A 55298-nucleotide genomic window follows, 5' to 3' on the forward strand; every position below is an offset into this window, starting at 1 on the left:
GCGCGACCGCCAAATTCCTTGACGCCCCTCCAAGCGGTATAGGCATTCTTCACGCACCCCGTCGACATTCCGCACCATCCCCTCAGAGCCATTCCTCGCTCGCCCGCCCCAACCGCGCACCCCTCCCGCCCCAGGCGCATGGCGCACCCCACCCCACGAACACCGGTGCATCACACCTGCCCCTCTCCCATCGCACCGGCGAGGGCCGACGGCGTAGTGTTGCTCGCCGTGCCGCTCCCCCGCCGCGGCACCGGTCCCGCCCGACGGACCCGGCCCGCCCCTCGCGCCGCGAGGAGAGCGTGAGCGCCCAGTCCCGGAGCGTGGACGGCACCGACCACGACCCCCTGCCCTGCAGCGCGCGTCGGAGCCCGGGCGGGACGCACTCTCGCAGAACGGATCACCCCGTGACCTCCCCTGATTTTGCGCGCCTCGGCGTGCCCGCACGCCTGGTCGAGGCGCTCGCCCCGCTGGGCATCACCCACCCCACTCCAATCCAGGCGGCGACACTGCCGGATTCCCTCGCCGGCCGGGATGTGCTGGGCCGTGGCCGCACCGGTTCCGGCAAGACCTACGCGTTCCTGCTGCCGCTCATGGCGCGCCTGCTGGAGCAGCCGCGTCGGCGCCAGGCCCGTCGGCCCCGCTCCCTGGTGCTCGCCCCGACCCGGGAGCTCGCCGCGCAGATCGATGACTCGCTGCGCCCCCTCACCCGCGCCACGGGGCTGAAGAGCACCGTGGTGTTCGGCGGTGTGGGGCAGAACCCGCAGGTGAACGCCCTTGCGGGCGGAGTGGATGTGCTCATCGCCTGCCCGGGGCGTCTGCTGGACCTCATGGGACAGGGACATGCGGACCTCTCAGCCATCGAGATCACCGTGATCGACGAGGCTGACCACATGGCCGATATGGGCTTTCTGCCGATGGTGCGGCGGATTCTCGATAAGACCCCGGAGCGAGGCCAGCGGATGCTGTTCTCCGCGACGCTCGACGCGGGGGTGGACACGCTCGTCAAGCGCTACCTGCATCGTCCCGTGACGCACAGCGCGGACCCGGCGACGAGCCCCGTCGGCACCATGGAGCATCACGTGCTGGAGGTCGCCAAGGAGAACCGCTTCGATGTGCTGCGCGACCTCGCGGCCGCGCCCGGGCGGACCATCATGTTCACCCGCACCAAGTACGGGGCGAAGAACCTGGCCCGTCGACTCGCGGCGCGGGGTGTGGATGCGGTGGATCTGCATGGGAATCTCTCGCAGAACGCCCGCACCCGCAACCTCGAGGCCTTCGGCTCCGGCAGTGCGACGACGCTGGTGTGCACCGACATCGCGGCGCGCGGCATCCATGTGGATGAGGTGGCGCTCGTGGTGCACGCCGATCCGCCGATGGAACACAAGGCCTATCTGCACCGCAGCGGCCGGACCGCACGGGCCGGTGAGTCCGGCACCGTGATCACGGTGCAGACCCCCGAGCAGAAGCGGGACGTGGATGACCTCATGCGCAAGGCCCGCATCACCCCGACGAGGCATGCGGGCGTGACCGCGAACAGCGCCGTGCTGGGCGAGCTGGCGCCGGGCGAGCGGATCGCCACCCATGAGCCGGCCGCCCCGGAGGCGCCGCTGGATGAGAGGCGGCTGCAGGGCACCCAGCGCGGTGGTCGCGGGGGCGGACGCGGCGGGCAGGATCGCGGTGGACGCGGCCGACAGGGCGGTGGCGGGCGCGGTGGCCGCGGCCGACAGAACGGCGGCGGTCGTTCCAGCCAGGGCCGGGGTCAGAACCGCGAGGGCAGCAGCCGCACGTCCGGGCGCGAGGGCCAGGATCGGGGCCAGCGCCGCGGCGAGGCGTCACGCACGCGCAGCGCGCGCAGCTCGCGAAGCTCGACGTCGACCGCGCGGTCCGGCGCGGGTCTCGCGGCGTTCTCCGCTCGACGGGGGCGCTGAGCCCCGGGGCTCGTATCCCGCGCGTGACCGATAGCCGCGCGTGGCCCGCAGCGAGCCCCACCCCGCCGTTTCGTCCCTTGCGAAACTGTCGAACATCGACCAGACTTTCCCGCCGTGACCACTCCCCCGTCGCCGACACCCGAGCATCTCGCGCCCGCCGCATACCCGGTGGCCTCCGACGAGCCCACTGAACCCGCTGAGCCCACCGAGCTGCAGCTCGCCGCGGCCGCGAACACCTTCGCGCTGCTGGCAAGCCCCCATCGGCTGCATCTCGTGCAGCTCATGAGCACCGGGCGGTATGACGTCGGCACCCTCGCCGCGCGCGTCGGACTGAGCCTGCCCACCACCAGCCAGCACCTGTCCAAGCTGCGTCTGGCGGGGGTCGCCGCCGCCACCCGGGAGGGCCGGCACACCTATTACACCGTCGAGGATCCTCATCTGCTGGCGCTGGTGGAGCAGATCTTCGCGCACATCGCCCCCGATGGGACGCTCGCCCCGGATGAGCCTCCAAGCCCGAGCACTTCCGCGAAGGAGCCGCGCGCATGACCTCTCCGCGAGCCACCGGCCTGGGTGTGGACCTGCGCCCCTTCGCCTGGCTGTCGATCATCGCCGCAGTCATCACGATCGCGCTGAAGGCGGCGGCGTGGGCGATGACCGGATCCGTCGGCCTGCTGTCCGATGCCGCCGAGTCCACCGTGAACCTCGTCGCCGCGGTGGTGGCGCTGATCGCCCTGACGGTCGCGGCACGGCCCGCCACCGAACGCTTCCTCTACGGCCGGGCGAAGGCCGAGTATTTCTCCGCCGCGGTCGAAGGCATGATGATCTTCGTCGCCGCGGCGTTCATCCTGGTCACCTCCGTGGAGCGGTTCCTGAATCCGAAGCCGCTGGTGAACCTGGGGATGGGCCTGGTGATCCTGGTTGTCGCCTCGGTGGTCAACGGCGCGGTCGCGCTGGTGCTCCTGCGCGCCGGGAAACGCCACGGTTCGGTCACGCTGCGGGCCGACGGCAAGCACCTCATGACCGACGTGATCACGAGCGCAGGCGTGCTGGCCGGCGTCGGGCTCGTCGCACTCACCGGCTGGGAGCGGCTAGATCCGCTGATCGCCTTCGCCGTGGGCGTGAACATCATCATCACCGGCACCTCCCTGCTGGCCGAGTCGATCTCCGGACTGCTGGACAAGGCTCTGCCGGAGGAGGACCACGCGGTGATCACCGAGGTGCTGCGGCGCCGCACCGACGGCACCGTCACCTTCCACGGCCTGCTCACCCGCGAGGCCGGCCAGCAGAAGTTCATGACCGTGCACGTGCTGGTGCCCGATGAGTGGACCGTCAAGCAGGGCCACGACTACATCGAGGATCTCGAGGAGGAGCTGCACGAGGCGCTGCCGGGCCTGACCGTGCTCACGCACCTGGAGCCGATCAGCGACCCCGCCTCCTACGAGGACATCCCCGCCCAGCAGGTCCGGATCCACGGGGATGACCATGACCCGACCCGCCCGCCGCAGGAGCAGGCGGGCTGAAGCGGTCGACCGGGAATGAGATCAGCCGATGATCGACCGGCGACGCCTGCGCACCACCCTCATCGTCGTAGCCCTGCTGGACCTCGCGTATTTCACGGTGGAGGCCGCGGTGGCGCTGGCCACCAGCCTGCTGGAGGAGCACGGGATCCGCCCGCCCCTGCACGTGGCCGCGCTGCGCCTGGCCGGGGCGGCGCCGACGGCCGCGCAACGGCCCCAGCGCGCCGAGGACATGCGGCTCACCGAGGAGCAGTGCGAGGCGGTGCGCAGCTGGAGCGCCCAGGACCTCGACCCGGCCACCACCCCGTCGGTCCGCGCCGAGGCACCTGCCCTGGAGCTGCGGGAGGTGGCCTGCCGGGTGCCCGTCGGCCCCGAGGAGCACCGGGAGATCCTCCACCCCACCTCGGTGCGGATCATGCCAGGCGAGATGGTGGGGGTGCTCGGTTCCAACGGCGCCGGGAAATCCACGCTCGCCCGCGTGGTGGCCGGGTTCGAGCGGGCGCACAGCGGTCAGGTGCTGCTGGGCGGACAGGATGCGACCACCTGGCCGCTCGCGCAGCGCGGGGAACAGGTCGCCTTCGTGCTCCAGGAGCCTGGGCAGATGATCTCCCGGCCCCTCGTGGCCGAGGAGGTGGCACTGGGCCTTGCCGCCCGGGGCGTGCCCGCGCCGGAGGCGGAGGAACGCTGCCGGGAGGCGCTCGGGGTGTGCGGGTTGCTGCCGCAGCGCTCCTGGCCCGTCTCCGCCCTCTCCCACGGGCAGAAAAACGCCTGACCATCGCCTCCGCGCTGGTGCTCAAGCCGCGGATCCTCATCCTCGACGAGCCGACCGCCGGGCAGGACTTCGCGCACTACACCGAGTTCATGGACCTGCTGCGAACCCTCAACGGCGGCGGCACCACCGTCGTGCTCATCACCCATGACATGCACCTGGCCCTGGAGTACACCGAGCGGGCGCTGGTCATGCACGACGGCAGGATCATCGCCGATGACCACCCGGCCGCGGTGCTCACCGATCCCACGCTGGTCACCCGCGCCGATCTGGTGCTCACGGGCCTGCACACCCTGGCCGAGCGCTGCGGAGCGGCCGATGCGGACCAGCTGGTGCGCCGCTTCATCGCCGCGGATCGCCGGGCACGGGCAGAACGCCGAGCTCGGGAGGATCGCCGCGCGCGGGGGGAGGCGCGTCCATGAGCACACCGCTGCTGGGGTACGTGGACCGTCCCGGGGTGCTGCACGGCCTCTCGGGCACCACCAAGCTGATCGTGGTCCTCGCCGTGATTCTCTCCGCCGTGATCTCCTCCGACCTGCGCCTGCTGACCGGCCTCGCGCTGCTGAGCGCGATCGCGTGGGCGCTGTCGCGGGTGCGGCTCGCTGACCTGAAGGTGGTGCTGAGCTTCATCACCGTGTTCATGGTCCTGAACTCGGTGGCGATCTTCCTGTTCGCCCCCGGGTACGGCGAGGAGCTGTTCGCCAGCCGGCACCTGCTGTGGGACGGGCCCTGGCACTGGGATCTCACCGCCGAGCAGCTTGTCTATCAGGCCGGGGTGGCGATGAAGTACCTCGCCGTGCTGCCCGGCGTGCTGCTGTTCATCACCACCACCCGTCCGCCCGAGTTCGCCTCCTCGCTCGCGCGAATCGGGGTGCCGTACCGCTTCGCCTACGCCGTCTCCCTCGCCCTGCGGTACATCCCCGACATCCAGCGCGAGTACCGCATCATCTCCTCCGCCCAGCAGGCCAGGGGCCTGGACCTCTCCCGGCGCGCCGGCCTGGGGCGGCGCCTGCGGAACCTCGCCGGGGTGCTGCTACCCCTGCTGCTGGGGGCCGTGGAGCGCATCGACCGGGTCTCCGCCGCTATGGAGCTGCGCGGCTTCGGGCGCGGGAGGGGCCGCACCTGGCTCATCACCCGGCCGCTGCGGGGGCGGGACATAGCGGTGATCCTGGGGGCGATCGCCCTGGTGGCGGGGACGGTGGCGATGGTGGCGGTCACCGGGGAGCGGTTCTGGGATCCGTGGGGGTGAGAGGGGCGGGCCTCGCTAGGATCGGGCCATGAGCGCTGCACATGTCCCCCTGTCCCTGCTGGACCTCGTCCCGATCTCCGCGGGGATGAGCACGAAGGACGCGGTGGCCGCCTCGATGCAGGGGGCGCAGGCCGCGGATCGGCTGGGCTACGCGCGCTACTGGTTCGCCGAGCATCACAACACCACCTCCCTCGCCTCGAGCGCGACGAGCCTGCTGATCGACCGTGCCGCCTCACTGACCGAACGGATCCGGGTGGGATCCGGCGGGATCATGCTGCCCAACCATTCGCCGCTCGCGGTGATCGAGCAGTTCGGCACCCTGGTGCAGTTCCACGGGGACCGCATCGACCTGGGGCTGGGGCGGGCGCCCGGCACCGATCAGCTGACGGCGCAGCTGCTGGCCCGCACATCGGCCGAACCCCATGCGTTCATCGCCGCGGTGGAGCAGATGCGGGACTGGTCACGCGAGGTTCCGCAGGGGCAGCTGCCCATCAGCGCGGAGGTGGCGCGGGGCACCGAGGTGCCAATGTGGGTCCTGGGCTCCACCAGCAACGGGGCGCGCCTGGCCGCACAGCTCGGCATGCCCTTCGCGGTCGCCTCCCACTTCGCGCCCTTCCAGTACCTGCAGGCCCTGGAGACCTACCGCAGCCACTTCGATGCCGACGCCCCGGCCGCACAGATCCAGGCGCCGCACACGATGGTGGGGGTGAACCTCGTGATCGCCGAGACCGATGAGCAGGCACAGCGCGAGCTCACCACGTTGCAGCAGATGTTCCTGGGCGTGGTGCAGGGGAAGCGGGAGAAGCTGCAGCCGCCGCGGGAGCTCGACGACGTCCCGCCGCATCTGCTGCAGCAGGTGGATCAGACCCTGTCGATCCGCGCCGTCGGCTCCCCCGCCACGGTGGTCTCCCAACTGGAGGAGATCGTCGCAGCAACCAGGGCCGATGAGCTGATCCTCACCGCATACCACTATGACCCGGCGGTGCGGCTGCGCGGGCTGGAGCTGCTCGCGGAGGCGTGGGGGCTGTGAGCACCGCCGGGTCCCGGCGTGGGCACCGCTCCCTGTTGGGACTCGGCGCGGTCGCGGTGCTCGCGCTCAGCGGCTGCATGCTGCCCGGCACCGACCGCACGCGCGAGCCGGAGCCCGAGTGGGTGGAGGATGCGCAGACCGGGCGTTTCTATCGGCCCGATGATCTGCAGCAGTCCTTCGAGCTGCCGGAGGAGCATCTGCCGCAGCTGAAGGGCTACGCGATCGCGGGAGTGATCGATGGGCGGTTCACGGATCCGACGGAGCGCGCCCCGCTCCCGGCGCCCGATGACCACTGGTGGCAGGCCGTGATGGTGCTGCGGCCGGAGCAGACCGCGCAGCTCGTGGAGCAGACGGGGCCGAAAGCCTCCGATGGCGGCGGGTACACCGGGTCGGAGACGGCCACCGGCGAGGATGAGATGCGCGAGCTGCTGGTGCAGCCGCTCGAGGATCTGCTCGAAGGCTGCGGTGGGCAGTGGGTCAGCGTCGCCGGGGTGCTCAGCGCCGAGGAGGGCTACACCCGTACCGCAGCCGGGGACAACCTCGAGATGGCGCTGCTGTGCGACAGCAGCGGCATGCTCGTCACCTCCGCCCACGACATGTGATCACACCGCGAAGGCGCTTCACGCACCAGCGCCGGGACGCACGCTCGCGGTGAGGGTCGCGTGGTCGCTCGCGGGGCGGCCGCCGTCCTCGGGCAGGCGCGCCGTGTAGGACTCGACGTCCAGGCCGCGGGTGAGGATCCAGTCGATCCGCTCGCCGCCCTCGTGCGCCGGCCCGTAATCCGGGAAGGTGCCGAGGTCTGCGCCCGTCTTCTCTGCAGCGCTGTCGCGGGCATCGGCGAATCCGGCCTCGATCAGCACCTGCCAGGCGCGATCGATCCCGGCGGCGGCGTTGAAATCGCCCATGAGCAGGATCGGTGCCCCATCGGCCGCGGCGGTGAGACGTTCGGCCAGCAGCTGGGCGCCCTGCTCCCGGGCGACCTGCCCGGCATGATCGAGGTGGGTGACGGCGAGGAGCAGCTCCGCGCCGCTCGCACGGTCACGCACCCGGGCGTAGACGCAGATGCGCTCGCAGTGCGCATCCCAGCCGCGCGAGCCAATCAGCCGCGGCTGCTCGGAGAGCCAGAACTGGTCCCACGCGAGGATCTCCAGGCGGTCGCGGCGCAGGTACAGCAGGTTGTGCTCGCCGTGGCTGCCGCCCTCACGGCCCATGCCGAGCCGCTCATGCGTTCCGGCCAGCACCTCGTCGAGCACCGGGATCTGCGCGGCGAGGACCTCCTGGGTCCCCACCACGTCGGCGTCCTCGCGCCGCAGGATCGCCTGCAGCACGGGGGCGCGCTCGGGCCAGTGATCCGCCTGGCCGGGCCGGGTCTCCGGGCGGGCCAGGCGGATGTTCTGGGTGAGGACGCGCAGGGGCGGGGCAAGAGGATCATCGCTCATGGGACCATCCTCGCGCATGCGGCCCCCGCCCCGGGCGTCACATCTGGCCGAGCAGCTGCGGCAGGAACAGCGAGATCTGCGGCACCAACACCACCAGCAGCAGACCCAGCAGCAGCACGGCGAAGAACGGCAGCATCTTCATGATCACCGGCTCGGGCCGCACCCCGCCCACCTTCGAGGCGACGAACAGGATGTTGCCCACCGGCGGGGTGATCGTGCCCAGCGACAGGTTGAAGGTGATCATCATGCCGAAGTGGATCGGGTCCACCCCGAGCTCCATCGCGATCGGCAGGAAGATCGGCGTGAAGATGAGGATCGCGGGCGTGGGGTCCATGAAGGAGCCCACCACCAGCAGGATCACCATCATCATGAGCAGCACGACGAGCGGTGATGAGGCCAGGCCCAGCATCGCGTCGGAGATCGTCTGCGGGATGGTCGCGTAACTCAGCACCCAGGACAGGGCCGAGGACACCGCCACCAGCAGCATCACCACCGCCGTGGTGCGCGCGGCATCCAGCACCACGCCCGGCAGGTTCCGCCAGGTGAGGTTGCGGTAGATCAGGCCGAGGACGAGCGCGTACGCGACCGCGATCACCGCGGACTCGGTGGCGGTGAAGATGCCCGCCAGCAGACCGCCGACCACCACGACGATCATGAGGATCGCCGGCACCGCGCGCAGCAGCGTCAGAAGCGCCACCTTGAGCGGGACCCGTTCGGTCGCACCGCGCATCGTCGGGTTGCGCCGGGCCAGGATCGCGACCAGCACCACGCAGGCCAGCACCCACACCAGGCCCGGCCCGTAGCCGGCCACGAACAGGGTGGCCACCGACGTGGAGGACACGAGCGAGTACACGATCAGGGTGTTCGAGGGCGGGATCAGCATCCCGGAGGGGGCGGAGGCCGCGTTCACGGCCGCCGACAGCGCCGGGTCATAGCCCTCGCGTCGCTCGCGCGGCCCGAGGATCGACCCCATCGCCGCGGCCGAGGCCACGCCCGCGCCCGAGACCGAGCCGAACAGGGCGTTCGCCACGACGTTCGTCTGCGCCAGAGAGCCGGGCATGCGGCCCACGAGCACCTGCGCGGCGTCGATGAGCCGGGCGGCGATGCCGCCGGTGTTCATCAGACTGCCCGCGAGCACGAAGAACGGGATGGCCAGCAGGGTGAAGGAGCTGGCGCCGGTGAACATCCGCTGGGAGGCGACGAACACGGCCTGCTCGGGGCCGACGACGGCGGCGAGCGCCACGATGGACGGCAGGCCGATCGCGATGCCGATCGGGGCGCCGATGCCAATGAGCAGCAGCACCCCCACCACGAGGATGGTGCCGGACAGCAGTGCGGGATCCATGTCAGTGCTCCTGTCCGTCGGCCGTGCGGGTGCCCGCGGGGGACGCGACGGTCACCGCCGCCGGGGCATCGTCATCGGCCCGGTCGAGATCGTCTCCGCGCAGCAGCTGGATGAGGTCCCCGATCGCGAAGACCACGATCAGAACGCCCGCCACGGGCAGCGCGGTGTACATCTGCCCGACGGTCACCGGCAGGCCCGTGATCGCCTGATCCCAGGAGATGCCCATGCCGCGGATCCCGCCCCACACCAGGCCGAGCGTCGCGAAGGCGAGCACGGCGAGGGTGACCAGGATCTGGGCGATACGGCGCAGCGGGGCCGGGAGCAGCCCGGCGAAGAAGTCGACCGCCACATGGCCGCGCTCGCCGAACACCATGGCCACTGAGAACAGAACCAGCCAGATGAAGAGGTACTGCGCCACGGTGGTGGTCCAGCCGCTCGGCGAGTTGAGCAGCTGACGGGTGATCACCTGCCACATCACCACCAGCACGAGCGTGGTGAACAGCGCAATGCTGATGACTCGCAGGGCCTGCAGGGCCCGAGTCCGGAACATGTTCATCCCTCTCCTCCGTCCGATGCTGCAGCGCTGTTCGTCTCGACCGCCCGGATCGCCTCGTACAGGGCTTCGTCCTCCGCGGAGTCCAGGAAGGACCGACCCGCTTCGAGCACGAGCGGCGCGAAGGCATCGTCGTCCGGATCTGTGATGGTGACGCCCGCGTCCTCCATCTGCGCGATGCTCGAGGCGGTCTCCTCCTCCCACAGGCGCACGAACTCCTCCTGCGCCGCGGTGAAGCTCGTCGCGAAGGCCTCCTGGTCCGCGGGATCCATGCCGTGGATGCGGTCCACGTTCGCCATCACGTAGTCCAGACCCACCAGGTGATTGGTGAGCGTGAAGTACGGGGCGATCTCGTAGTGCCGCTGGGTCACGTAGCTGACCTCGTTGTTCTCCGCGCCGTTGAGCACTCCGGCCTGCAGGGCGGTGTACACCTCGCCGTAGGCCATCGGGGTGGGTGAGCCACCGAGGGCGCGGGTGAGCTCCATGAAGACATCGGATTCCTGCACACGGATGCGCAGGCCGGCGAGATCATCGGGCCCCTCGATCGGGCCGCGGTCGGTGTACACGTGGCGTGCCCCCTGGGTGAAGCCGCCCAGCACCCGCAGGCGGTGGCTCGGTTCGAGGGAGGAGAACAGCTCGCCCACCAGGGAGTCTTCGTTCAGCACGGCCATCTGGTGGTCGATGTCCCGGAACGCTCCGGGCAGGTTGAGGGGCCGGAATGCCCGGGAGAGGTTCTCCACCTGGGGCGCGGAGATGACCGCGATGTCCACGGACCCGTCGGAGACCAGCTGGACCACTTCCTGCTGCGCGCCGAGCGCCTCATTGGCGTAGATGCGCGCGCCCCAGCGTCCCTCGGTAGACTCCACCAGCTTCTCGCCGAAGAAGGTGAGGGCCAGGTAGCTGGGGTGGGTCTCCGTCTGGTTCAGGGAGATGGACAGGATGTTCTCCGCCGCGGTGGCGGCCTCGCTGCCGGTGCAGCCGGCCAGGGCGACAGAGCCCAGCCCCAGGGCCGGGATGCCGGCCAGCAGTGCGCGCCGGGTCAGACGGGTGCCGTCACGGGGGCGGAGGATGCGCGGGGGTGCGCTGGACATCGATCATGACCTCCTTGTCATGCAGGTGATCGCGCGAGCCTAAGGGGGTTGCGGTGCGCTGTAGTCCATCGCACCTCGCGCACCCTGGCGAGGATTTGCAGCAGGTTGCCCGCTTCCCGCTCCTGTCCCGGGCGTCTCAACTCACCCCTTACCCCGGAGTACCGCGGGTCCGACACCGCATAGCGCGCTGACACCCGCACTACGCCGAGGCAGGTGGTGGTGCGGGGGCCGCAGCCTGCGCTCCCTCAAGCACGTCGAAGCCCCGGCACCCTCCTGGGGTGCCGGGGCTCCGGGTGATCGGCTGAGGCCGATGGGATCAGCGGGGCTGATCAGGGCACGGGATCGTCCCGCGCGGCCTGATCACATCATGCCGCCCATGCCTCCCATGCCGCCCATCTCGTCGGCCCCGCCACCGGCCTTGACCGGCTCCGGCTTGTCGGCCACGACCGCCTCGGTGGTCAGGAACAGGCCCGCGATGGACGCCGCGTTCTGCAGCGCGGAGCGGGTGACCTTCACCGGGTCGATGATGCCGGCGGCCAGCAGGTCCTCGTACTCGCCGGTCGCGGCGTTCAGGCCCTGGCCCACGGGCAGGGACTTGACCTTCTCCGCGATGACGCCGCCCTCGAGGCCGGCGTTGACGGCGATCTGCTTGAGCGGAGCCTCAATGGCGACCTTGACGATGTTGCCGCCGGTGGCCTCGTCACCCTCCAGGGTGAGCGCACCGAAGGTGTCCTTGCCGGCCTGCAGCAGCGCGACGCCGCCACCGGCGACGACGCCCTCCTCCACGGCGGCCTTGGCGTTGCGCACGGCGTCCTCGATGCGGTGCTTGCGCTCCTTGAGCTCCACCTCGGTGGCGGCGCCGGCCTTGATGACGGCCACGCCGCCGGCCAGCTTCGCGAGGCGCTCCTGGAGCTTCTCGCGGTCGTAGTCCGAGTCGGAGTTCTCGATCTCGGCGCGGATCTGGGCCACGCGGCCGTTGATGCGATCCGCATCCCCGGCGCCCTCGACGATGGTGGTCTCGTCCTTGGTGACGACGACCTTGCGGGCCTGGCCCAGCTGCTCGAGGCCGGCGGTCTCCAGCTTGAGACCCACCTCCTCGGCGATGACCTGGCCGCCGGTGAGGATGGCCATGTCCTCCAGCATCGCCTTGCGGCGGTCGCCGAAGCCGGGGGCCTTGACGGCCACGGACTTGAAGGAGCCCTTGAGCTTGTTCAGCACCAGCACCGCGAGAGCCTCGCCCTCGACGTCCTCGGCGATGATGAACAGCGGCTTGCCGGACTGGATGACCTTCTCCAGCAGCGGCAGCAGGTCCTTGACGGTGGAGATCTTCGAGCTCAGCAGCAGGACGTAGGGGTCCTCGAGCACGGCCTCCTGACGCTCGGCGTCGGTGACGAAGTACGGCGAGATGTAGCCCTTGTCGAAGCGCATGCCCTCGGTGAGCTCGAGCTCGAGGCCCATGGTGTTGGACTCCTCGACCGTGATCACGCCCTCCTTGCCGACCTTGTCGAGGGCCTCAGCGATGAGCTCGCCGATGGCCGGGTCCGCGGCGGAGATGGCGGCGGTGGAGGCGATCTGCTCCTTGGTCTCGATCTCCTTGGCCTGCTTGAGCAGGGTCTCGGAGACGGCGGCCACGGCCTTGTCGATGCCGCGCTTGAGCGCGATCGGGTTGGCGCCGGCGGCGACGTTGCGCAGGCCCTCCTTGACCAGGGCCTGGGCCAGGACGGTGGCGGTGGTGGTGCCGTCGCCCGCGATGTCGTCGGTCTTCTTGGCGACCTCCTTCACCAGCTCGGCGCCGATCTTTTCGTAGGGATCGTCGAGTTCGATCTCCTTGGCGATCGACACGCCGTCGTTGGTGATGGTGGGGGCGCCCCAGGACTTCTCGAGCACGACGTTGCGGCCCTTGGGGCCGAGGGTGACCTTGACGGCGTCGGCGAGCTGGTTCATACCCCGCTCGAGGCCGCGCCGGGCCTCCTCGTCGTAAGAGATGAGCTTGGCCATTGTGGAATCTCTCCCGTGTGGTGTGTGTCCACCCGACCCAGTGCCCGCGACGGACGAGGACCCGCGCCGTGTTCATGTCCCACGGCGCGCGCCCCCTCACGGGGCCGGAATGTTCGTGGTCGGCGGGCGGGGGCGACGACGCCGACGGGCGCTGTCACTCTCGATCGCCGAGTGCCAGATCATCATAAGCACTCCCCCGCCGAGAGTGCTAATGGCGGGGGTCAGCCCTCGCCGCCGCCGACCTCCTCGGGCGTCTGCACGGCGATGAAGGTGATGGGGCTGTCGTACTCGTCGCTCTGGCGGGCCTCCCCGGCGCCCACCTCATCGGCGAGCGCCTGCGCGGTGGCCTGATCCTCGCTGCTGCGGTAGAAGACGACGGACTGCTCCTGGCGGTTGTCGGCGGTGGCCACCCCGACGTTCTCCCAGCCGCTGCCCTGCAGGGTCTCCTGCCACGAGCCGGCCAGCCCGTTGATGCCCGCGGCGTTGACCACGCGCACCGCGACGCTGCGGTCCGGTTCGGGAGCCGGCTCCTCGGACTCCTCCTCGCCATCCTCGCCCTCCGGCTCGGACTCCTCGGCGGTGGTCTCCGCCTGCGTGGTGGGGTCCTGGGCGCGGTCATCGCCGTCGCCGCCCATATTGCCGATGAGGAACAGCAACACCACGAGCATCACGACGGCCGCGCCGATAATGGCGATGTACAGCAGGTTTTCCCGCCAGAACGGCAGCTCGGCCCGATGCGCCCCATGGAAGGAGACGGCATCGGCCTCGTCGTCGAAACGGTCCGGCGGGTAGGGATACTGGGAATCAGCCACGGCCCCATTAAACCCGCTTCACCCGGCGCGGTCGCGGAGCACACGCCCCGATGCGCCGTGCCTCAGGCCACGCGGCCGTCCCGCTGCGGGGCGGTCGCGCCCTCGGCGGTGGTGCGGCGGGCGCGCAGCCGGTTGATGAGCGCCGGGGCCGCCTGCAGGGCGGCGGGATCATCCAGCAGGGTGTTCAGCCGCACGTAGTAGGCGATCTTGGAGATGCCGATCTGTTCGCGGATGGCCCGTTCCTTCGCGCCGACGTACCGGAAGGTGCGTCCTTCGAGCTCGAGGATCTGCCGGTCACGGGCGCTCAGTCCCGGGACGGGCGCGGGGTGGGCGGCGGCGGAATCGGGCATGGATCCACGGTAGCGAGCACATCGGCGCTGATCGCTCCGGCGCGCCGGGCGGGCGCCGGTGGTGCGAGACTGGCCGCATGCCGCGACCGCTGACCGAGATCATCGCCCCCGATTGGGCTGAGGCCCTCGCCCCCGTGGAGGGGAGGCTGCGCGAGCTCGGGGATTTCCTGCGCGCGGAGACCGCCGCCGGCCGCGGGTACCTGCCGGCGGGTGATCAGGTGCTGCGGGCCTTCACCCGGCCGATGTCCGAGGTGCGGGTGCTGATCGTGGGGCAGGATCCCTATCCGACGCCGGGGCATCCGATCGGCCTGTCCTTCGCGGTGGATCGCGCGGTGCGGCCGCTGCCGCGCTCCCTGCAGAACATCTATCGGGAGCTCGAGGCGGATCTGGGCATCCCGCCGGCACCGCATGGAGATCTGAGCGCCTGGCAGGACCAGGGGGTGCTGCTGCTGAACCGGGTGCTCACGGTGCGGCCGGGTACCCCGGCCTCGCATCGGCGGCGTGGCTGGGAGGAGGTCACCGAGCAGGCGCTGCGGGCGCTCGTGCAGCGGGGCGGTCCGCTCGTGGCGCTGCTGTGGGGGGCCGATGCTCGCTCTCTGGTGCCGCTGCTGGGCGAGGTGCCGCATGTGGCGAGCCCGCATCCCAGCCCGCTGTCGGCCTCGCGCGGGTTCTTCGGTTCGCGGCCGTTCTCGCGGGTCAACGAGCTGCTGGCCGCGCAGGGGGCGCCCGCCGTGGACTGGCGCGTGCAGCGCTGAGATCAGCGGCGGGCGGCGGCCGATGGTCGGTGGGTCCGCGCGCCGCTCAGATCTTCCAGCTCCAGCTCTCCAGGATGCCGAGCAGGTCGGGGTCTTGATCGACGTTCTCGCCGAACGCCTCGATGGCCACCTGCACCACTTTGCCGTCCACATCCGTGCAGTACATCGTCGACATCGCGGGCTCGCCCTGGTACGTGCCGATGACCATGATCGTGGACCCCTCCCGACCGCCGAGGGTCCCGGTATCCACCTCGGACTTCTGATCCACGCTGTCCCACAGGGGACCGGCCCAGATGAGCGCGACCTCGCATTCGGTCTTCGCGTCGGCCCCATTGCTGAAGTGGTAGATCTTGACCTCTCGACGGGGCAGCGACCCTACCGTCTGTGTATCGGTCAGCCGCACCTCGCCACCGAGGCTCGTGAAGTCCTCGTCGTCGCTGGTGTCGGTGAATCCGGCGGGATAGGTGAGCGAGAACAGGTCATGGTCGATCGTGCCGCCGTCGCCGACGGGTTCCTCCTCGGGGCTCTGCCCGGGATCCTCCTCCGGGCTCTCACCGGGATCCTCTTCGGGGCTCTGGCCCGGGTCCTCCTCGGGCGACTCGCCCGGGTCCTCCTCCGGGCTCTCACCGGGATCCTCCTCGGGGCTCTCGCCCGGATCTTCCTCCGGCTCCTCCTGGCCGACGGCGCCACTGCCGCCCTGGTCGTCGCGCAGCAGGAAGTAGGCGGCGCCGCCGCCGAGACCCAGCACGCCGAGGATCAGGGCCAGGGCCAGACAGCCGAGCGCCAGCCACAGCCCGGTGCGGGAACTGCCCTGCGCCAGACGGTTCGGTGGTGGCATCGGGGAGCTCTGCTGCATCGGCGGAAAGCTGTAGTTCTGGCTCATCATGTCCCCTTGCCCCAGTGGTGTCGTCGGTGGCACGTCTGCGTGGTGCGCACCGATGTGGCAGCACTCCCGCCGCTGCAGACAGATTCTACCCGCCCCTGTGCCTCACCTCACAGGGTCAGTTTTTGTGGGGCTGAGCGACGGTGGTCCCGCTCAGCCGTCTATCCACTCTCAGCCGTCTATCCACTGCCAGCTGTCGAGGATCGCCTGCAGTTCGGGGCTCAGCTGCGCGGAGCCATGGGTCGTGGCGACCACCTGCAGCATGTTCGGCCCGATATTGCGGCAGTACATGATGCTGTGGATCGGCTGTCCCTCGAGGGTTCCATCGACCATGTAGGCGGCAATCTCCTGACCACCCAGCTGAGCGCCGTCCACTTTTTCGGGCATCTCGTGCTCATCCCACCACATCGGGGTGAATTTGATCTGCTCTGCGCAGGACGCATCGGCGGCCGTGGTGGAGGTGTACTTATAGATCTTCAGCGCATTCGGGGACACATCCTCCAGCTCGTCCCCCGGGCGCTCATCGGCGAGCGCGAGAATTCCACCGATCTTGGTGAACATGGAATCCGTGCTGAGATCCACCCAGCTCTTGGGATAGTCGATCCGGAAGTCGTCACCCTCGAACGTGGTCAGCTCCACCTCGGGTACGGGCTCCACGGACTCTCCGGTGCCGCCGCTGCCGCTGTTCCCATCACGGGTGGCGAGATAGACCACTCCCCCCAGCACCGCGACCGTGCCGATGACCACCGCCAGCAGGGCGCACCCCAGTGCGATCGACCAGCCCGCGCGCGAACGCTGCGGCGGTGCCTGCCCCAGCTCGGGCGCGCGCCCCCAGTGCTCCTGCGACTCTCCCATCAGCGTGTCCCTCCGTTACACCAGACATCGGCTCGCTGCCGATGGCGCGGAACCCGGCCTCGTGTGAGGCAGGCTCAGACCTTCCAGACCCAGCTGTCCAGGATCGCCGTGAGCTCCGGGCCGAGCTCCGCGCCGCCATGGTGCTCGGCCACGATCTGGACCACGTTGGACCCCAGGTCCATGCAGTACATCTCACTGACCGCGTCCTGCCCCTGATGGGTGCCGGTGACCCGTTGGACGAACATCTCCTCGCCCCCGATGGTCGTCGGATCCTGCTCCTGCGGATCACCAGCGTCGTCCCAGTTGAATCCGCTCCAGACCGCCTGCGCCCGGCACTCGGTCTGCGCTCCGTACGTGGTCGAGTACATGTACACGCGCAGGTCGTTCGGCGGGACGTCCCCGAGCTCCTCCCCGGGCTCCTCGTCGGCGACCTCCACCAACCCGCCCGCATCGACGAAGCCCTCCGCGTCGCTGAGGTCCACCCAGCCCTCGGGATAGTCGAACGTGAAGTAGTCGCCCTCGTAGGTGGCGACGGCGGCATCATCGGTGGGGTCCCCGCCCCCGGCGCCCCCGCCGCCGTCGCGGGACACCAGGTACAGCACTCCCCCAAGAACCGCCACGACGCCGACCACGACGATGAGCACCGCGCAGACCACCGCGATCCACATGCCCGTCCGCGAGCGCCGCGGCCGCTCCGTCGGCGCTCCGGGCGACCACTGCTGCCCCTGCTGATACGGCTGTCCCATGACCATCCCCCGATCCGTCCTGCCGCACCCGTCTGCGGATGCGACGCGCACGCTCATCGTACGGAGCCGACTACTGTGGAGCCACGCTCCATCCCCCACCTGCCCGTCCTGGAGGACCCGATGGCCCTGAACTCCGCCCAGTTCACCCCGCAAGGCCCCGGGGTGGACTACGACCCCCACTGGTACCGCAAGGCCGTGTTCTACGAAGTGCTCGTGCGCGCCTTCGCAGACGGCAACGGGGATGGCACCGGGGACTTCACCGGTCTGATCGAGCGCCTGGACTATCTGCAATGGCTGGGCATCGACTGCCTGTGGCTGCCTCCGTTCTTCGCCTCCCCGCTGCGTGACGGCGGCTATGACATCTCCGACTATGAGGCGGTGCTGCCGGAGTTCGGGTCCATCACCGACTTCGAGCGCCTGGTCTCCGAGGCGCATCAGCGCGGCATCCGCGTGATCATCGACCTGCCGATGAACCACACCTCGGACAAGCACCCCTGGTTCCTGGAGTCCCGCGCCGACCCCGAGGGTCCCTACGGCGATTTCTACGTGTGGTCCGACACCGACGAGAAGTACCAGGAAGCGCGCATCATCTTCGTGGATACCGAGGAGTCGAACTGGACGTTCGACCCGGTGCGTCGGCAGTTCTTCTGGCACCGCTTCTTCTCCCACCAGCCGGACCTGAACTTCGAGAACCCCGCGGTGCGCGAGGCGATGTTCGATGTGGTGCGGTTCTGGCTGGACAAGGGGATCGACGGATTCCGCGCCGATGCCATCCCGTACCTGTTCGAGGAGGAGGGGACCGACGGGGAGAACCTCCCGGCCACGCATGAGTTCCTGCAGGAGCTGCGGACTTTCGTGGATGAGAACTGGCCCGGCCGCGTGATCATCGCCGAGGCGAACCAGTGGCCGCGCGATGTGGTGGAGTACTTCGGTTCCGAGGACGCGCCCGAATGCCACATGTGCTTCCACTTCCCAGTGATGCCGCGGATCTTCTACGCGCTGCGCGAGGGCTCGGCCCGGCAGATCATCGACATCCTCGAGGACACCCCGGAGATCCCGACGGGTGCGCAGTGGGGCACATTCCTGCGCAACCACGATGAGCTGACCCTCGAGATGGTCTCCCCCGAAGACCGCTCGGCGATGCTGGGCTGGTATGCACCGGATTCGCGGATGCGCGCGAACATCGGCATCCGTCGGCGCCTGGCCCCGCTGCTGGACACCTCTCGCAGCGAGCTCGAGCTGATCCACGCGCTGTTGCTGTCCCTGCCCGGCTCGCCGTTCCTGTACTACGGCGATGAGATCGGGATGGGGGACAACATCTGGCTGGATGACCGCGATGCGGTGCGCACCCCCATGCAGTGGACCCCGGACCGCAATGCCGGGTTCTCCGAGATCACCGACCCCGGCAAGCTGTACCTGCCGGTCATCCAGTCGCTCGTCTACCACTACTCCACCACCAATGTGGAAGCGCAGATGGCACACTCCAGCTCCCTGCTGCACTTCGTGCGGTGGATGCTGGCGGTGCGGCGCGAGCACGACGCCTTCGGCATGGGCGCCTACCGCAACATCCCGGCGGATTCCGAGCGGGTGCTGGCCTTCACCCGCACCTACGACGGCACCGAGCATGGGGAGGAGGCCGAGGAGCACGCGGAAACGCTGCTGTGCGTGTTCAACCTCTCCGGCCGCCCCGTGACCACGACCCTGGAGCTCGGCGGCCTGGCGCGGCGGACGGTGCGCGACCTGTTCGGCGGCGATGAGTTCCCGGCGATCGGGGAGGACGGCGAGCTGACCCTGACGCTCGGTCCCCACGGCTACTACTGGCTCAAGGTGCGTGCCTTGGATCCGCACGGAGAGCCCCTCACGCACACCACGACCCTGCCGGTGATCAGGACGGATGAGGTCGAAGGCGAGGTCTGAGACGCCGCGGCGGGGCGTGATCTGCGTCCGTATCCGCCCTCGAATCCGAGCTAGAACAGGCTAGCCTGTGCAATTCTGCTGGGTCGACAGTCGCCCGGGCGCCATGCCGGGGCGCTCGCGCCGTGTGAGGTGCGATGGAACCAGGAAGGCAGGATGCGATGACCGACCCGCGATCCGCGGCTCAGGAGGCGCAGGATCCCGGCACTGCGCCGGAGCGTCTGCTGCGCCTGGTCCAGGAGCATCCCGAGCTGCACCGCGCCCTGGTCCAGAACCCCTCCACGCCCGAGGTGGCGCGGCAGTGGATCCTCGCGATCGACCCCGCCGCCCGGGTGCTCGTGGACGAGGATCTTCCCTTCGCAGATGGCGATACCCCGCGAGCCGATGACCGGACCGAGGACGGCGACCTCGGCGACGGCGAGGCGCGCGAGGATGCCCCTGACAGCGAGGACCTCGATCTCGGGGCGACCGCGGCCATGGCACCGATCGTGCCGTCCCCGGCTGAAGCAGCGCCAGAACCAGCAGCCCACCCCGACGCCGCACGCACGTCTGGGACCGCGGCGGCGTCCACGGCCTCAGTGGAGCCTGAGCACGAGGACCCGGCCGAGGCGTCGGTGTGGGGCGACCTCTCCCCCGCCCCGGCGCCAAACACGCCGCCATCGGCCGCACCGTTCCCGGAGCACACCTCCTCCCCCGCCCCCGCTGCGGACTCCCCCGCCCCCGCTGCGGAGCCGGCCCCGACCGGTGGGGTGCGCATCAAGAACGCCGCGACCGTGGTGCCGCTGGGGCCGGCGGCAGCGCGTGAAACGGAGCCGGCGCATGAACCGGTGGCGGCCGCGGCCCCGCAGCCGGCACCGGCGCCGCAGCCAGCGCCCTCCCCGCAGCCCGTCCCGGCCACGCAGCCCGCGTCCCCGCTGGATGAGCAGCTGGATGAGGACACCGACGACGGCTCATCCCGTCGGACCTGGTTCGCGTGCGGTGCCTGCGCGCTGCTGGTGCTCGTGGCCGCGATCGGCGGGCGGGCTCTGCTGGGCGGTGATGAGGACGAGTACCGACGCGACTCGGATACGAGCGGTGCGCAGACCCCCGGCGAGGAGGAGAAGTCCGCCGACGGCGAGGAGCCGAGCGAGGCGGAGCCCTCTGAGGACCCCGTCTCCCCGGCCCCGGATGATGCGCTGGAGCTGTCCACCGTGCAGTCCCCCACCGGGAACCTGCGCTGCGCCCTGGACGGCGAGGACGTCGGCTGCTCGGTGATCGAGCAGGACTACGCCGAGGCAGGGCTCGAGGACTGCTCCGAGGGGACGTTCTCGATCCGCAGCGCTGGCGGTGAGGAGGCGGCCCTGGAGTGCGGCACCACCTTCGGCTCCGAGGAGGCGACGGTGCTGGAGTACGGCACCAGCGCGACCGACGGCAAGGTCGCCTGCCGCAGCGAGATGGAGGGCATGACCTGCTGGAACGTCATGACCGGCAAGGGCTTCTTCATCAACAAGGCCACGTACCGGACGTTCTGAGCGATCGGATCAGACCAGCAGATCCACGCTCGACATCACCAGGAAGATCAGCCCGGCGCCCATCGCGATGATGCCGATGATCTCCATCGGAATCCAGAACACCGAGTGCTTGGGACCGCCCTTGATGCTGCGGCGGCCCTGCTCCAACACGCTCTCGATCATCCCCTGGGCCTCCTCGCGCGAGGAGGGCTGCACATTGTCGACCACCAGGGTGCCCTGCTCCGCGGCCTGCTCCAGACGGGGCCGCTCAGCCTCGGCCCAGGCATCGGCCCGGCGCGCGGGGCGGGTGTTGTTGAGGTACCAGCCGTGCGCAGCAGTCATCACCCCACCGAGCAGCAGACCCAGCGGCATCAGAACGCTCGTGGCCGTCGCCGACTCCAGCACGGCGGTGCCAATGACCCCGCCCAGCAGCGCGAGCATCGCTCCGATGTACACCACGGCCAGGATGCCCCAGCCCTTCCAGATGATCATGAAAGTTCCTCCCTGCCCACCCCGTCAGCGAGCACCGGGACGGGAGTGTAGCGGGCGGAGGACGACGGTGCGGTCCGGGGCAAGACGCTCTTGAATCACATCTACAGCAAACCGAACATGGAGACCCTCCAGGCGCATGCGGAGGCGGAAGAACATTTCAAAAACAAAGCGCCCCTCCTTGTTCGTTGGCGCGAAGTGGCTAGGGCCGCATGGCACCATGGGGAGATGTCCCCACGAGTCTGCCGCGTATCGGAGCAGAGTCGGGAAGAAGGACACCGATGACTGCTACACCTCATGCCCCACGCACGAGCTCGCGCCGTGCAGATGCCGGCCGTATGCGCTCAGGGCTCGCCCTGCTGGCGCTTGCCGTTCTCGCGCTCCTTGTCACGGGCATTGCCGCCGTGGCGGTGTGGGATATCGCGACGATCACCGCGGTGCTGCCCCCGGGACCAGACACTGCGGACCCGAACGTGCACGAATACGTGAACACGCCGGCTCTGATCGGTCTGATTCCCGTCGGTCTTGCCGCCGCGCTCGGGCTCGGCGGCCTGGTAGTCGGGACCCTCTCGCTCGCCCGGCGGCGGGGTCGCTGGTGGCAGCTCACTCTTCCCGGTGCCGCGATCATCCTTGCTTTGCTGGGCCCTGTGGCCGCCGCATCGGTGGCAACGCCGACCTTCTGAGCCGCGAGATCCGGCGCACAATACCCCACGGAGAGCTGGAGACGGTGTGAGATCTCAGGACATCGTTCGCCTATGTCTCACGTCATCGTTCGCATGCTGTCGGGGGTGGTGACCGCGGCGCGTCTGGGGGTGGTGTCTAGCTGTCCCGCATCTGACTATGCGGAAGAGCCCGTGAGTTGCTGGGCTGATCTGAAGGAGTCTGATCACCCCTTCCTGCCTGCCCCACAGCGAGCACCGGGACGGGAGTGTAGCGGGCAGAGGGTGGTATACGAGGAACTCCACCCTTGACATGCATAGCACATGCAACTCATGCTCTACGCATGACAACGATGCAGATCCGGAACGTGCCCGAGGAAACCCGCCGCGTGCTCAAGGCACGGGCCGCCGCCGAGGGGCGTTCTCTCAGCGACTACCTCTTGCAGGAGGTCAATCGCCTCGCTGCCCGCCCCACTCGCGCCGAGTTGCTGCGCCGCATCGAGGATCGCGGGCGGATCAGCAACCTGCCCCCGTCCGCTGACGTTCTCGCTGAAGCTCGATCAGAGCGATGACTCTCGTCATCGACGCTTCCGCGGTCGCTGACCTGCTTCTGCGGGAGGAGGACTCTGCGGCTCTGATCGGCGCAATCCAGGGGCATGACCTCGTCGCCCCGGAGATGCTCGTCGCCGAAACGCTCTCCGTCATTCGCGGCTGGACGCGATCAGGAGCCATCAGCACCGAGCGCGCCCGCGGCGCGCTCGACGACTTCTCCCACGGGGATATCGAACTATTCGGCCTGGCGCCCCTACTCCCCCGGGCCTTTGAGCTTCGTGATCGGGTGAGCGCCTACGACGCAATGTATGTGGCTCTCGCCGAGCATCTGGGCTGTGCGCTCCTTACTCGCGATGCGCGGCTCGCCCGCGCCGTGCCGGAACTGGCCGTCTACTGCTAAAGCACAGTGCCGCCACAGCTGCAGTTGAGAGCTGGAGACGGGAATCGAACCCGCAACCACCTGTTTACAAGACAGGTGCGCTACCGTTGCGCCACTCCAGCGGACAGGGGCCGATCCGGGCAGGATCGGTCCCTGCGAGTGTAGAGGGGATCAGGCCCCGCCGTCGGACGCACCTCCCGCGTCCGAGGCGCCACCACTATCCGAGGCATCGCCGGACAGCCGCTCGGTGAGAGTCGCCTTCAGCGCACCGGGCTCATACATCATATTGTTGCCGCCCCACGACTCGCCATCGATGCTCACGAAGGGCGTACTATTGTCGACCTCCTTGCCGTACGGGTCCGAGACCTCATCCACCCAGCGGTCGTAGGTGCTGCCGCGCATGCACGAGCGCACCTCATCGGAGGCACCGGCCTGCTGGGCGAGGTCGAAGATCTCGTCATCGTCCAGGCCCGCGCTGCCCTCCGTCGGCTGGTTGTCGAACATCAGCTTCTGGAAGGCGAGGGTGTTGTCAGGGTTGTCCTCGTACACGCACACCATGGCGTTCGCGGACCGGGTGGAGAAGTCCCCGGACCGCGAATTGGTGTCCAGGAAGTTCCGCAGCACCAGGTTCAGCGTGATGGACTCGTCGTCCACGAACTGCGCGAGATCCACGCCGTTGGCCTGCTCGAATTCACCGCAGAAGGGGCACATGAAGTCCAGGTGGACCTCCACCACGGGGGCGCCGGAGTCCTCCGGGGCGCCGAGGGTCAGGTAGGGCTGGTCCGTGCTCATACCCTTCGGGACAGCGACGGGGCCTTCCGGCTGCGCGGCCCGATACACGAGGAAGCCCGCGCCGGCTACCAGCACGAGTGCCACCACGGTGATCGCCGCGATGACGATGGTGCGGACGGTGCGCTGCCGACGCAGCTCCGCCTGCCGCTGCTTGCGCAGGGCTTCGCGCTGCGCCTCGCGGCGCTCGGCAGCGGACTGGGACGAACCGGACGCGGCCATGTGGACTCCTCGCCCCGCACGTGGATGCGGTCGGTGACAGAACGTCCTGAGCCTAGCGGGGGCAGCGGGGCGAGAGGGTGATGGTCTGCACTACGAGTCCCGGATGTCAGCGGCGCCACAGCGCGATATCGGTCAGGCGCGGCAGCTGGGAGAAGGGGAAGTAGTCGACCGCGCCGCCGCGGGCGAGGATCGTGAACGCCACCGCCCCCAATAGGAGTAGCAGCAGCACGAGCACCACCGCGCTCCACAGCAGGTCCGGAGCTGCCGCGTCGATCATCCGGTGCGCGCCATCGCGGGTGGCGCGGCTGCCGAGCCCCACCCAGGTGATCAGCAGTGTCACGGCGATGGCGATCCCGAAGGCCACCGCCTCCGGTGGGGGCGCACCGGCCAGCAGGGTCCAGGCGGCGTCGGTCGCGATCCCCACCAGCAGGCCCAGCAGCAGCGGCAGGATCACCTGCAGCGCGGTGACCACGAGCCCCCAGGCGAAGCGCAGCGGGCTCAGCAGCCCCGCCTGCCATTGCGGCCCACTTCCCGTCGCCCCGCGCATCCGTGCCCCGGCCACGGCGCGGTGACCGCCCTCCCAGGTGCGGGAGATCGCGCCGAGCAGCAGCATCATCCCCAGCGCGACATACGGGGCGAGCGCCCCGAGAGCCACCAGCAGCAGATGCCCGGTCCACATCAGGCCCGGGCGCCGCGGGGGTGCAGGCACCGGTGGCGGGTACATCTGCTGCGGCGGGGCCGGGACGATGTGCGGCGGCGGCTGCGGGATGGCCTGCTGCGGCGCGGGCATCTGTCGCGGCGGCATGGGCTGCGACGGCATCGGCGCGGGCTGCGGATCCGGGATCACCGGCAGCACCGCCGTGGGCGGCCCCGTGACGGGCAGCACCTCCGTGGCGGGCTCCTCCGGGGTGCGGGTGATGGGCAGCGCTTCCGTCGGCGCCTCCCCGGGGCCCTCCGGAATGTGCGGCAGCGCCTCGGTCGGCTGATCCGTCGGCCCCGGCGTCGGGGTCGAGTCCTGGGACGGTGTTGTGGTGGTGGGCAGCACCTGCGTGGCATCGTCCGCGCTCGAGGTCGCTGCGGCCCCGGCTGCGGCCCCGGCAGCGGCCCCCGTCCCGGCGGTCAGCACCTCCGTCTGGCCCGGATCGTCGTAACGGCTGAGGTCCAGCTCCGCGAGGCGCTCGAGCAGCTCCTCGGGGGCGGGGCGCTCGGCCGGATTCGAGCGCAGCGCGGAGCGCAGCCAGGCGGCGAGCTCGCTCGGTGTGCCCTCCACGTCGATCTCCCCACGCTCGGCGCGCAGGAACACCAGGTCCGCGCGGCCGCTGCCGAAGGGTTCACGGCCCGTCGCCGCGAAGGCCAGCAGCGCCGCCCAGGCCCACCAGTCCCCCGCCTCCCCGGTGTGGTCGGTGCGGATCACCTCCGGGTCCAGGTATGCGGCAGTGCCCATCACCAGACCTGTCGAGGTCAGGCGCGATTCCTCCGCCGCGATCGCGATACCGAAGTCGATGATCACCGGATCCAGACGATCCCCGTCGGGATCAAAGCCCATCAGATCCGCGTCCGTGGCACCGCGCAGCATGACGTTGGAGGGCTTGAGGTCGCGGTGGATCACGCCGGCACCGTGGATGTCCCGCAGCGTCTCCCCCAGCACCAGGCCGACCTCCCGCACCGCCTCCGGGTGCAGGCCGCCGTGATCGCGCACCGCATCCTCGAGGGTGGGGCCGGGGATGAACTCGGTGACCACGAACGCATCGGCGGACTCGAGCTCAGCATCGAGGATCCGCACGATGTTGGCATTGCGGACCAGACGCTGCGCCCCCACCTCGCGGGCAAGACGCGCACGGGCTCGCGGGTCATCGGAGATCTCATGGCGCAGCAGCTTGATCGCCACATCCTGGCCGTCGGCGTCCGTCGCCCGGTACACGATCCCCATGCCGCCGGCGCCGATGCGACTCTGGATCTCATAGCCGGATTCCTCGGCGAGCGCCACCAGACGCGGGTCGCGGGACCCGGGGTGGCGGCGCACAGGGCGAGGGGCGGACATGATCGCCATGCTACGAGGACACGCCTGACCCAGCCCGGCATCGGCCCCGGATTCACCGTTCTCCCACGTGTCATCCGCGCGATGCTCCCGAGACGGACCAATATGGCCGCAGGCGTGAGAGGATCCCGTCGGCGGCGCGGTGGGTGCCGTCACGGGACCGCCGCGGACGGCCCGTCGGATCCGGAAGGGAACCCCATGCGCTCAAACCTGTTCGACGCCGCCAACCAGGAGCGGCAGACCACCGATCGGTGGGCTCTGCAGTCCTCCAAGATGCTGCGCTGCGTGCTGCACCCGCAGGCACCGGAGATCATCTCTGCCGCCGGCGCGATGGTCGCCTACCAGGGGCAGATGGACTTCTCGTACCAGGGCTCCGGCGGTGGCATGAAGCTGCTGAAAAAGATGGCCACCGGGGAGGGCGCGAACATGATGCGCACCCGCGGGCACGGTGAGGTCTTCTACGCCCGCCACGCCGAGGAGATCTTCCTGATCCAGCTCGAGGGCGATGCCCTGACGCTGAACACGAAGAACATGCTGGCCTTCGACTCCACCATCCAGTGGGATATCCGCTCCCTGGGCGGGGCCGGGTTCATGGCCGGAGGCCTGTTCAACCTGTTCCTACAGGGTCAGGGCATGGTCGCCGTCACGAGCGACGGTCCGCCGATGCTGCTGGACTGCTCGCAGCAGCCCACTTTCGTGGACCCGCAGGCAGCGGTGTGCTGGAGCGCGAACCTCACCCCGCAGATCAAGAACGACTTCAAGATGGGTTCCCTGATCGGCCGCGGCTCCGGCGAGTCCTTCCAGCTGGCCTTCCACGGTCCCGGCTTCGTGGTGGTCCAGCCCTCCGAGGGCCCGCCCGTCGTCACCACCTCTTGACCTGCGCGGGACGGCGCCGCAGGCCCCGCGGCTTGGCCCCTACGATGGAGCGGTGACCTCTGCGACGTCTCCGGCGCTGCGCGCCGAGCTCGAGCTGCTGGGCGCCGATGGCCTGCGCCGGGCGGCCGCTGCGGCGGCCAGCCAGTTCGCCGGGGACGGGTCCCCGGCCGCGCCGACGGTGGACCCGATCCCGGTGGTGCTCGGCGCCGAGGAGTGGGAGCAGCTCACGGCGGGGCTGATCCAGCGCCTGCGCCTGCTGGATGCGCTGCACGCGGACCTGTACGGGCCGCGCACCGTGCTGACCGCGGAGCTCACCCCCGTGGCCGAGCTGCTCGCGGACCCGCGGTACCTGCGCACCGCCGTTGGGATCCCCAGCGCACGTGGCGGTGGACTGTTCGCCCTGGCCACGACGGTGATCCGCAAGGCCGATGGGAGCTGGGCGGTGCTCGAGGACGCGGCCGATGTGCCCGATGGCGCCGGCACCGCGCTGGAGCTGCGCCGCGTGCTCTCGCGCAGCACGCCGGCCCTGTATCGCTCGACGCCGCTGCGGCGCCTGCACCCCTTCTTCGACACCGCCCGCGCCGCGCTGCACGAGCGGTTGCGCGCCCGCGGCCGGGCCGGGCGGGCCGTCGTGCTCATCGATGACCGGGCCGATCCGCTGCGCGCGGCCGATCACCACTGGATCGCGAACCTGCTGGGCGCCCCCGCGGTCTCCCCCGCGGATCTGCGCACCGGATCCGGGTCCCTCACACTGCGCCTGCCCGGCCCGGACCGGAATGCGCAGGAACCGGTGGATGCGGTGCTGCGCCTGATTCCCTCGCAGCTGCTGGATCCGCTGGATCTGGGGCCGACGCCGCTGGATGGGGTGACGGGTCTGGTGGAGGCGGCGCGCTGCGGGGATGTGGAGGTGCTGAACCCGCTCGGGGCCGGGCTGCTGGAGAACCCCGCGCTGCGGGAGGCGCTGCCGGATCTGTGCCGCCACCTGCTGCATGAGGATCTGCAGCTGCGGCCCGCCCCCGCGCAAGCCAAGCCCGCCGGGGCGGCGTCCCTGGACCCGGAGGGTGGGAACCAGCTCGTGGAGCGCCCCGTGCAGCTGCGCCTTCTTGTACTCGCCACGGCCGAGGGGTACGAGGTGATGCCCGGAGGGGTGGCGCGCACGGCCGATGCGCACGCCCCGGCGCTCAAGGACATCTGGGTGCAGGTCCCGCAGACAGCCGGGAGCGAGAGCCTAGAGCTGAGCCTCGGGGCGAGCAGCCCCCGGGACCTCGCCACCTACCCGGCGATGAGCCGCTCGATCGGTTCGGACCTGTTCTGGTTCGGCCGCTACCTCGAACGGGTCGACGCGACCGCCAGACTGCTGCGCACTGTGCTGGATACCGTCAACGACCTCGATGCGGAGCCCGGGACAGCGGCCCGTACCGCCCAGGGCGTGCTACTGCGCGCGATCACAGAGGTGACCACCACCTCCCCCGGTTTCCACGCCGTGGACCTCAGCGATGCCGAGGAGGTGACCGCCGAGCTCGCCTCGCTGCTGGGTGACCGCACCCGCCCCGGCTCCCTGGCCCAGTCCTTCGAGGCCCTCGCCCACAGCTCCCGCACTCTGCGCGATGTGGTCTCCGAGGATGTCTGGCCAGTGATCGCACGGCTGCGCCGCACCGTCCGCACCCTGGATCCTGCCGGCCCCGTCCCCCTCGAGCAGGGCCTGACCGCGGTGATCGACGGCTGCCTCACCTTCTCCGGGGCGATCGCCGATTCGATGCCCCGCACTCTGGGCTGGGACCTGCTCGAGGCGGGCCGCAAGCTCGAGCGCTCCCTCACGGTTCTTGCGCTCCTGCGCGCGATCCTGGGGCGGCGCCGCGCGCGGCGGGTCGAGGCCCGCACCGCCGCAGCGCTCGTGGCGATCACCGAATCGGGCGCCTCCTACCGCCGGGCCTTCCACGCCGCCGCCCAACCGGAGCTGGTGCTCGAGCTGCTGCTGGCCGATCCTGCGCTGCCACGGTCGATCGCCTTTCAGCTGCAGCGGCTGGGCCAGGTGCTGGACCGTCTGCCGGAAGGGTCGCCCTCGGCGGCGCTGCGCACCCCCCTCACGGCGCTGCGCAGCCGCGTCGCCGAGTGGGAGCCGCGCGAGCTGCTGTGCCCGCTCGAGGGGCCCGATGGGGCCGATGGGGCCGACCGGGTTGATAGGGCCGATGAGATTGATGGGCCTGATGGGGTTGATGGGCCTGATGGGGCGCCGACGGCGCTGCTTGCCGAGGCCGATGCCGCCGTGAGCACCCTGCGGGAGCTCGCCACCAAGCTCGAGCAACACTACTTCCACGCCTCGGAGTCCACCTCGCACTGGGGGATCGACGATGTCTGAGCCCACCCGCCCCACGTCCTCCACCCCGCAGCAGCCCCGGCCTCTGATCCCACTGCTGGATGAGAGCGCCGACCCGTCGGACCCCATCCACTACCGCATCCACCACCTGACCGCCTACCGGTACGCGAAACCGGTGACCCGCAACTACGGGCGCGCCCATGTGGAGCCGCGCGCCACCACCCACCAGCGCGTCCTCTCCCACGAGGTGGTGGTGGACCCGGCACCGGCACAACTGACCGCACACACCGACTTCTACGGCAACTCCTCCACATACCTGCTGGTGGATGAGCGGCATGAGCACCTGGATGTGCATTCCCACGCCCGCGTGGCCGTGGCCGAGCGACGCTACCCCCTGGACGCGATCTCACGCCCCTTCGAACGCTGCCGACCAACGCACTGGGGCCCGCTGCTGCCCGATGCGAATCTCGACTTCACCCACCCCTCGCCCCGGATCCCCGAGACCGCCGCCGCGCACGAGCTGAGCGCCGCCGTGTTCACGCCCGGGCGCGCGATCGGCGAATGCCTCGCGGATCTCACCGCCCTGATCCACAGCGACTTCACGTACGACACCGCCGCGACCACCGTCACCTCCACGCTGCAGGACGTGCTGGAGGCCCGTCGGGGTGTCTGTCAGGACTTCGCTCACGCCGGGATCGCCGCGGTGCGGGCCGCGGGACTCGCCGCCCGATACGTCTCCGGCTACCTGCGCACCGCCCCATCGGCCCGCGGGACGCTCGGCACCGAGCCGGCCGGGCAGATGGTCGGCTCCGCCGCAAGTCACGCCTGGCTGTCCGTGCTGGTGCCGGGCACCGGCTGGGTGGACATCGACCCGACCAACCGCACCTTCGTGGACCAGCGCTTCGTCACCACCGCCTGGGGACGGGACTACGCCGATGTGCCGCCGCTGAAGGGCATCGTGGTGGGGCCACCCGGGGCACGCAGCACCCTGCGCGTGGCCGTCGAGGTGGTGCCGGAAGAGCCCCCGGCCGATGAGACGCCGAGGCCCTGAGCCATGACGGCATCGTGACGGGTCCGTGACCTGCACCAGGACCATCGCCGAAGCGTTTCGCGCACCGCGGGCGTATCCTCAGCCCTGACCATCGTTGGGCAGTGTTGCTCACGTGGCTGCACTGATGTGCAGCGCATCGCCCCCTCTTTTGCGAATCGCAGGACAGGAATCATGAACGCCTCCTCAACTCCCCCCACCGCTGCACCGGCACCGCCGAACACGCAGATCCCCACCCCGAAGGCGCTCGCCAAGGCCCTCGAAGACGGGATGTACGCCAAGGCCACCGCCCCGCTGCTGCAGATGTTCCTGCAGACCCTCACCGGCGGCGCGTTCATCGCCTTCGGCTTCATCTTCATGGTCACCTCCCAGCAGGGCATCAGCGACTGGCCCACCGGCGTCGGCAAGGTACTCGGCGGCGTCGTGTTCTCCGTGGGCCTCGGCCTCGTGGTGATCTCCGGCTCGGACCTGTTCACCGGCACCACGATGACGGTCATGCCGCGCCTGTCCGGCCGCATCGGCACGGGCAAGATGCTCACGCACTGGATCGTGTCCATCGTCGGGAACTTCATCGGCTCCGTCGTGATGGCCGTGCTGATCATCCTCGGCGGCACCCACGCCTCCAACAAGTCGGCCTGGGGCATGACGGTTCTGAACATCACGCAGGCCAAGCTCGGCTATGACTGGCACCAGGCGTTCTTCCTGGGCCTGCTGGCGAACTTCGCGGTGTGCCTGGCGGTGTGGGTCTCGATCGCCGGCAAGACCGTGGCTGACAAGATCCTCGCCGTCGCCGGTCCGATCGCCCTGTTCGTCGCCTCCGGTTTCGAGCACTCGGTGGCCAACATGTTCATGCTGCCCCTGGGCTGGATGATCAAGACCTTCGCCGGGGACAAGTTCTGGAGCGGCGAGGCACTCGCCGATGCCGGCAAGTCCGCCGCCGACTACGCGGACATCACCGCCCTCTCCGTCCTGTGGGACAACCTCATCCCGGTGCTGCTGGGCAACATCGTGGGCGGCGCCGTGTTCGTCGGCGTCTACTTCTGGGCGATCTACCGTCGCGGCGACGCCGACATCGCCAAGGCGTGAGCCCGTCGGTCCCCTGACCCCCTGCCGACCCCCATCGGCACCCTGCGGCCCCGGCCGGGACATCGACCATGATGTCCCCACCGGGGCCGCATCATGTCTCTGCATCATGTCTGCACTGTGGAGGGTCCGTGGAGGCCGCGTCGAGCCGCTCACACGGACCTGACCGGGCATGAGAGCGCCGATAGAGTGGTCCGCAGCTTCCAGCCGCCGCCCCCGTCGGGCCGGGCGGCATTCCGACCCGGCGCGCTCGCGCCACGAGACCGAGGTGAGATGTCCTCCTCCCAGCAGCCCTTCCGTCTGGCCGTGATCGGCTCCGGCCCCGCCGGCGTCTACGCCGCCGAGACCCTGCTGCGCTCGGCGCCCGTCAAAGGCGGGGAGCTCGAGGTCTCCATCGACCTGTTCGACAAGTACCCGGCGCCCTTCGGGCTGATCCGCTACGGCGTGGCCCCGGATCATCCGCGTATCAAGGGCATCATCACAGCGCTGCACCGCATCCTGGGCCGCGGCGACATCCGCTTCCTGGGGGACGTGGAGTTCGGCACCGATCTCACGCTCGAGGATCTGCGCACCCACTACGACGCGGTCGTGTTCGCCACCGGCGCGCTCAAGGACGCGGACCTGCACATCCCCGGCATCGACCTGGAGGGCTCCTTCGGCGCCGCCGACTTCGTGGCCTGGTATGACGGCAACCCCGACTATCCACGCAGCTGGGACCTCTCCGCCGAGCAGGTCGCAGTGATCGGCAACGGCAACGTGGCGCTGGATATTGCGCGCGTGCTCTCCAAGAGCGGCGACGAGATGCTGCGCACCGAGATCCCGCAGAACGTCCACGAAGGTCTCGCCGCGGCGCGCACCACGGATGTGCATGTCTTCGGCCGCCGCGGCCCCGCCCAGACGAAGTTCTCCCCGCTCGAGGCGCGCGAGCTCGCCCACCCGAAGGGCCTGCAGGTCGTCATGGATCCGCGGGACCTCGAGCAGGTCACGGAGGCCGAGTGGGAGGCGATCCGGGCCGATAAGCGCACCGATCAGGTGGTGCAGACCTTCGTGGGCTGGCTCGAGGATCAGCAGGCCCGGGAGGCCGCCGGCGAGGAGCCCACCGACCGTGAGGGCGGGCCGGTCAGCCGCCGCCTGCACATGCACTTCTGGCACCGTCCCGTCGAGGTGCTCGGCGAGGACGGGCAGGTCACCGGCATGCGCTTCGAGCGCACCCGGCTGGACGCCGACGGGAACCTCGAGGGCACCGGCGAGTTCGTGGACTACGAGCTGGATGCGGTGTACCGCGCGGTGGGCTACCACGGCTCCGAGCTGCCGGGCATTCCCTACGACGCGCGCCGCGGCGTGATCACCAACAGCGCCGGCCGCGTCACCGAGGCCGATGGCACCGTGCTGCCGGGCCTGTACACCAACGGCTGGATCAAGCGCGGGCCGGTGGGGCTGATCGGCGCCACGAAGTCCGATGCGCTCGAGACCGTGGGCAGCCTGCTGGAGGACATCACCGTCGGCAGCCTCCCGCGCGCCGAGGTGCGCGATGACGAGGCGATCCTGCGCCTGCTCGAGGACCGCGGCGTGGAATACACGACCTGGGATGGCTGGATGGCGCTGGATGCGCACGAAAAGGCCCTGGGCGCCGCGAGCAAGGACGCCGACGGCGAGCCGCGCGCCCGCGTCAAGGTCGTGGACCGCGAAGAGATGGTCCGGATCAGCCGCGAAGGCATGGCGCAGGCCGCGGCGGGCGAGAGCGCGAGCGAGAGCTGAGGCGCGGCGCAGCCGACGGCTGACCCACGTGCGACGCCGCTAGCCCCGTCCCTCTCCGGCGCCAAGCCGCGTCAGTTCACCGCCTATACGACGGTAAGGATTGACGGGAGCCACATGCGAGCAGCCATGGACAGGCACCTCAACGCTTGCCACAAGCGCGGCGACCATGTACGTTCACGCCATGGATGTGAGAATAGCCACACCGTCGGAGGGTGAGCGTGACGCAGGGGCGCCCTGGGCGCCATTGCTCATAGGTGCTTGCTCCCTGCTTGTCATGACCATCCGATTCCCCCCGACAGACTTGACCGGCTGGCTTGCCAGTTCACTTCAGGTTCCCATTCAGATCATTTTGCTTGGATGTACAGCGCTTTGCTTGGCTGGATATCTCATCGCAAGAAAAACTGATTCAAGGGCCGGCGTTACCCTAAATAGCATCGTCGGGACTCTTGCGTTAGCGTCGGCCTTAACTTCCACTATCTCAATCCTCATCAACTGACCATTCGAATCCGCGAAAGAGGTATAGCTGAGAATAATCTAGGCCGCAGAACTATTCTTGGGGCGGGCATGCTAGGCCTCGCCCTCGGAACCCTCCCGGCATCTATGGCCTCCGCCGAGGGAATAGGTCGCTCTCTCGAGTCCAGCCTAAAAGCTGCTCTCGCCGATCGCGCTACGAAGATTGGGGTACCACTGGAGGCGATAGAAGATCTTTCATATGAACCCACCCCTGAAGTCTTAGGTGAATACGCAGCCAACCCACAGGAGTGCGTTGCTGGGATCGCCGAACTCATCCTTCCCGACGAGTGCGACCAGTGCTCAAAGCCAACCAATTCAGCAGCCCCCACTGGACCCATCGCCTCCCCGACTGGGACTGCTACCTACAATGCCAAAGTGTTTGCCGGAGTGCCCGCTGGTGGCATATGTCAGATTCGACAGGACTTCAGGGCTACCGTCACCAACTATAGGGTCTCGGGAGTAAAGATCCTGGGGTCATCGTACGTGGTGGGCGTGTGCCTGTTTCAGTGGAGCCCCAATCGACAGTGGCATTCCATTTCGGGGAGGACCTTCAATCTCCGCATGAAGGGAACCTTCTCTGCCGTAATCAAAGGGGGGCCCATTACTTTTTCCGCGACCTTCTTGGCCATCTACGACATCCAGCGCAGCGGACTGAAGCAGCATTTCCAGTGATGTAATACGACACAGTCAGATCCCACTCTGCTAAAGGGGCCTCATTTCGCACGGGCGCTGCCCGGCAGAGTCGCACGCCGAGTGGGAGGCGATCCGGGCGGATAAGCGTACCGATCAGGTGGTGCAGACTTGCGTGGGCTGGCTCGAAGATCAGCAGGCCCGGGAGGCCGCTGGCGGGGAGCCCACCGACCGTGAGGGAGGGCCCGTGACGCGGCGTCTGCACATGCACTTCTGGCATCGCCCGGTGGAGGTGCTCGGCGAGGACGGGAAGGTCACCGGCATGCGCTTCGAGCGCACGCGGCTGGATGGCGCTGGATGCGCATGAGAAGGCCCTGGGTGCCGCGAGCATGGACGCCGACGGGGAGCCGCGCGCCCGCGTCAAGGTCGTGGACCGCGAGGAGATGGTCCGCATCAGCCGCGAAGGCATGGCGCAGGCTGCGGGCGGGGACACTGCCGAGGCCTGACAGCCCAGATGCCGGCTGACGGCCCTAGCCCCGGGCCGGTGTCCTCCAGGGGCTGAATATGACAAGCGGTGGCGATATCGCCACCGCTTGTCATATTCAGCCCCTCGCTGCACTGAGCGCTCCGGGACCATCCTCAGGTCGCGGGCGCGTCACCCTCGTGTTCGAGGATGTACCGGATCGTCTCCTCGATTGCAGCGGGCACGTCGTCGTCCTCGAAGCCCAGGGCTTCCTGCGTGAGGGCGGGGTCCACGCTGAGGTCCCTGCCTCGGATCCGATCTGCCTTCACCATGGAGATGCCGTGCTCGACGCCCTGCTGCGCGCAGGCCTCGTCGATCTGGAGCATGGCCTGCTCGAGTGCCGCGACGGGCACCGGCACGATGGCGGTCTGGATCTCCATGAGCTCCACCATCGTGCGGTAGAAGTCCTCGTGCCGCAGGGCGTATCCGCTGATGGGGTAGGTGCCGCGATGCTCGCCGCGCTCCATCGCGCCGACGGCGGCCTGCCCCACCTGGCGGGTGGTGACCGCGGCGGTCACTCCCTCAGGATGGGCGGGGAACTGCTCGCGCGAGCGGAGCTGGTCCATGAACATCTTCCATAGCGGCATGCGACCGGGCATGGTGCCGAAGATGTAGGGCAGGCGCAGGCTGGTCACATCCATCGCCCCATCCCCCTCGGCGAAAGCGACCTGCTCCTGCAGCAGTCGCATGAGCGGGTAGCCCTCGGTCATGAGCTCGAGCTCCGGCATCGCCTCGGCGAAGTGCGCGAAGTACGAGCCGTAGACCACGAACTTCGCGACCCCGGCCAGGCGGGCGAGCGCAGCGACGCGCTGAGTGGGCAGCACGTTCGCCTCATAGAAGAAGCGCGAGGAGGGCGCGGGCGGGGTCACGCGCTCATCGGCCCCGATCGCATACATCACCGCATAGTGGCCCTCAAGCAGCCCGAGCACCTCGTCGTCATCCATGTGCGTGATGTCGCCGAGGTGGGAGGTGACCCGGTCGCCGTAGGGCTCGAAGAGGTCCTCCGCGGGCATCGGAGGCAGAGCGATGCTCGTGACGTCATAGCCGCGGTCGATGAGGACATCGATCGTGGCGTGGCCCAGCAGGCCAGTGCCACCGAGGACCAGAACTTTGCGTGTCATGAGGGAACCTCCTTGAGCAGCGGATGCTGTCTCCACGGTACGGACCGCTCACGCTGTTCAGACAGGACCTTGTGCGGTGGCTGCGCGGCAGGGTCGGCCCAGGTTCAGGCCTCCGCAAGCGCCTGCAAGCGCGCCACGGCCCCGCTCGGTGGCGCCGACCAGCCGAGGGCGGCGGCGACCCGCCTGCCCGCCTCGAGGTCCGCCTGCGCACCCGCCGGGTCGATCTCACCGGCGAGGCCTTCCGGGGCCGAGCCTTCCACCGCGAGGTCGCGCAGGTCGATCACCGCCGCCCCGGGATCCGTCGGCCCGTCTGCGCCGGGACGCACCACCACGGCCGACGCAGCCCCGTCCCCGATCGCCGCGAGGGCGGTCCGGAGCGTCTCACCCCCGGCATCAGCGGGCCCGGGGACCAGCAGCACCGCGGCATACGGCAGCGCCTGCTCCCCCGCGAGCCATGCCGGTGCCTCCGCGAGACTCGGCAGCGGGATCGACCACACGTAGTCCCGCACATGCCCCAGCTCGAAGCGCCGCACCTCCTCGAGGTGCTCGATCCAGCTGCGCGTGGGCATGTGGCCACCCACGGGCCGGGCGAGGGGGCGGACGTCCCCGAGCACCAGCAGCGGCCTAGACCGCTCCGGCTCCACGCCCACGGGAGAGAAGCCGACGACCGGAGCAACCGCGGCGTCCGACTCTCCCGCCTCCGCAGCAGCCTCCGTCGGTACCTCTTCACCGAACGCCGCCGGATCCAGGCCCGCACGGGGCTCCCTGTCGGCCCTTGCGAGCGGCGCATCGGGGCCGAGCAGCCCCAGCTCGGTGAGGAACTGCTGGGCGAAGTGGCGGTGCCCGGCCGGGGCTGGGTGGATCGCATCGCCGTAGAGCGCCTCGAGCTGGCCGAGCTCGCCCGCCTCCCAGTGCGCGAAGGTGTCCACGAGCGTGACCTGCTGGGCGTCCGCCACATCCCGCACCCGCTGGATGTATTCGGGGTAGTCCAGGCGGCGCTCGTCCACGCCGTGGATCGGCTGCGAGGTGGCGAGGATCGGGACGGCGCCGCGGGAGCGGACCTGTGCGACGAGCTCGGTGAGGGCCGCGGTGTACTGCTCGAGGTCCACGCCGAGGGCGCTGTCGTTCATGCCGATCATGACGGCGACGATGTCGGGCCGGGGCGCGTGCACGCGCTCCGCGGCGGTGGTGAGCACGCCCCGGGTGTCCATCCCCTCGGGGACGGGCCACGAGATCACCGTGTCGCCGCTGATGGCGGTGTTCAGCACGACGTCGTTCCGGCCCAGGACGTCCTGCAGATGCGCGGCCACGAGCTGTGTCCAGGAGCGGTAGCCGAGGGTGTGCAGGGCGCCATGGGTGATCGAGTCGCCGGTGAACAGCCAGCGCAGACCGTCGCGGGCGAGAGCGTCCTGCAGGTGCAGGTCAGTGGCCATGGGCTCCTCCGTCACAGGGGTGTCAGCCTCTAAGGAATATCAGCATCCGACGTATATCAGCATCCACGAGGGTGTCAGCGGCGGATGGTGGCGAGGTGGTCGGCGATGCGGTCCACCGCCTCGGCGAGCACGTCCACGGAGGGCAGGGTCACCAGGCGGAAATGATCCGCGGTCGCGAGATTGAAGCCGGTCCCCTGCGTGACCAGCAGCTTCGTGGAGCGCAGGAGGTCATAGGCGAACTGCTCGTCATCGTCGATCCGGTACATCTCGGTGTCCAGGCGCGGGAACATGTACAGCGCTCCGGCGGCCTTGACGACGCTCACGCCGTCGATCGCGGCGAGTCCCTCGTAGGCGACGTCGCGCTGTTCGCGCAGCCGTCCGCCGGGCAGCACGAGATCATTGATGGTCTGGTAGCCGCCGAGCGCCGTGGCGACCACGTGCTGGGCGGGCACGTTCGGGCACAGCCGCATATTGGACAGCACATCCAGACCCTCGATGAAGCTCGTGGCGTGGTCCTTGGGGCCGTACAGCGTCATCCACCCGGCCCGGAATCCGGCCACCCGGTACGCCTTGGACAGGCCGTTGAAGGTGATGCTCAGCAGGTCGGGGGCGAGGGAGGCGATGGGGGTATGCACGGCGTCGTCGTAGAGGATCTTGTCGTAGATCTCATCGGCGAGGATCAGCAGGCCGTGCTTGCGGGCGATCTCCACGATGCCGCGCAGCACGGACTCGGGGTACACGGCGCCGGTGGGGTTGTTGGGGTTGATGACAACGATGGCCTTGGTGCGCGGAGTGACCTTGTCGGCGATGTCGGTGAGATCCGGCCACCAGGACTGCTCCTCATCGCAGCGGTAGTGGACGGCCCGACCGCCGGCGAGGGAGACGGCCGCGGTCCACAGCGGGTAGTCGGGCTGCGGGATGAGCACTTCGTCGCCGTCATCCACAAGCGCCTGGCACACCATCTGGATCAGCTCGGAGACGCCATTGCCCAGGTAGATGTCATCCAGTTCGATGCCGGGCATGCCGCGCGTCTGGTAGTACTGCGCCACCGCGCGGCGGGCCGAGGGGATGCCCTTCGAATCGGAGTACCCCTGCGCGGTGGGCAGATTCTTGATCATGTCCACGAGGATCTCGTCGGGCGCCTCGAAGCCGAACGGGGCCGGGTTGCCGATGTTGAGCTTGAGGATCTTGTGGCCCTCGGCCTCCATGCGGGCGGCCTCGGCGGGCACCGGTCCTCGGATCTCGTAGCAGACTTCGCGTAGCTTCGAGGACTGGGTGAAGATCATGGGTCGGCTCCTGGCCTGCTCGGGGTGAGGGACAGGGTAGTCGGCACTCCCGGGCGCGGCGCGGGTATCCCGCGGGGTGGTCGCGCAGGGCCGACGGGGCGGGATTACGCAGGGCCGACGGGGGATTACGCAGTGCCGACGGGGTGAGCGGGCGGAATAGGCGAAGTGGGCGCAAAGAGTCACGATGCGGCCACCCTTGACGAACCACCCTTAGTTTCATATTTTCAGTAATGCGTCGGCATGGTGGCCGACGTCCGCGCCCGTCCGCGCGTCAGGACGTCTTGGGAGGCATCGATGACCCCGACCCGTCGGCCCGCCGAGCACCCCGTGCTCGCCCCCGTGCCCGACCGCACCCACCGCATCCACCTGCGTTCCGCGGGCGTCTCGGTGGTCCTCGACGTCACCGACGGTCGAGCCCCGGCGATCCCCCACTGGGGCGCCGATCTGGGCGAACTGAGCGCGAACGACCTCGACGCGGTCTGCGAGTCCGCCGTCGAGGCGGCGGTGAACAACGCGGTGGACGTCCCGGTGCGCCTGGGGATCCTCCCCGCCCAGGCCGATGGCTGGCTGGGCCGCCCGGGCCTGACCGGCTCCCGGCCCGACGGATCCGGCTGGGCACCACGCCTGCACACCGAGGCCATCACCCTCGACGGCCAGCCCCTGACCGCGACCCACGTCCAGAGCGGACCGGGCCGCGTGGTCATCAAGCTCGCCGATGAACCCCAGAGCCTCGCCGTCGAGCTGACCCTCGAGCTGCTGGATTCCGGTCTGCTGCGCGTACGCGGCACCGTCACGAACACCGGCGAGACCCCGTACGCCCTGGATGAGCTCACTGTCGCCCTGCCCGTTCCGGCGCGGGCGAGCGAGCTGCTGGACTTCGCCGGCCGCTGGGCCCGCGAGCGCACCCCGCAGCGCAGCACCTTCGGCGTCGGCACCCATCTACGGGAGAACCGTCGCGGCCGCACCGGAGCGGACAGCGCACACGTGTTGCACGCGGGAACCCCTGGCGTCGGGTTCAGCCACGGCGAAGTGTGGGGCGTGCACCTCGGGTTCTCCGGCAACCACCGCCACCTGGCCGAACAGGTCAACACCGGGACGAAGATCCTCGCCGGCGGCGAGATGCTGACTGCCGGGGAGGTCGTACTCGACCCTGATGCCAGCTACACGAGCCCCTGGCTGTATGCCACCTACGGCGCTGGCCTCGATCAGGCCGCTCACCGCTTCCACCGTTTCCTGCGTTCGCGCGAGCACCACGTGTCCACCCGTCGGCCGGTCACCCTGAACGTGTGGGAGGCGGTCTACTTCGACCACGATCTGGCGCGCCTGCGGGACCTGGCCGACCGCGCCGCAGAGCTCGGCGTCGAACGGTACGTGCTGGATGACGGGTGGTTCGGTTCCCGTCGCGATGACCACTCGGGGCTGGGCGACTGGGTGGTCTCCGCCGAAGTGTGGCCGGACGGCCTGTCGCCCCTGATCGACCATGTGACCGATCTGGGCATGGAATTCGGCCTCTGGTTCGAGCCGGAGATGGTCAACGAGGACTCCGAGGTGGCTCGCGCCCATCCCGAGTGGATCCTGGGTCCGGATTCCGAGCAGCTGCCCGTCGAGTCCCGCCACCAGCAGGTCCTGAACCTCACCATCCCCGGCGCCTATGAGCATGTGAAGAACCAGATCCTCGCGCTGCTGGACGAGTACGACATCGGCTACATCAAGTGGGACCAGAACCGGGACCTGCTAGAAGCCGCCACCCGGGCCACAGGTCGCGCTGCCACGCATGAGCAGACGCTAGCGGCCTACCGCCTGATGGACGAGCTCAAGGCCGCTCATCCGGGCCTGGAGATCGAAGCCTGCGCTTCCGGCGGCGCTCGCGTGGACCTCGGGGTGCTCGAACACACCGACCGGGTGTGGGTCTCGGATTGCATCGACCCGCTGGAGCGCCAGTTGATGAACCGCTGGACCAGCCAGCTGTTGCCGCTCGAGCTCATGGGCAGCCACATCGCCTCCGGACGCTCCCACACCACCGGGCGCCTGCACACCCTGAGCTTCCGCGGCCTCACAGCCTTGTTCGGCCACCTCGGCATCGAATGGGACCTTGCGCAGGCCAGCGAGGCCGAGCTGACGGAGCTGCGCGCGTGGATCGCCCTGTACAAGCAGCAGCGTGAGCTGCTGTTCACCGGTGATCTGGTGCGCGTGGACCGCGGGGAGGACGTGCAGTGGATGTACGGCGTGCTCTCCCCCGCCCGCGATGAGGGCCTGTTCGTGCTGGCCGCGGTCGACCGGCAGGGCACCTCCCAGCATGCCCGGCTGACCTTCCCGGGTCTGGACCCCGCAGCCAGGTACCGGCTGCGTCCCCTCATCATCGGCGAGCGGCCGCATGGCCTGAACGCCCCCGCCTGGTGGCAGCGCGCCGAGGAGCAGGACGGCATCGTCCTGCCCGGCGGGGTGCTGACCACCTCCGGACTCGCCGCTCCCCTGCTCGATCCTGAGCAAGGGGTGCTGCTGTCCCTCACTCGTGAGCACGGCGACACCTCCTCGCCGCGCTGACCTCCCCCACCCTCCCCCCAGAAAGAAGGCTCCATGTCCACCGCGACGACGTCGACGCGGTCGGCCCCGCCCAGGCGCCGCCGGAAGGACGACACCAAGCTCGCGCTGCTGTTCATCGCGCCCGCGAGCGTCGGCCTGCTGGTGTTCCTCGTCTGGCCGCTGCTGACCGGCCTGTACTTCTCCTTCACGGAGTACACCACCCTCACCCCGCCCCGCTGGGTGGGCCTCGAGAACTACCAGCGACTGCTGAGCGACCCCGTGTTCTGGAACTCCTTGAAGGTGACGGTCTGGTACGTCATCCTCAACATCGGCATCCAGACCATCGTCGCGCTCATCATCGCGGTGCTCATGCAGCGGCTGACCCAGTCCACGATCCTGCGCTCCCTCGTGCTGACGCCCTACCTGGTCTCCAATGTGGTGGCCGCGATCGTGTTCCTGTGGATCCTGGACACCCAGCTGGGCATCGTCAACATCTTCCTGCAGTCGCTGGGCCTGGACCCCATCGCGTTCTGGGCCTCGGAGACCTGGGTGATCCCGACGATCGCACTGGTGAACGTGTGGCGGCACATGGGCTACACGGCGCTGCTGCTGTTCGCGGGGCTGCAGTCCATCCCAGCCGGGCTCTACGAGGCAGCCCGCACGGACGGCGCCGGTGAGGTGACGATGTTCCGCCGGATCACCCTGCCGCTGCTGCGGCCGATCCTCGCGCTCGTGCTGATCATGACGATCATCGGCTCCTTCCAGGTGTTCGACACCGTCTCGGTGACCACCCAGGGCGGCCCCGCGGACGCCTCGAAGGTGCTGCAGATGTACATCTACGAGAACGCCTTCGCCCGGTACGAGTTCGGCTACGCCTCGGCGCTGTCCGTGGCGCTGCTGCTGATCCTCATGGTCATCACCTTCGCCCAGTACCGGCTCAGCCGCGCCGGCGAATCGGATCTGGACTGAGAGGAGCAGCCGACATGACGACGACAACAGCCACTGATCCGACGGCCGCCGGGGCCGGCGATCTCGAGACCCGTCCCCCTGTCACGCGCGCGCGGCGCGGCGTCCCCTGGGGGAAGATCATTGCCTGGGCCGTGATGATCATTTTCCTGTTCATCACCCTGTTCCCCTTCTACTGGATGCTGCGCACGGCACTGTCCAGCAACAACGCCCTGGCCACGAACCCGTCGAGCCTGCTGCCGGTGGGGTTCAACCTGGGCGGGTTCGAGCGCGTGTTCGGCCTGCAGGACGTGGAGACCGCGATCGCCCAGGGCGGCTCCGGCGCCTCCATCAACTTCTGGCGCTACCTGCTGAACTCCGTGATCGTCGCGACCACGATCACCGTGGTGCAGACCTTCTCCTGCGCCATGGCCGCCTACGCCTTCTCCCGCCTGCGCTGGCGGGGGCGGGACGCGGTGTTCATGATCTTCCTGGGCTCGCTGATGATCCCGCAGATCTTCACCCTGCTGCCCAACTTCATCCTGATCAAGAACCTGAACCTGGTGGACACGCTGCTGGGCATCATGCTGCCCACCCTGTTCATCTCCTCGTTCGCGATCTTCTTCCTGCGGCAGTTCTTCAACAACATCTCCCGCGAGGTGGAGGAGGCTGCGCTGATCGACGGCGCCGGCAAGATCCGGGTGTTCTTCACCCTGGTCCTGCCGATGGCGAGCGCGCCCCTGGCCACTCTGGCGCTGCTGACCTACATGACGGCGTGGAACGAGTACTTCTGGTCGCTGATGGTCTCCTACACCGACCAGTCGCGCGTGCTCACCGTGGCTCTGGGCGTCTTCCGGGCCCAGGCGCCGGGCACGGGTCCGGACTGGTCCGGGCTGATGGCCGCGACTCTCGTGGCCGCCGCGCCCATGCTGATCCTCTTCGCTCTGTTCGCCAAGAAGATCGTGAACTCCATCGGCTTCAGCGGGATCAAGTGAGGTGCACGAGATGACATCCGCGAATCAGACCCCTCGCCCCGGCCGCACGCCCATGACGCGGCGGCGGATGCTGCAGGGCACCCTCGCCGCGGCAGCGGGCACAGGTGCTCTCAGCGCCTGCTCCACCGGCGCTGTCGGCTCCGGTGATGTCACCGAGATCGACTACTGGCTGTGGGATGCCCTGCAGCTGCCCGCCTACTCCGCGGCGATCGACCGGTTCATGGAGCAGAACCCGGATATCCGGGTGCGGATCACCCAGATGGGCTGGGACGATTACTGGACCAAGCTCACCGCCTCCTTCGTGGCCGAGGCCGGTCCGGATGCGTTCACCGACCACCTGGCGCGCTTCCCCGAGTTCGTGAGCCTGGGGGTGATCAGCCCGCTGGACGGCCTGGGCGATCTGGACTCCATCCCCGGTGACCGCTTCCAGAACGGCCTGCAGGACCTGTGGACCGGGCAGGACGGGAAGCGATACGGCATCCCCAAGGACTACGACACGATCGCGGTGCTGTACGACCAGACGATGCTCGAAGAGGAGGGTCTGACCCCCGAGGACCTCGCGAACCTCGAGTGGAACCCGGACGACGGCGGCACCTGGGAGCAGATGCTCGCCCGCCTCACCATCGACTCGAACGGCAAGCGCGGCGATCAGGACGGCTTCGACCCCACCTCCGTCCAGCGCTACGGCCTGGGCACCGAGGGATCGATCGACTACGTCGGCCAGTCCTCGTGGTCCTCCTTCGCCTTCGGCACCGGCTGGCGCTTCACCGACGAGGCCACCTGGGGCACCCGCTTCCAGTACGACGACGAACGGTTCGTGAGGACCATCGACTGGTACTTCGGCATGGTGGACAAAGGGTTCTTCCCGCCCTACGGCACCTTCGGGGACTCCTCTCCGAAACAGGCGCAGCTGCAGTCCGGCTCCGCGGCGCTGGTGATGGACGGCTCGTGGATGATCACGACGTACAACAACGCCGAGGGCATCGAGCTGGGGATCGCGCCGCTCCCGGCCGGTCCCGAGGGCACCCCGATGTCGATGTTCAACGGCCTGGGCGATTCGATCTCCGCGCAGTCGGACAAGAAGGCGGAGGCGGCGCGGCTGATCGGCTTCCTGGCCTCCGATGAGGCCCAGCAGATCATCGGCGAGCGCGCACCGTTCTTCCCCGCCACGGACACCGGCACCCGCGCAGCGATCCAGAGCTACGCGGACCAGAGCCTGGACGTCACGCCCTTCACGGATCGGGTGAAGAACGGTGAGACAGGCCTGTACCCGCTGGTGGAGAACTCCGCCTCGATCGCCTCGATCATGCAGCCCGCCTTCGACCAGATCTGGATGAGGAGAATCAGCGGCGCGGACTTCGCCGCCTACAACGAGCGGGTCAACGCCCTGTTCTCCTGAGCGGACGGCGCCGCGCGACCCCCGTCGGCGCCCCGAGGCCTCACCCCGGGGCGCCGACGTACGCCGTGATCGCGATGACGGCGGCGCCGCGTGCCCACTCGTCGAAGTCACCGCTGAGGCGGCGCAGCACCAGATCGCGCTGCATCTGCGGCAGCATCGCGCGCAGCGTCTGCTCGAACAGCGGGTCGGCCGCGGCGATGATGTCCACGCCCTCCCCGCCGAGGATCAGCGCCTGCGGGTCCACCAGCGCCATGATCCCGGCGGCCGTGTGGGCGAGGGCCCGCGTCACCTCCGCGGCGAGTGCGTGCGCCCCTGCGTGACCGGCCGCCAGCAGTTCGCGCAGCTGCGCGAGCGATTCCTCGGGGCCCAGCACCCCACGAGCCCGGGCCCGCTGCAGCAAAGGCGCGGTGGAGGCGACATCGCTCAGCAGCACCGGACTGCCGTCCTCCCGGGTTCCGACGGGGAAGCGTCCGGTCAACCCGGCCACATCACGCTCGCCGCGGATCAGGCGGCCGTCGACCACGGTGGCGCTGCCCACCCCGGCGCCGATGGTCAGCACCGCGAAGGAGCGGTAGGCGCGGCCCACGCCGAACCAGTGCAGGCCATGCACCATGGCGACCAGGTCGTTCTCCACCACGACGGGCACATCCAGGCACGCGGCCAGCAGATCTGCGAGTTCCACCGGATCCCGCCAGCCCAGATAGTGACAGGACAGCACGGTGCGGCCGCTCGCGACCACCCCGCCGACGCTGATCCCCACCACCGCCACATGCGGATGCGCCTCGATCAGCGCGGTCGCCAGCTCGAGCACCGCCTCGACCACCGCCGGCACCGCGGTATCGGCGAGCGGCACCGCGAGCTCTTCGAGCGTATTGCCGCGCACCGTGGTGACCACGGCGTGAACCTCATCGGCCGTGACCTTCACCCCCACGAAGCGGGGGCCGTGGCGCTCCTCGACATCCAGCGGCTCCTGGGGGCGGCCCTTGGTCGGCGCGACAGTCTCGAGACTGTGCAGGTGCCCGCCTTCGAGCAGCTCCCGGGTCACCCGGGTGACGGTGGGCGCGGAGAGCCCCAGCCGACGGGTCAGATCCCGCCTCGAGCGGGGTCCGAAGCGCAGCAGATCACGGTAGACGGCACGGGCGCTGGCCCCACCCAGCCCCACCATCGAGCGCTGTGAGTGCTGCTGACCGTGCATGGGTGGATCGTAGCCCGGTGATGATGCGCGGAACGGCCCGGATCTGACATCCTGCAGGGGTACCACGTGCAGCCGGGCGGACGACGCCCGGACCCATCGGCCCCAGGGGGACGTTCCATGACTGAGACCACCGCGCAGGCTGCCCAGGAGCAGCCCACCGTCTACACCGCCTACGAGATCGACTTCATGCTCTCGCTGCGCCCCACCGAGAACGGTGAGGTGACCCGCGAGCAGGTGGGTCTGCGCAGCGCCCCGGAAGAGGCCCGCGAGTTCGTGACCGCCGCGGTCACCTCGGGCCTGCGGGCCCGCGGGAAGGTGGAGCGCACCGAGGATGGTCAGTGGCTGCTGGCCGAGGAGGGGCAGGTCATCGCGACCGCGCTGACTGCCGCGGACCGCTGGATGGGGGTGGCCCTGGCCGAGGGTGATGCGATGCGCATGGCCTTCATCATCAAGGCTGCTGAGGCCGTCATCATGCTCACCCAGGACGAGCTGGACTCCTTCATGGTCACCGCCATGACCGATCCGGCGCAGGTGCCCGGCGCGGTGAACGACATCGTCAGCGCCTTCTTGGCCGGCGGCAATCAGCGCACCGTCTCCCTGCGCCGGACCGAGATGGCCACGAAGGATCAGCCGGTGCCGATGATGTTCCACGTCGAGGAGGACGGCAGCTGGAAGATCGGCCACCTGCCGCTGGATGAGGAGGGCATCCTCTCCGTCTCCGACGTCACCTCCGAGGGTGTGCTCACCGCGGTGACCGCCCTGTGGGAGGAGGGCCGCAGCGAGGCCCCGTGAGGCCCAGCGTTTCCGGTCTCCGCTGTTTCTCGTCTCCGCGCCGGGCGCGTCAGGTCACCTGACGCGCCCGGCGCTCTCGCACGTCCCGCAGGCGCTGTCGCAGGTTCCGGTAGGCCCGGCGGATCCGGACGATGACGTAGATCCCCACGCCCAGCAGCACGAGCGCGAGGATCGCGGCGACGATCGGCAGCAGCACGGTCAGCACGCCCATCACTACTGCGGCGAGATCCTCACCGGTGGAGACCAGGACGTTGGAGACCGGCTCCGGGGAGACGTTCACCGCCGCACGGGCGGTGGATTTCGCGGCGTGCGAGCCGAACGCCGCGGCCGCCCCCATCACCGCCATGACGATCGCCGCGGTGGTGTCGGTCTCCCCGCCCAGCAGGTAGCCGATCGCACCGCCGGCGATGGGGCGCACCACGGTGTGCAGCTGATCCCAGAACGAGTCCAGGAACGCGATCTTGTCCGCCGCGAAGTCCACCACCAGCAGGATCCCGGTGATCACCAGCAGGTCGGTGCGCTGCAGCACCTCCGGCACCTGCTCGATCCCGAACAGCCGCCCGGTCAGCCCCAGCAGGAAGATCATGAAGTACGGGCGGATTCCGCTGACCCAGCCGGATCCCAGGGTCATCAGCAGTGCTTCCATCGGCTCTCTCCTCGCCGTGATCGCCGGCTCGTGCCGGGGTGTCGTTCAGCCGAACCGGCTCAGGGCCGACGCCGCCCGCCGGAGGTGTGCTCGTGCAGGACGGTGCGCAGCAGACGGATGTCCTGCCCGGTGGGCTCCGACCAGGTCCACACGTGCCGATCGAAGGCCGACATGATGACCCGTCGGCCGTCCTTGCGGCGCACCGCCGCGGTCAGCCAGTGCACGGGATGCACCACCTTCGATTCGATCCCCTCGATGTCCCGCCAGGGCACCTCGGTGGAGCCCACCGCACCCACGACGCGCAGACCGGCATCGGTGATCTCCACTCGCGAGCGCGCGGTGCACAGCGCCACCCAGGCGAAGCGCAGCCCCAGCAGGAGCAGCAGCACCGCCATCGCCCCCATCGCGAGCAGCACCAGGATCATCGCGAGCCCCGGGGCTCGCCCGTCGTCGAGACCCACCAGCAGCAGCACCATGATGATCACCGGGATCAGCGCGATGCCCAGCAGCACCGCCGCGATCACCGAGCGCAGCAGCGTGTCCATGGTGGGGTTGCGCGGCAGCAGCGCCCGCACCTGGCCCCGGGAGCTGGGGCCGCCGCGCCGACGAGCATCCAGGGCATCCACCATCCGCTCCACCGTCGCGGTGGAGCGCGAGTAGTCGGGCAGCACCGATCCGGACGTCGGTTCAGGGCCGATCTGTCGGGGAATGGTCATGCGCCCAGCGTAGTGTGCAGGGCATGTCCACCCCCTCCGATTCCGGTTCCTCCGCCGCCCGCTTCCGCCGCCCCGGACGCCTGTTCCCCTCGGTCGCCGCGTCGATCGAGGGCGAACCGGACCCGGCGAGCTCCACGGACCTCGCGCATGACTCCGCGCGAGCGCTGCTGGACGGGGTGTTCCACAGCGCCGACCCGGAGGTGGTGCGGCGCGTGGTGACCCTCGCCCAGGAGGAGGGGCTCGCGGATCTGGCGGCCCTGTGGTCCGGTTCCCCCGCCACGACACTGCCCGGTGCGCTGTGGCGGCTGTATGTGCTGCACACGTGGGTGCGGCGCGATGGCGAGGATGTGGTGCGCCGCTACCGCGCCGGGGCCCGCACCGTCCCCGGTCTGCGCTACCTCTCGGGTATTGCGGAGCCCCCGGAAGTGCAGCAGGTCCACGCGACGATGGATGAGATCCTGCGCGGCGCCTTCACCGGGGATCTGCCGCTCGCGCTGCGGCGCGCCGGGGCGGTGGCCACGATCGTCGCGCACGGCAGCGCGCATCTGGCCGACGGCCCGGAGGCCGATGCGGAGGCGGACACCCGCTCGGCGGAGCGTCTGCTGCGCACCGGCGAGGAGCTCGTCGCGGCCGCCCGCGCCGCGGAGGCCGGGCGCCTGGACTGACGTGGGAATTCCCATGTACGCGCCTGCGGGAGCAGACCCGCCGGGCCATGTGCTCTAGGATGGCTGGCGCGCCGGGCCGCGGTTGCCCCGGGCTCCAACATCTGCCGCTTCGAGCGGCCTTCGCGCCGACAGGCGCATCCCGGTCCGGCGCCTCAGCTTCATGCAGGACGCGCGCGTGGCGCGAGGAGGTGACCCGTGGTGTCCTCGCCCTGGCGGGCGGCGCTGGACCGCCTGCGCCCACAACGCACCGAGCGTCCGATGTACGCCCTGCTCGGCGAGCTGGCGGAGCTGCAGCTGCAGGCCACGGACACGCACTCCAAGCTGCTGGGGCATGGCTATCGCGAACGCACCCGCATCGCCCCCAAGCTGCATGAGCAGTCCACCGTGGCCGAGGAGCTGTGTCGGCGCATCTCCGAGCGCCTGGGCCGTTCCCTGGTCACCCCCTATGAGGCGGAGCTGCTGGATGACTTCGCCCTGACCATCGCCGATTCGCTGGATGCGATGGAGCACACCGGCGGGCTGCTGACCGGCACCGAGGTGGGGCCGCTGCCCACCGCACTGCTGGAAGCCGCCAAGGGGATCGAACGGGCCGCGGAGCTGACGGTCGCAGCCTCCTGGACCCTGTCCGGGGAGCGGGACCTGGGCGATTATTATCCGCAGATGCGCAAGCTCAAGCGGCAGGGCGAGCGTCTGGTGCGGCAGGCGCTGGCCGATCTGTACGGCATGAGCGGCTCGTCCCGCGAGCTGATGGCCCTGCGTGACGTGATCGAGTCCGTGCGCGCCACGATCTCGCTGCAGGAGCAGGCTGCACGCCGTGCCGAGCTGCTGCGCGTCAAGGATGCCTGAGTGAGCGCAGTGCTGCTGGGCCTGATCGTGGCGCTGGCCTTGGTGATGGCCTACGTCAACGGGTTCCACGACGCCTCCAATGCGGTCTCCACCTCGATCACCACGCGCACCCTCCAGGAGTCCACGGCCCTGACCATGGCGGCGCTACTGAACGTGCTGGGGACGCTGCTCGGGGCAGGACTGATCGCACTGACCACCGAGTGGGCGGTGTCGATGCTGGGCCTGCAGACGCTGCTGGAGGCGACCGCGGGGCATGGTGAGCTGCTGGGCGCGGCGCTCGTGGCGGTGCTGCTCACCACGATCTTCTGGGACCTCACCACCTGGTGGTTCGGCATGCCCACCTCGACCTGGCATGCCTTCCTCGCCGCCCTGGTGGGGGCGTCGCTGGTGATCGCCTCAGCCGCGGACTGGTCGCGCCTGGGCTGGGTCCTGCTGGTCTCCGTGGTGGGCCCGGTGCTCTCGGCGGCCTTCGCCTTCGTGCTGATGCACCTGGTGCTGCGGCTGGGGCGGGCAGAGATGCTGCGGGCGGGGCAGATCCGCTTCGCGCAGACCATTTCCGCGGGGGCGGTGGCGACCGGTCACGGAATGAACGACTCCCGGATCCCGCTGGCGGTCGTCGTCATCAGCGGCGCGTCCGCCGGGGTGCCGGGGGTGACGTCGCTGTCGATGGTGCTGGCGATCGCCGTCGCGGTGGGGGCCGGGACCCTTATGGGCGGGCATCGTCTGATCCGCACCCTGGGGAGGCGTCTGACGGACCTCACCGCAGCCCAGGGGCTGGCTGCGGAGACGTCCTCCGCGGCATCGATGACGCTGGGCATGCTGGGGCTCGAGGTGCCGATGTCCACCTCGCAGTCGCTGGCCTCGAGTGTGGTGGGGGCGGGTCTGGCACGCGGAGTGCGGCACATCCGCTGGGGCGTGGCGCGCGAGGTGATCATCGCCTGGCTCATCACCCCGCCGGTGTGCGCCCTGCTGGGGGCGGCGCTTGCCGCGGTGGCGGCGACTGCCGTCAGCGCCTGAGGGCCCTATCCTGGATCGACCCCCGTGTTCAAGGAGTGCTGATGTCCGACGCCGAGCGCCCTGGCGCCTCCCGCCGCCGCCCCAGCTACGGTCTGCCCGGCCCGCAGGCTGATGCGAGCCCGGGCTCGCAGGGGCAGACGGGGCCGACGTCCGCACAGCCCACACAGCCCGCACAGCCCGTCCCCTATGGCGCCCCCGCCCCTCAGGCTGAGCCGCTCCCCTATGGCGCGCCCGCCGCGGGTCCGGCCCCCGCTCCCGCCCCGCCGCGGCGCCGCAAGGGGCTCGTGATGCTGATCGTCGGTCTCGTGCTGCTGCTGGTCGTCGGCCCGCTGATGACGATCGGGGGGATCGTGTGGGGCGTGGGCTCCCTGGTCTCGGACACCGCCGCCGGCCCTACCGCGATGGAGGGCGGGGAGCTGACGATGGAGCTGCCCGCGAGCGACATGCTGCTGATCTATGTGCCCAGCGCCGATGCGGATGCGGCGCAGTGCACCCTCGCCGAGGGCGATGCGCAGACCGTCCCCTCCTCGAGCACCGTCACCTTCCCCGACGGCACCGAGTACGAGCAGATCATGGGCGTGGCCGCCGTCTCCGACACCACGGTGACCATCAGCTGCACCGGCACCGATGGCGCCGCATATATGGGGCCGTACGGAATGCTGGACATGATGGGGCCGCTGCTGATCGGCGTGATCGTCGGCGTGCTGGCGGGGCTGGTGGGCCTGGTGCTGACGATCATCGGGATCGTGCGCCTGGTGCGCTCCGGGCGGCGCTGACCGGGCTCCTCGCGTCGTTCCGGGCCCCGCGCCGGGCGCGCGCGAGGGCCGGGCTTAGACCGCTCGTCTCGGAGGCTGCGCGGGGCGCACCGTCCCGTCGGCCCCTGACCTAGAGTGTGCCCCGTACGCGATCTCGAGGACCCCCGGGGGCACCGGGGAGGCCCGAGGACATCGAGGACGGAGCCCCATGAGCACTCACCCGCGCGCCGGACAGCAGGCCCTGCCGGAAGATCTGATCGACGTCGACGCCCTGCTGGATGCCTACTACGACGAGCACCCGGATCCCGCGAATCCGGACCAGGCGGTGTCCTTCGGCACCTCGGGCCATCGCGGCTCCTCCCTGGATGTGCGCTTCACCGAGGACCACATCGCGGCGACGACGCAGGCGATCGTCGAGTACCGCGCATCGCAGGGCATCCGCGGGCCGCTGTTCATCGGCCGTGACACCCACGCCCTGTCCCGTCCCGCCTTCGACACCGCCCTGGAGGTCCTGGCCGGAAACGGCGTGGCCGCGCAGGTGGACGCGCAGGATGGCTACACCCCCACCCCCGCAATCTCCCACGCGATCCTGGTGCACAACCGTGGCAAGGGGGCGCAGGATCCGTCCCGAGCCGACGGCATCGTCGTCACCCCCAGCCACAATCCGCCGCGCGATGGCGGTTTCAAGTACAACCCGCCGCATGGCGGGCCGGCGGATTCCGATGCGACGACGTGGATCGCAGACCGGGCCAATGAGCTGCTGGCCGGCGGTCTGCGAGAGGTGCGCCGCCATGGCCGGGCGAAGGCGCTGCAGGATGCGGCGCGCTACGACTACCTGCGCACCTATGTGCAGGATCTGGCGAGCGTGGTGGATCTGGAGGCGATCCGCCGTGCCGGGGTGCGCATCGGCGCGGATCCGCTGGGCGGCGCTGCCGTGGACTACTGGGCCGAGATCGGCGAGATGCATGACCTGGATCTGACGGTCGTGAACCCCGAGGTGGATCCGCAGTGGTCGTTCATGACGCTGGATCGCGACGGGAAGATCCGCATGGACTGCTCGAGCCCCTGGGCGATGGCGTCCCTGCTGGACAAGCGCGATCAGTACGACATCGCCACCGGGAATGACGCCGATGCGGACCGCCACGGCATCGTCACCCCCGATGGCGGGCTGATGAACCCCAACCACTACCTGGCCGTCGCGATCCGGTACCTGTTCGCGCACCGCCCGGACTGGCCGACCAGCGCGAAGGTGGGCAAGACAGTGGTGTCCTCGAGCCTGATCGACCGGGTCGTGGCGTCACTGGGCCGGGAGCTGTTCGAGGTGCCGGTGGGCTTCAAGTGGTTCGTGCCGGGCCTGATCGACTCCTCGGTGGGCTTCGGTGGCGAGGAGAGCGCGGGGGCCTCGTTCCTGCGCCGCGACGGCTCGGTGTGGACCACCGACAAGGACGGCATCATCATGGCGCTGCTGGCCTCGGAGATCCTGGCGGTCACGGGCCGCACCCCGAGCGCCCTGCATGCCGAGCTGGTGGAGGAGTTCGGGACGAGCGCCTACGCCCGCTCCGACGCCCCGGCCACCCGCGAACAGAAGGCGGTGCTGAAGGCCCTGTCCCCCTCGCAGGTGACGGCGACGGAGCTCGCGGGAGAGCCGATCACGGCGGCGATCACGGAGGCTCCGGCGGGCGGGGCGATCGGCGGGCTGAAGGTCTCCACCGAGAACGCGTGGTTCGCGGCGCGCCCCTCCGGCACCGAGGACATCTACAAGATCTACGCCGAGTCCTTCCGCGGCCAGGAGCACCTGGATCAGGTCCAGGAGGCGGCGAAGACCCTGGTGGATGGGGCACTGAACGGCTGAGCGCCAGTCCGGCGGGCCGGGGTGCGGACGTCGGGGTGCGGGCGAAGCGCCGGGGGATCCCCTCGATGCCCCACCCCGACGTTCGTCAAAGCGCAGTCAAGAATGGACAGGTCTCCGGTTCTATCTCCTGCATCACGGCGTGGTGGCGGCATGCACAGAACCCTTGTGCGCCCGGCGGGGACCTCGGCACCATGGCAAAGGTAAAGATTCGGTAGGGTACAGTGCCGGACCGGAGCTGAAGTGCCGGACCGGGGCTGAAGTGCGACGGATGTCGCGCAGCCGCCCACGTTGAGAGACGCCCACTGCCGTGGAGCACAGGGGAGGAAGGCCGCATGCGAGAGATCTCGCGCATCAGCGCGGCCTGCGCCGCTGCCGCCATCATGGTGCCCCTCGGCGCAGGGACGGCCCTCGCGCTCCCGGCGGATGACGAGAACGTCACGCCGCCGGCCAGCAGCGGCGTCGTCTCGAAGAGCCCGCGGACCGATCCCCCCTCGGCAGATCCGGATCCCAGCCGCCTGCCCTCGGCCGATCCCACGACGGTGACGACGAGCGGCGATCCGACGCAGGAGCCGGAGCCGACCGATACCGGAACACCCTCGCAGACACCGAGCTCGAGCCCTGCAGACCGCACGGACCCGGCGGGTCCGACGGATCCCACCGATCCTGAGAAAACCACCGATCCTGAGGATCCCACCGATCCTGAGGATCCCACCGATCCTGAGAAAACCACCGATCCTGAGGAGACGCCCCCGGACCCGGATCCCACGACGGACCCGTCACCCAAACCGAAGCCCACCACGCCGAGCGACTCCCCCGACCCCACCTCCCCGAGCTCCCCGGCGAAACCGACCGAGGGCGACGAGGAGTCGGAGGATCCCCCCGCCGTCCCCGAGGAGGGCACGGAGGATCCCGAGCAGGATGCAGGGCTGGACGACGCGGAGGACCCCGCGCAGCCAGACCCCGAGCCCGCACCGGCGCCGGCCGCGCCTCGCGCAGACGATGCGCAGCAGCCCCCCGTGGAGCAGCCCAGCCCCACCGCGGCCTCGCGCGACGCCACCCGGGAGGGCAGGTCCACCGCATCGGATGAGCAGGGGGACACCGAGGTGCAGGGGGTTGCCGCCGACGGACCGACGACCCCGGCGCGCACGGCCCCGGATCCGGAGGCCAAGGGCCCGGTGGTGCGGCTGTTCAACGCCTTCACCGATGACGGCACCGTCGGCGCCCAGATGCGTCAGGTGCTCCTGGCGGCACTGGGCATCGGCTTCCTCACGGCGGCCGGGTTCATCGGCGCCACCTGGCATTCGCGCCGCGGCGTGCGCCGCGGTGACCTCGACGGCGGCCCCGAGGCCTGAGGCTCAGCGGTCTGACCCGCAGCGGTCTGACCCGCAGCGGCCTGAACCTCAGCGCTCGTCGGCCAGATCACCGGCCGCCGGATCGCCCACTGCCGAATCGCCGGTGGACAGCTGCGCGCGCACATGCGCGATGATCCCCGGCAGCGCCGCATGCATGTCCCGCACGGTGCGATCGAACGCCCCCTGCCCCTCGTACCAGGGGTCCTCCACGGCGAGCTCCACCTCGGAGGTCCGCTCCTGCCCGGGCTCGAAACGGCGCCAGAGCGCGATCTCCGGCGCGGTGCGGCCGGGCGGAGTCTGATCGGCCATACGGCGCAGGGTCTGCGCGTGCTCGGGCGTCATCGCCAGCACAAGGTCCCAGGCCAGTAGCTCCGTGAGGTGGATGGTGCGGGCCTCATGCTCGAAGGGCTGGGCGTATCCGGCGTGCTCGAGGGCCAGCTCGGTGCGGTCGTCCATCGGCGCGCCCTCCGCCTCCCAGCTGGTGCCGGCTGAGCCCACCTCCACCTGCTCGCCCAGACCTTCGTGCGCGAGCGCCCGGCGCAGCAGCACCGCCGCTGCGGGCGAGCGGCAGATATTGCCGGTGCAGACGGTGAGCAGGCGATACGGGGGCATGAGGCCCATTGTGCCAAGCCGTTTCGGTTCGCGGAGCGGCCCGGTGGGCGGCGCTGCCCGCAGACCCGTACACTGGCCATGAGTGCGAGCGAGCCATCGGCTGCGCACGCGCACGACGCCTTGGAGGCACGAAGGCCCGTGAGTACGCAACGACCGCCCAGGAGGACACCGATGGCCGACATCATCCGCGCCCATGACGACGACTGGTCGCTCGTCCGGGAGATCCGTCTGAGGTCCCTGACGTCCGACCCCTCCGCCTTCGGGCAGAGCTGGGAGAAGGAGTCGACCTACGAGGACTCCGTGTGGCGTCAGCGGGTGCAGGACGCCGCCTGGTTCCTCGCCGTCGACGCCGGTGATCCGGTGGGGGTGGTGGCTGTGCGCCACGAGGGGGACGCCCCCGCCAATGAGCGAGAGCTGCAGGCCATGTGGGTGACCCCGGCGTCGCGGCACAGCGGCATCGCCGTCCGCCTGGCCGAGGCGGTGTTCGAGTGGGCCCGCGAGGACTCCGCGGACACCGTCACGCTGTACGTCGGCCCGGGGAACACCGG

Annotated in this window: 53 protein-coding genes, 1 tRNA gene and 1 pseudogene (1 of these 55 cut by a window edge); 34 read left to right on the plus strand and 21 right to left on the minus strand. The window is 69.8% G+C overall.

The features are described from left to right. The first annotated feature begins 404 nt into the window (after positions 1 to 404). The 8 genes from CJ197_RS07655 to CJ197_RS07685 all read left to right on the plus strand — a co-directional run bounded on the left by CJ197_RS07655 (position 405) and on the right by CJ197_RS07685 (position 7095). Positions 405 to 1928 carry a DEAD/DEAH box helicase gene (locus tag CJ197_RS07655; protein WP_102236148.1) on the plus strand — a complete coding sequence of 508 codons (1524 nt, stop codon included), beginning with the start codon at positions 405 to 407 and terminating at the stop codon, positions 1926 to 1928. A gap of 114 nt (positions 1929 to 2042) precedes the next feature. Continuing rightward, a complete protein-coding gene (locus CJ197_RS07660) occupies positions 2043 to 2474 on the plus strand; it encodes an ArsR/SmtB family transcription factor (protein ID WP_369801507.1) in 432 nt (143 codons plus the stop codon). After that, complete coding sequence (locus tag CJ197_RS07665) at positions 2471 to 3448, plus strand: cation diffusion facilitator family transporter (protein ID WP_102236150.1); 978 nt, start codon at positions 2471 to 2473, stop codon at positions 3446 to 3448. Before CJ197_RS07660 ends, CJ197_RS07665 begins: the two co-directional genes overlap by 4 nt. Before the next feature lie 28 nt (positions 3449 to 3476). Next, a complete protein-coding gene (locus CJ197_RS15555) occupies positions 3477 to 4217 on the plus strand; it encodes a DUF3744 domain-containing protein (RefSeq protein WP_233190731.1) in 741 nt (246 codons plus the stop codon). A 17-nt stretch (positions 4218 to 4234) separates the two neighbouring features. After that, positions 4235 to 4636, plus strand: a complete 402-nt coding sequence (locus CJ197_RS15560) for a hypothetical protein (RefSeq protein WP_233190733.1) — start codon at positions 4235 to 4237, stop codon at positions 4634 to 4636. Then, positions 4633 to 5463 (plus strand): energy-coupling factor transporter transmembrane protein EcfT, encoded by an 831-nt coding sequence (locus CJ197_RS07675; RefSeq protein ID WP_102236151.1) that lies wholly within the window; start codon positions 4633 to 4635, stop codon positions 5461 to 5463. The genes CJ197_RS15560 and CJ197_RS07675 overlap by 4 nt, the downstream gene beginning before the upstream one ends. Before the next feature lie 28 nt (positions 5464 to 5491). Continuing rightward, entirely contained in the window at positions 5492 to 6493 is a 1002-nt protein-coding gene (locus CJ197_RS07680) for an LLM class flavin-dependent oxidoreductase (RefSeq protein ID WP_102236152.1), read from the plus strand. Continuing rightward, positions 6490 to 7095: a hypothetical protein gene (locus CJ197_RS07685; RefSeq protein WP_102236153.1), complete on the plus strand. Its 606-nt coding sequence runs from the start codon at positions 6490 to 6492 to the stop codon at positions 7093 to 7095. Before CJ197_RS07680 ends, CJ197_RS07685 begins: the two co-directional genes overlap by 4 nt. A gap of 18 nt (positions 7096 to 7113) precedes the next feature. Here CJ197_RS07685 and CJ197_RS07690 read toward each other — a convergent pair whose 3' ends face one another. The 7 genes from CJ197_RS07690 to CJ197_RS07720 all read right to left on the minus strand — a co-directional run bounded on the left by CJ197_RS07690 (position 7114) and on the right by CJ197_RS07720 (position 14081). Next, positions 7114 to 7932 carry an endonuclease/exonuclease/phosphatase family protein gene (locus CJ197_RS07690; protein WP_102236154.1) on the minus strand — a complete coding sequence of 273 codons (819 nt, stop codon included), beginning with the start codon at positions 7930 to 7932 and terminating at the stop codon, positions 7114 to 7116. A gap of 37 nt (positions 7933 to 7969) precedes the next feature. Further along, positions 7970 to 9277 carry a TRAP transporter large permease gene (locus CJ197_RS07695; protein WP_102236155.1) on the minus strand — a complete coding sequence of 436 codons (1308 nt, stop codon included), beginning with the start codon at positions 9275 to 9277 and terminating at the stop codon, positions 7970 to 7972. A 1-nt stretch (position 9278) separates the two neighbouring features. Next, positions 9279 to 9833, minus strand: a complete 555-nt coding sequence (locus tag CJ197_RS07700) for a TRAP transporter small permease (RefSeq protein WP_102236156.1) — start codon at positions 9831 to 9833, stop codon at positions 9279 to 9281. Then, positions 9830 to 10921, minus strand: coding sequence for a TRAP transporter substrate-binding protein (locus CJ197_RS07705; protein ID WP_102236157.1), 1092 nt, complete (start codon positions 10919 to 10921; stop codon positions 9830 to 9832). Before CJ197_RS07705 ends, CJ197_RS07700 begins: the two co-directional genes overlap by 4 nt. 360 nt (positions 10922 to 11281) lie before the next feature. Then, the gene (gene groL / locus CJ197_RS07710; RefSeq protein WP_102236158.1) at positions 11282 to 12919 is read right to left on the minus strand and encodes a chaperonin GroEL; all 1638 of its coding nucleotides are present in this window, start codon (positions 12917 to 12919) and stop codon (positions 11282 to 11284) included. A gap of 221 nt (positions 12920 to 13140) precedes the next feature. After that, entirely contained in the window at positions 13141 to 13731 is a 591-nt protein-coding gene (locus CJ197_RS07715) for a LytR C-terminal domain-containing protein (RefSeq protein WP_102236159.1), read from the minus strand. Positions 13732 to 13793: 62 nt separating this feature from the next. Then, the gene (locus CJ197_RS07720; protein WP_102236160.1) at positions 13794 to 14081 is read right to left on the minus strand and encodes a DUF3263 domain-containing protein; all 288 of its coding nucleotides are present in this window, start codon (positions 14079 to 14081) and stop codon (positions 13794 to 13796) included. A gap of 77 nt (positions 14082 to 14158) precedes the next feature. Between CJ197_RS07720 and CJ197_RS07725 the strand changes: the two genes are divergently transcribed. Further along, on the plus strand, positions 14159 to 14836 hold the full coding sequence (locus CJ197_RS07725; RefSeq protein WP_102236161.1) for a uracil-DNA glycosylase: 678 nt from the start codon (positions 14159 to 14161) through the stop codon (positions 14834 to 14836). A 46-nt stretch (positions 14837 to 14882) separates the two neighbouring features. On the opposite strand, the gene CJ197_RS07730 is transcribed toward CJ197_RS07725, so the two are convergent. The 3 genes from CJ197_RS07730 to CJ197_RS07740 form a co-directional block, all read right to left on the minus strand. Then, positions 14883 to 15719, minus strand: a complete 837-nt coding sequence (locus CJ197_RS07730) for a hypothetical protein (protein ID WP_102236162.1) — start codon at positions 15717 to 15719, stop codon at positions 14883 to 14885. A gap of 171 nt (positions 15720 to 15890) precedes the next feature. Beyond that, complete coding sequence (locus CJ197_RS07735) at positions 15891 to 16574, minus strand: hypothetical protein (protein ID WP_102236163.1); 684 nt, start codon at positions 16572 to 16574, stop codon at positions 15891 to 15893. A gap of 74 nt (positions 16575 to 16648) precedes the next feature. Beyond that, the gene (locus CJ197_RS07740) at positions 16649 to 17320 is read right to left on the minus strand and encodes a hypothetical protein (RefSeq protein WP_146007729.1); all 672 of its coding nucleotides are present in this window, start codon (positions 17318 to 17320) and stop codon (positions 16649 to 16651) included. Between the two features lie 120 nt (positions 17321 to 17440). Between CJ197_RS07740 and treS the strand changes: the two genes are divergently transcribed. Further along, positions 17441 to 19237, plus strand: a complete 1797-nt coding sequence (gene treS, locus CJ197_RS07745) for a maltose alpha-D-glucosyltransferase (RefSeq protein ID WP_102236236.1) — start codon at positions 17441 to 17443, stop codon at positions 19235 to 19237. 158 nt (positions 19238 to 19395) lie between these two features. Continuing rightward, positions 19396 to 20745 carry a hypothetical protein gene (locus CJ197_RS07750; RefSeq protein WP_102236165.1) on the plus strand — a complete coding sequence of 450 codons (1350 nt, stop codon included), beginning with the start codon at positions 19396 to 19398 and terminating at the stop codon, positions 20743 to 20745. A gap of 9 nt (positions 20746 to 20754) precedes the next feature. Here CJ197_RS07750 and CJ197_RS07755 read toward each other — a convergent pair whose 3' ends face one another. Then, positions 20755 to 21216: a hypothetical protein gene (locus tag CJ197_RS07755; RefSeq protein WP_102236166.1), complete on the minus strand. Its 462-nt coding sequence runs from the start codon at positions 21214 to 21216 to the stop codon at positions 20755 to 20757. A 335-nt stretch (positions 21217 to 21551) separates the two neighbouring features. On the opposite strand from CJ197_RS07755, the gene CJ197_RS07760 reads away from it, so the two are divergent. From CJ197_RS07760 to CJ197_RS07770, 3 genes are all read left to right on the plus strand, one after another. Then, on the plus strand, positions 21552 to 21896 hold the full coding sequence (locus CJ197_RS07760) for a hypothetical protein (RefSeq protein WP_102236167.1): 345 nt from the start codon (positions 21552 to 21554) through the stop codon (positions 21894 to 21896). 320 nt (positions 21897 to 22216) lie between these two features. Continuing rightward, complete coding sequence (locus CJ197_RS07765; RefSeq protein ID WP_199173890.1) at positions 22217 to 22444, plus strand: antitoxin; 228 nt, start codon at positions 22217 to 22219, stop codon at positions 22442 to 22444. Then, positions 22441 to 22824: a type II toxin-antitoxin system VapC family toxin gene (locus tag CJ197_RS07770; protein ID WP_102236169.1), complete on the plus strand. Its 384-nt coding sequence runs from the start codon at positions 22441 to 22443 to the stop codon at positions 22822 to 22824. Before CJ197_RS07765 ends, CJ197_RS07770 begins: the two co-directional genes overlap by 4 nt. 29 nt (positions 22825 to 22853) lie before the next feature. Here the strand turns inward: CJ197_RS07770 and CJ197_RS07775 are convergent. From CJ197_RS07775 to CJ197_RS07785, 3 genes are all read right to left on the minus strand, one after another. Further along, positions 22854 to 22925: transfer RNA gene (locus CJ197_RS07775), tRNA-Thr, on the minus strand. Between the two features lie 49 nt (positions 22926 to 22974). Then, positions 22975 to 23814, minus strand: a complete 840-nt coding sequence (locus CJ197_RS07780) for a thioredoxin domain-containing protein (RefSeq protein ID WP_102236170.1) — start codon at positions 23812 to 23814, stop codon at positions 22975 to 22977. A 106-nt stretch (positions 23815 to 23920) separates the two neighbouring features. Then, positions 23921 to 25855, minus strand: coding sequence for a serine/threonine-protein kinase (locus tag CJ197_RS07785; protein ID WP_233190736.1), 1935 nt, complete (start codon positions 25853 to 25855; stop codon positions 23921 to 23923). Positions 25856 to 26050: 195 nt separating this feature from the next. Between CJ197_RS07785 and CJ197_RS07790 the strand changes: the two genes are divergently transcribed. The 8 genes and pseudogenes from CJ197_RS07790 to CJ197_RS15890 all read left to right on the plus strand — a co-directional run. Beyond that, a complete protein-coding gene (locus tag CJ197_RS07790) occupies positions 26051 to 26728 on the plus strand; it encodes an AIM24 family protein (RefSeq protein WP_102236172.1) in 678 nt (225 codons plus the stop codon). A gap of 52 nt (positions 26729 to 26780) precedes the next feature. Then, positions 26781 to 29087, plus strand: a complete 2307-nt coding sequence (locus tag CJ197_RS07795) for a circularly permuted type 2 ATP-grasp protein (protein ID WP_102236173.1) — start codon at positions 26781 to 26783, stop codon at positions 29085 to 29087. Beyond that, positions 29080 to 30096: a transglutaminase family protein gene (locus CJ197_RS07800; RefSeq protein WP_102236174.1), complete on the plus strand. Its 1017-nt coding sequence runs from the start codon at positions 29080 to 29082 to the stop codon at positions 30094 to 30096. The genes CJ197_RS07795 and CJ197_RS07800 overlap by 8 nt, the downstream gene beginning before the upstream one ends. Positions 30097 to 30267: 171 nt before the next feature. Next, the gene (locus CJ197_RS07805) at positions 30268 to 31179 is read left to right on the plus strand and encodes a formate/nitrite family transporter (RefSeq protein ID WP_102236175.1); all 912 of its coding nucleotides are present in this window, start codon (positions 30268 to 30270) and stop codon (positions 31177 to 31179) included. A gap of 270 nt (positions 31180 to 31449) precedes the next feature. Beyond that, entirely contained in the window at positions 31450 to 32934 is a 1485-nt protein-coding gene (locus tag CJ197_RS07810) for an FAD-dependent oxidoreductase (protein ID WP_102236176.1), read from the plus strand. A 564-nt stretch (positions 32935 to 33498) separates the two neighbouring features. Further along, positions 33499 to 34119: a hypothetical protein gene (locus tag CJ197_RS14880; RefSeq protein ID WP_146007730.1), complete on the plus strand. Its 621-nt coding sequence runs from the start codon at positions 33499 to 33501 to the stop codon at positions 34117 to 34119. A gap of 118 nt (positions 34120 to 34237) precedes the next feature. Further along, on the plus strand, positions 34238 to 34444 hold the full coding sequence (locus CJ197_RS15885; protein ID WP_369801510.1) for a hypothetical protein: 207 nt from the start codon (positions 34238 to 34240) through the stop codon (positions 34442 to 34444). Beyond that, a pseudogene (locus tag CJ197_RS15890) lies at positions 34419 to 34583 on the plus strand (pyridine nucleotide-disulfide oxidoreductase); the annotation flags it as partial. The gene CJ197_RS15885 and the pseudogene CJ197_RS15890, both read left to right, overlap by 26 nt. A gap of 133 nt (positions 34584 to 34716) precedes the next feature. On the opposite strand, the gene CJ197_RS07820 reads toward CJ197_RS15890, so the two are convergent. From CJ197_RS07820 to CJ197_RS07830, 3 genes are all read right to left on the minus strand, one after another. Beyond that, positions 34717 to 35721: an NAD(P)-dependent oxidoreductase gene (locus CJ197_RS07820; RefSeq protein WP_102236177.1), complete on the minus strand. Its 1005-nt coding sequence runs from the start codon at positions 35719 to 35721 to the stop codon at positions 34717 to 34719. A gap of 104 nt (positions 35722 to 35825) precedes the next feature. Beyond that, on the minus strand, positions 35826 to 37154 hold the full coding sequence (locus CJ197_RS07825) for an SGNH/GDSL hydrolase family protein (RefSeq protein ID WP_102236178.1): 1329 nt from the start codon (positions 37152 to 37154) through the stop codon (positions 35826 to 35828). Between the two features lie 74 nt (positions 37155 to 37228). Next, positions 37229 to 38440 carry a pyridoxal phosphate-dependent aminotransferase gene (locus CJ197_RS07830; RefSeq protein WP_102236179.1) on the minus strand — a complete coding sequence of 404 codons (1212 nt, stop codon included), beginning with the start codon at positions 38438 to 38440 and terminating at the stop codon, positions 37229 to 37231. A gap of 294 nt (positions 38441 to 38734) precedes the next feature. Here CJ197_RS07830 and CJ197_RS07835 point away from each other — a divergent pair, with 294 nt between their 5' ends. The 4 genes from CJ197_RS07835 to CJ197_RS07850 are packed head-to-tail and all read left to right on the plus strand — an operon-like array spanning position 38735 to position 44302. Continuing rightward, the gene (locus CJ197_RS07835) at positions 38735 to 40984 is read left to right on the plus strand and encodes an alpha-galactosidase (RefSeq protein WP_102236180.1); all 2250 of its coding nucleotides are present in this window, start codon (positions 38735 to 38737) and stop codon (positions 40982 to 40984) included. A gap of 33 nt (positions 40985 to 41017) precedes the next feature. After that, positions 41018 to 41932, plus strand: coding sequence for a carbohydrate ABC transporter permease (locus tag CJ197_RS07840; protein ID WP_102236181.1), 915 nt, complete (start codon positions 41018 to 41020; stop codon positions 41930 to 41932). Between the two features lie 14 nt (positions 41933 to 41946). Next, the gene (locus tag CJ197_RS07845) at positions 41947 to 42903 is read left to right on the plus strand and encodes a carbohydrate ABC transporter permease (protein WP_102236182.1); all 957 of its coding nucleotides are present in this window, start codon (positions 41947 to 41949) and stop codon (positions 42901 to 42903) included. 10 nt (positions 42904 to 42913) lie between these two features. Beyond that, positions 42914 to 44302 (plus strand): sugar ABC transporter substrate-binding protein, encoded by a 1389-nt coding sequence (locus tag CJ197_RS07850; RefSeq protein ID WP_102236183.1) that lies wholly within the window; start codon positions 42914 to 42916, stop codon positions 44300 to 44302. A gap of 40 nt (positions 44303 to 44342) precedes the next feature. Here CJ197_RS07850 and CJ197_RS07855 read toward each other — a convergent pair whose 3' ends face one another. Next, complete coding sequence (locus CJ197_RS07855) at positions 44343 to 45497, minus strand: ROK family protein (protein ID WP_102236184.1); 1155 nt, start codon at positions 45495 to 45497, stop codon at positions 44343 to 44345. A gap of 117 nt (positions 45498 to 45614) precedes the next feature. Here CJ197_RS07855 and CJ197_RS07860 point away from each other — a divergent pair, with 117 nt between their 5' ends. After that, on the plus strand, positions 45615 to 46289 hold the full coding sequence (locus CJ197_RS07860; RefSeq protein WP_102236185.1) for a hypothetical protein: 675 nt from the start codon (positions 45615 to 45617) through the stop codon (positions 46287 to 46289). Between the two features lie 49 nt (positions 46290 to 46338). On the opposite strand, the gene CJ197_RS07865 is transcribed toward CJ197_RS07860, so the two are convergent. Beyond that, positions 46339 to 46935 carry a DUF4126 domain-containing protein gene (locus CJ197_RS07865; RefSeq protein WP_199173891.1) on the minus strand — a complete coding sequence of 199 codons (597 nt, stop codon included), beginning with the start codon at positions 46933 to 46935 and terminating at the stop codon, positions 46339 to 46341. A gap of 59 nt (positions 46936 to 46994) precedes the next feature. After that, entirely contained in the window at positions 46995 to 47651 is a 657-nt protein-coding gene (locus tag CJ197_RS07870; RefSeq protein ID WP_102236186.1) for a PH domain-containing protein, read from the minus strand. 23 nt (positions 47652 to 47674) lie between these two features. Here CJ197_RS07870 and CJ197_RS07875 point away from each other — a divergent pair, with 23 nt between their 5' ends. From CJ197_RS07875 to CJ197_RS07900, 6 genes are all read left to right on the plus strand, one after another. Beyond that, entirely contained in the window at positions 47675 to 48316 is a 642-nt protein-coding gene (locus CJ197_RS07875) for a hypothetical protein (RefSeq protein WP_102236187.1), read from the plus strand. Positions 48317 to 48511: 195 nt separating this feature from the next. Further along, entirely contained in the window at positions 48512 to 49162 is a 651-nt protein-coding gene (locus CJ197_RS07880; RefSeq protein ID WP_233190738.1) for a hypothetical protein, read from the plus strand. Further along, entirely contained in the window at positions 49163 to 50179 is a 1017-nt protein-coding gene (locus CJ197_RS07885; RefSeq protein WP_102236188.1) for an inorganic phosphate transporter, read from the plus strand. It abuts the gene before it with no gap. 41 nt (positions 50180 to 50220) lie between these two features. Further along, positions 50221 to 50955: a hypothetical protein gene (locus CJ197_RS07890; RefSeq protein ID WP_102236189.1), complete on the plus strand. Its 735-nt coding sequence runs from the start codon at positions 50221 to 50223 to the stop codon at positions 50953 to 50955. Positions 50956 to 51142: 187 nt separating this feature from the next. Beyond that, positions 51143 to 52786, plus strand: a complete 1644-nt coding sequence (pgm, locus tag CJ197_RS07895) for a phosphoglucomutase (alpha-D-glucose-1,6-bisphosphate-dependent) (protein WP_102236190.1) — start codon at positions 51143 to 51145, stop codon at positions 52784 to 52786. Between the two features lie 332 nt (positions 52787 to 53118). Beyond that, positions 53119 to 54138, plus strand: a complete 1020-nt coding sequence (locus tag CJ197_RS07900; RefSeq protein WP_102236191.1) for a hypothetical protein — start codon at positions 53119 to 53121, stop codon at positions 54136 to 54138. 48 nt (positions 54139 to 54186) lie between these two features. On the opposite strand, the gene CJ197_RS07905 is transcribed toward CJ197_RS07900, so the two are convergent. Then, positions 54187 to 54750 carry a protein tyrosine phosphatase gene (locus tag CJ197_RS07905; RefSeq protein WP_102236239.1) on the minus strand — a complete coding sequence of 188 codons (564 nt, stop codon included), beginning with the start codon at positions 54748 to 54750 and terminating at the stop codon, positions 54187 to 54189. A gap of 171 nt (positions 54751 to 54921) precedes the next feature. Here CJ197_RS07905 and CJ197_RS07910 point away from each other — a divergent pair, with 171 nt between their 5' ends. After that, positions 54922 to 55298, plus strand: partial view of a GNAT family N-acetyltransferase gene (locus CJ197_RS07910; RefSeq protein WP_102236192.1) — the 5' portion only. The gene runs 109 nt beyond the window's last position; the window shows 377 of its 486 coding nt (coding positions 1–377); it begins with the start codon at positions 54922 to 54924; its stop codon lies beyond the right edge, outside the window.

It is taken from the genome of Brachybacterium sp. UMB0905 (assembly GCF_002871795.1).
Taxonomy (GTDB): domain Bacteria; phylum Actinomycetota; class Actinomycetes; order Actinomycetales; family Dermabacteraceae; genus Brachybacterium.

What these genes read in the sequence shown, in the direction of transcription:
- CJ197_RS07665 (WP_102236150.1), top strand. Translation starts at nt 2,471, where the DNA reads ATGACCTCTCCGCGAGCCACCGGCCTGGGTGTGGACCTGCGCCCCTTC.
- CJ197_RS15555 (WP_233190731.1), top strand. Translation starts at nt 3,477, where the DNA reads ATGATCGACCGGCGACGCCTGCGCACCACCCTCATCGTCGTAGCCCTG.
- CJ197_RS07675 (WP_102236151.1), top strand. Translation starts at nt 4,633, where the DNA reads ATGAGCACACCGCTGCTGGGGTACGTGGACCGTCCCGGGGTGCTGCAC.
- CJ197_RS07680 (WP_102236152.1), top strand. Translation starts at nt 5,492, where the DNA reads ATGAGCGCTGCACATGTCCCCCTGTCCCTGCTGGACCTCGTCCCGATC.
- CJ197_RS07690 (WP_102236154.1), bottom strand. Translation starts at nt 7,932, where the DNA reads ATGAGCGATGATCCTCTTGCCCCGCCCCTGCGCGTCCTCACCCAGAAC.
- CJ197_RS07695 (WP_102236155.1), bottom strand. Translation starts at nt 9,277, where the DNA reads ATGGATCCCGCACTGCTGTCCGGCACCATCCTCGTGGTGGGGGTGCTG.
- CJ197_RS07700 (WP_102236156.1), bottom strand. Translation starts at nt 9,833, where the DNA reads ATGAACATGTTCCGGACTCGGGCCCTGCAGGCCCTGCGAGTCATCAGC.
- CJ197_RS07705 (WP_102236157.1), bottom strand. Translation starts at nt 10,921, where the DNA reads ATGTCCAGCGCACCCCCGCGCATCCTCCGCCCCCGTGACGGCACCCGT.
- groL (WP_102236158.1), bottom strand. Translation starts at nt 12,919, where the DNA reads ATGGCCAAGCTCATCTCTTACGACGAGGAGGCCCGGCGCGGCCTCGAG.
- CJ197_RS07720 (WP_102236160.1), bottom strand. Translation starts at nt 14,081, where the DNA reads ATGCCCGATTCCGCCGCCGCCCACCCCGCGCCCGTCCCGGGACTGAGC.
- CJ197_RS07725 (WP_102236161.1), top strand. Translation starts at nt 14,159, where the DNA reads ATGCCGCGACCGCTGACCGAGATCATCGCCCCCGATTGGGCTGAGGCC.
- CJ197_RS07730 (WP_102236162.1), bottom strand. Translation starts at nt 15,719, where the DNA reads ATGAGCCAGAACTACAGCTTTCCGCCGATGCAGCAGAGCTCCCCGATG.
- CJ197_RS07735 (WP_102236163.1), bottom strand. Translation starts at nt 16,574, where the DNA reads ATGGGAGAGTCGCAGGAGCACTGGGGGCGCGCGCCCGAGCTGGGGCAG.
- CJ197_RS07740 (WP_146007729.1), bottom strand. Translation starts at nt 17,320, where the DNA reads ATGGGACAGCCGTATCAGCAGGGGCAGCAGTGGTCGCCCGGAGCGCCG.
- treS (WP_102236236.1), top strand. Translation starts at nt 17,441, where the DNA reads ATGGCCCTGAACTCCGCCCAGTTCACCCCGCAAGGCCCCGGGGTGGAC.
- CJ197_RS07750 (WP_102236165.1), top strand. Translation starts at nt 19,396, where the DNA reads ATGACCGACCCGCGATCCGCGGCTCAGGAGGCGCAGGATCCCGGCACT.
- CJ197_RS07755 (WP_102236166.1), bottom strand. Translation starts at nt 21,216, where the DNA reads ATGATCATCTGGAAGGGCTGGGGCATCCTGGCCGTGGTGTACATCGGA.
- CJ197_RS07760 (WP_102236167.1), top strand. Translation starts at nt 21,552, where the DNA reads ATGCGCTCAGGGCTCGCCCTGCTGGCGCTTGCCGTTCTCGCGCTCCTT.
- CJ197_RS07765 (WP_199173890.1), top strand. Translation starts at nt 22,217, where the DNA reads ATGACAACGATGCAGATCCGGAACGTGCCCGAGGAAACCCGCCGCGTG.
- CJ197_RS07770 (WP_102236169.1), top strand. Translation starts at nt 22,441, where the DNA reads ATGACTCTCGTCATCGACGCTTCCGCGGTCGCTGACCTGCTTCTGCGG.
- CJ197_RS07780 (WP_102236170.1), bottom strand. Translation starts at nt 23,814, where the DNA reads ATGGCCGCGTCCGGTTCGTCCCAGTCCGCTGCCGAGCGCCGCGAGGCG.
- CJ197_RS07785 (WP_233190736.1), bottom strand. Translation starts at nt 25,855, where the DNA reads ATGTCCGCCCCTCGCCCTGTGCGCCGCCACCCCGGGTCCCGCGACCCG.
- CJ197_RS07790 (WP_102236172.1), top strand. Translation starts at nt 26,051, where the DNA reads ATGCGCTCAAACCTGTTCGACGCCGCCAACCAGGAGCGGCAGACCACC.
- CJ197_RS07800 (WP_102236174.1), top strand. Translation starts at nt 29,080, where the DNA reads ATGTCTGAGCCCACCCGCCCCACGTCCTCCACCCCGCAGCAGCCCCGG.
- CJ197_RS07805 (WP_102236175.1), top strand. Translation starts at nt 30,268, where the DNA reads ATGAACGCCTCCTCAACTCCCCCCACCGCTGCACCGGCACCGCCGAAC.
- CJ197_RS07810 (WP_102236176.1), top strand. Translation starts at nt 31,450, where the DNA reads ATGTCCTCCTCCCAGCAGCCCTTCCGTCTGGCCGTGATCGGCTCCGGC.
- CJ197_RS14880 (WP_146007730.1), top strand. Translation starts at nt 33,499, where the DNA reads ATGCTAGGCCTCGCCCTCGGAACCCTCCCGGCATCTATGGCCTCCGCC.
- CJ197_RS07820 (WP_102236177.1), bottom strand. Translation starts at nt 35,721, where the DNA reads ATGACACGCAAAGTTCTGGTCCTCGGTGGCACTGGCCTGCTGGGCCAC.
- CJ197_RS07825 (WP_102236178.1), bottom strand. Translation starts at nt 37,154, where the DNA reads ATGGCCACTGACCTGCACCTGCAGGACGCTCTCGCCCGCGACGGTCTG.
- CJ197_RS07830 (WP_102236179.1), bottom strand. Translation starts at nt 38,440, where the DNA reads ATGATCTTCACCCAGTCCTCGAAGCTACGCGAAGTCTGCTACGAGATC.
- CJ197_RS07835 (WP_102236180.1), top strand. Translation starts at nt 38,735, where the DNA reads ATGACCCCGACCCGTCGGCCCGCCGAGCACCCCGTGCTCGCCCCCGTG.
- CJ197_RS07840 (WP_102236181.1), top strand. Translation starts at nt 41,018, where the DNA reads ATGTCCACCGCGACGACGTCGACGCGGTCGGCCCCGCCCAGGCGCCGC.
- CJ197_RS07845 (WP_102236182.1), top strand. Translation starts at nt 41,947, where the DNA reads ATGACGACGACAACAGCCACTGATCCGACGGCCGCCGGGGCCGGCGAT.
- CJ197_RS07850 (WP_102236183.1), top strand. Translation starts at nt 42,914, where the DNA reads ATGACATCCGCGAATCAGACCCCTCGCCCCGGCCGCACGCCCATGACG.
- CJ197_RS07855 (WP_102236184.1), bottom strand. Translation starts at nt 45,497, where the DNA reads ATGCACGGTCAGCAGCACTCACAGCGCTCGATGGTGGGGCTGGGTGGG.
- CJ197_RS07860 (WP_102236185.1), top strand. Translation starts at nt 45,615, where the DNA reads ATGACTGAGACCACCGCGCAGGCTGCCCAGGAGCAGCCCACCGTCTAC.
- CJ197_RS07865 (WP_199173891.1), bottom strand. Translation starts at nt 46,935, where the DNA reads ATGGAAGCACTGCTGATGACCCTGGGATCCGGCTGGGTCAGCGGAATC.
- CJ197_RS07870 (WP_102236186.1), bottom strand. Translation starts at nt 47,651, where the DNA reads ATGACCATTCCCCGACAGATCGGCCCTGAACCGACGTCCGGATCGGTG.
- CJ197_RS07875 (WP_102236187.1), top strand. Translation starts at nt 47,675, where the DNA reads ATGTCCACCCCCTCCGATTCCGGTTCCTCCGCCGCCCGCTTCCGCCGC.
- CJ197_RS07890 (WP_102236189.1), top strand. Translation starts at nt 50,221, where the DNA reads ATGTCCGACGCCGAGCGCCCTGGCGCCTCCCGCCGCCGCCCCAGCTAC.
- pgm (WP_102236190.1), top strand. Translation starts at nt 51,143, where the DNA reads ATGAGCACTCACCCGCGCGCCGGACAGCAGGCCCTGCCGGAAGATCTG.
- CJ197_RS07900 (WP_102236191.1), top strand. Translation starts at nt 53,119, where the DNA reads ATGCGAGAGATCTCGCGCATCAGCGCGGCCTGCGCCGCTGCCGCCATC.
- CJ197_RS07905 (WP_102236239.1), bottom strand. Translation starts at nt 54,750, where the DNA reads ATGCCCCCGTATCGCCTGCTCACCGTCTGCACCGGCAATATCTGCCGC.